The following is a 46399-nucleotide window of genomic DNA, read 5'->3' on the forward strand; positions in this document are numbered from 1 at the left end:
ACTCAGCCGGCGGCCGGCGCGTCAGCCCCGGTCCGCCGGCCCGGCCACCCGGCCACGCCCGGGCGGCCGTTCAGCCCGTGGAGAGGATCTCCGCCAGCAGCTCGTCCACCTGGACCTCCTCCTGCCCGGGCGGGACCACTTCGCGGGTCTCGTGCAGGAAGGCGGCGATCGCGGGGGCCCAGGCGTACACCACGGCGTGGTGGCGGCCGCCGTCGGCCCGGTAGTCGCCGAGGAATTCCATGCGCAGCTCCCGCCACCGCCCGGCGGACACCGGACGCAGCCGGACGTCGCCGACACCGACCGGACCGGTCAGCCCGTCGGAGAGCATCTCCCGGTCCAGCCGCCACCGGGCCAGCACCCGGCCGTCGTGGCCGAACGCGGCGGTGACGGCGAACGGGTCCTCGGCGTCGTAGCTGAGGTGGGCGAGCACCGGACACCGGGCGGTGCCCTCCGCCTGGAGCTGCACCACCAGGGTCTTGTGCACGAAGCGGTTCACCAAGGTCCTCCGGAAGCAATCGGCGTAGGGCCCTCTAGTACCCCGTACAGGCTCGAAATGCTCATCCTTACGGCTCAATCCGAACCGTGACCGCCGTGCCTTCCCTCCGGGTCAGCCGAACTCCTCGCGCAGGGCGGGCAGCAGGGTCTTCGCCGACCAGTCCAGGAACTCCGGCTGCGTGTCACCGCCGATCTGCACCAGGGCGACCTCCCCGAACCCGGCCTCGGCGTAGGGCCGGACCGCCTCGACGAAGGCCTCCGGGTCGGGGCCGCAGGGGATGGCGGAGGCGACGTCGTCGGTGGTCACGAACTGGGTCGCGGACTCGAAGGAGTCCGGGTGCGGCAGTTCGGCGTTCACCTTCCAGCCCAGGCCGAACCAGCGGAACTGGTCGTGCGCGCGCTGGATCGCGGTGTCGCGGTCGGCGTCGTAGCACACCGGCAGCTGGCCCACCCGGGGCTTGCCGCTGCCGCCGTGCCGGTCGAAGGCCTCCAGCAGCCCCTTCTTCGGCTCGGTGGCGATGACCAGGTCGGCGAGGCGGCCGGCGAGTTCGCAGGACTGCTCGCCGGAGACGGCGAGGCCGATCGGCGGCGCCTGGTCCGGCAGGTCCCACAGCCGGGCCGACTCCACGTCGTAGTGCGTGCCGTGACGGGTGACGTGGCCGCCGTCCAGCAGCGCGCGGATGATCTCCATCGCCTCTTCCAGCATCTCGTGGCGCACGTCCACCGGGGGCCAGCCGCCGCCCACCACGTGCTCGTTGAGGTTCTCGCCCGCGCCCAGCCCGAGCCGGAACCTGCCCTCGGACAGCAACTGCATCGTCGCCGCCTTCTGCGCCACCACGGCGGGGTGATAGCGGATCAGCGGGCAGGTCACGTACGTCATCAGCGGGATCCGCGACGTGGCCTGCGCCGCGGCGCCGAGCACACTCCACGCGTACGGGGCATGGCCCTGGGAACGCAGCCACGGGAAGTAGTGGTCCGAGGTCACCGAGAAGTCGAAGCCGGCGTCCTCGGCCCGCACCAGGTGGTCCACCAGGTCCCGGGGGCCGGCCTGCTCGGTCATCATCGTGTATCCGATTTGCACCATACCTGAGCGAGTCCCCGGGCTGCCGGAGCGAAAACGGCCGGGTCCGCCGGTCAGCCCGCCGGCTCGCGGAAGGTCCGCAGGAAGGTCTCCAGGGCGACGGCGCCTTCGGAGTCGCCCCAGTCCGCGGCCGGTGTGGTGTACCGCAGGGAGAAACCGCGCCCACCGCCCAGGAGGAAGCCCCGCCCGAGGGTGTGCGTCCGGGCCGCGCCGGAGCCCGCCACCCATTCGAGATCGGCGGCCCGGTGCCCCCGGTAGGTGAGGGCCCGCACGGCGCCGATCCGGTGGTAGCCGGGCAGCCGCGCCAGCGCCGGTTCCACCTCCTCGCGCCAGACGGCGACCGGGTCCGGGCCGACGCGCTCGCTGTAGGTGACGGCGAGGGTGGGGGAGTCGTCGCCGGCGCCGAAGGTGACGCGGTAGGCGCGGTCGGCCGCGCGTGCGGTGGCCAGGCGCTTCCAGCCCGCCGGCAGGGCCACCGAGAAGCCCTCCGGAGCGGCGTAGCGCCGGTAGCCGGCCGGCAGCGCGGGGGTGGCGGTCGGGCCCGGGCTGACGCCGGGGCCGGGGCCGCCGTCGCGGGTGCCGCCGGGCGTCGGGGCGGCGGTGGCGGTGGTACGGGGCGGGGCGGCCGCGGTGGAGGTGCCGGGCAGCCGGTGGGTCACGGCGAGCACGGCGGCCGCGACGGTGACGAGGGCCAGGGCGGTCCCGGCCACCATCAGCCGCCTGCCCGGAGCGGGGGCGGCGTGCCGCACGGCCGCGTACGCTTCGCGCAGCCGGGGCGCGGGGCTCAGGTCCGCGTCGGAGTCCTCGTCGAGGGCCCGCACCAGGGCGTCCCGCACGACGCCCCGGTTCAGCCGTTCGTGGGAGTTCTTGCGCAGCATGCCCTGGACGGCCTGGGTGAGCGGGCCGGTGCGCAGCGGGGTGCGCAGCGGCAGCCGGTCCACGGCACGCAGCGTCGCGTCGGGCCGGCCGCGGTCGCGGAAGGGCGGCCGCCCCTCGACCATCGTGTAGAGGATCGCGCCGAGCGCCCACAGGTCGGCGGCCGGTCCCACGCGTTCGTCGCGGGCCTGTTCCGGCGAGGCGTACGACGGCGCGGTCAGCCGCGGGGCGAGCGTCGTGCCCGCCAGCCCGAACCCCGCCACCAGGACCGGTCCGCTGTCCCGGACGAAGACCTGGCCCGGGCTGAGCTCGCCGTGGGTGATGCCCTCGTCGTGCGCCGCCTGGAGCACGTCGAGGACCTCCAGGCCCAGTCGGGCCGCCCGGACCGGGTGGAACGGCCCCTCCCGGTCCAGCAGTTCACCGAGCGGCGTGCCCTCGATCCGGTCCATGACCGTCCACAGGACGCCCTCCTCGACGACGGCGTCGACGACCGTCGCGACCCGCCCGGGACACAGCAGCCGCATGATCTCGCCGGTCCGCACCACCCGCGCCGTGGCGCGCCGCACGGTGTCCGCGTCGGCGGTCTCCGGCAGCTCGGTCCGCGCCATCAGCCGGCTCTGGCCGGACGCCACGTCCTCGGCGTGCCACCACAGCCGGTTCGTCTCGCGGGCGAGGACCTCTAGCGGCCGGTAGCGGCCGCCGACCAGCCCGTGTGCGGAGACGTGCTCCTTGACCATGGTCATCCCTCGCTGAGACCCCTGACTCGACTTGCCCAGAGGTACGCGGGGTGCGCGGGGGTGCGTTCAACGGATTCGCGACCGGAGCCCCGATTCTGCCTTTTATTCAACGCGCCGACCGGCCGCCGGGTTACGAAGACGGCGCGCGGCCGGGCATCGACCTGCGGGTTACCGACGGTAGACGCCCGGCTGTGCGGCGCGTTTCCCTGGCAGGGGCGCGGTGTCGTCCCCGGCCGCTGCGGTCGTGTCAGAGCAGCCCGAAGCGGTCCGCCCAGCCGAAGAGCTCCCCGGGCGCCGCGTTGCCGCCGCACACCACCAGCCCGATCCGGGCCTCGGCGCCGACCCGGGCCAGCACTCGCCGCGCCGCCGGAAGCAGGCATCCGGCGGCCGGCTCGGTCCACAGCTTGGCCCGCTCGGCGAGGTCCAGGCAGCCCCGCACCGCCTCCCGGTCCGGGACCACCAGCACCTCCTCGACCAGCGCCGACACATGGTCGTACGTCAGCCGGGACACGGACGGCGCGCTCAGCGTGGTGACGAGCGAGGACACCGGCATCTGCCGGGGACCGCCCGCCGCGAGCGCGCCGGACATGGCCTCGGCGCCCTCCGTCTCCACGCCCCACACCCGCACCCCCGGGCAGCGGGCGCGCAGTGCGGCGGCCACTCCGGCGATCAGGCCGCCGCCGCCCACGCTGACCAGGACGTCCGTCGGCCCGTCGGAGCCGGCGGTGTCCTCGGCCAGCTCCAGTCCCACCGTGCCCTGCCCGGCGATGACGACCGGATCGTCGAACGGGTGGACCAGGGTCAGCCCCTCGTCCCGCAGGACCATCACCAGTGCGAAGGCGCTGTCCATGCCGTCGGTCAGGCGCACCGACGCCCCGGCCGCCTCGGCCAGCGCGATGGACCGCGCGGGCGCGGTGCGCGGCATCACCACGGTCGCCTTCACGTCGAGGGCCGCCGCCATCTCCGCGACCGCGATCCCGTGGTTGCCGCCGCTCACCGCCACCACGCCGGCCGCGCGCTCGGCCTCGCCCAGCGACAGCAGCTTGGCCGTGGCGCCGCGCGCCTTGAACGATCCGGTGCGCTGCAGCAGTTCGAGCTTGGCGGTGACGGGGACGCCGAGCAGGTCCGTGAGTCCGGGGCTCGGCACGGTCGGCGTCCGCACGACGTGGCCGGCGATCCGCCGTGCGGCGGCCTCGATCTCCGGGAGGCCGATCAGGCTGGTCAAGGTCGTCCACCTTCCCGGCGCGGGACGGGGAACCCGCGCCGTCGGCACCCTGACCCGCCGGCACGGGCGAGGTCAACTCTCAGAGGTCGCGGTCCACCAGGTGGTCCAGCAGGCCGAGCAGTTCCCCGGTGGCGCCCGCGGCCGGCGGCAGACCGCGCAGCAGCTCCCGGGCGACGGCCGTGTGCGCGCGGGCCTCCGTCAGCGCCGCCGCCCGGCCGCCCGCCGCCTCGATCAGCGCCGCCGCCTCCTCGGGGCGCCCCGCCGGGCCCAGCAGCGCGGGCAGGTGCCGGGCGGCGGGGGAGCCGAGGGCGAACAGCACCGGGAAGGTCTTCTTGCCCTCCCGCAGGTCGCCGCCCACCGGCTTGCCGGTGACCGCGGGATCGCCCCAGACGCCCAGCACGTCGTCCACGAGCTGGAAGGCGACGCCCAGATGGCGTCCGGCCCGGTCAAGCGCGGCGACGGCCGGCTCCCCGGCCCCGCCGAGCGCGGCGCCGAGCGCGGCGGCGCAGCCGAGCAGCGCGCCCGTCTTGCGCTCCGCCATCACCCGGTACTCCCCGGGCGTCACCCGCTCCGGCCCGGCGCAGGGCCGGGTGGCGAACAGCAGGTCGTCGGCCTGCCCGCGCACCAGGTCGGCCAGGGCGGCGGAGAGCAGCCGCACGCCGCCGGGTCCGCCGGGCGCGGCGGCCAGCGTCTCCACGGCGAGCGCGAACAGGGCGTCCCCGGCGAGCACCGCGGGGCCCGTGCCGTACGCCTTCCACACCGCCGGGCGGCGTCGCCGGGTCGCGTCGCCGTCCATGATGTCGTCGTGCAGCAGCGAGAAGGCGTGCACCAGCTCCACCGCGACCGCAGCCGGGATCCCGGCCCGCGCGTCGGCGCCCGCCGCCTCGGCGCCAAGCACCGCGAGCGCCTGGCGCACCCCCTTGCCGCCCGGCGCGGCGGCGGGCGCGCCGCCCACCTCGCACCAGCCGAAGGAATACGCGGCCATCTCGGCCACCCAGGGGTGCAGCCGCCCCACCGCCTCCGCCAGGGCCGGACGCACCAGCTCACGGCAGCGGTCGAGGGTGCTCACGGCCGGAGGCGGCGCCTGCACCGCCGGAGGGACCGCGCTCACCGTACGGCCTCCGCGTCCAGGCCGAACTCCCGCTGCGCCCGGGCCACCATCTCCCGCGCGTGCCGCAGCCCGGCGCGCTCCAGCACCCGGTCCAGCTCGGCGAGTTCGGCGGCCGTCTCGGAGCGGTCGCGGCCCAGGCGGGCCAGCGACTTGGCGAGGCCGAGCCGGGACAGCGCCTCGCCGCGCGGCTCACTCATCGCCCGGAACTCCTCCAAAGCCAGCTCGTACAGCTCCCGGGCCTCCGAGTAACGGCCGGCCCGGTAGAGGACGTTGCCGCGCATCTTGTGGTTGTAGGCGAGCGCGCTGGAGAGGTTCATCGCCCGGCAGGCGGCCTCCGCCCGCGACAGCAGCTCCAGCGCCCGCCCGGTGTCGCCGTCGCGGACCGAGACGATGTCGGCCAGACCGCGCAGCGCCCAGGCGTGGCCGCGCCGGTCCTCGGCCCGCTCGGCTATCTCCGCCGCCTCCTCGAACAGCGCGTACGCCCGGTCGTGGTCGCCGGTGTTGCGGTGCATCTGCGCGATGCCCTCCAGCGCCCACACGGTGTGCCGGGCCTCCCCGCGCCTGCGCGCCTCGGCGAGCAGCTGCTCGTGCAGCCGGCCGACCGCCTCGTAGTCGCCCTGGATGCGCCCGGTCTCCGCGAGACCCGCCAGGGAGTAGCCGCGGACCACGACGTCGCCGCCCCGCTCGCCGAGTTCGGCGGCGAGCCCCAGCAGTCGCCACGCCAGCGGGAACGCCCCCCGCTGCCGGGCCAGGGTGCCGCCGCTCCACAGCGCCCACGCCATCGCGGCCGTGTCGCCGGCCTCCCGGGCGGCGCGGTAGCTCGCCTTCCAGGCCAGGTCGGCGTCCCGCACCCGGCCGAGCCGCCGCTGGGCCTCGGCGACCGCGAGCCCGCAGCGGGCCACCTCGCCCGCCAGGCCGGACCGTTCGGCCTCGCGCAGCCGCTCGGTGCCCTCGGCCAGTACGTCGACCAGCGAGGAGTTCACGGACAGGGTGGTCAGGGCGCCCTGGTACTCCGGGGCGAAAGCCTTGCCGTACATGCGTGCCCTTCTATGCGCAACATGTATACACAGTGTGTATAGCACGTCGGAAAGGTGCCCCGGCCCGCAGGCCGGGGCACGGTCTGTCGTGGGTCAAGACGCCGGTGGGCGGAACGGGGTTGCCCGTGCGGCGCAGATCACTTCACGGGGCGTCAGTGCTGCTGCGCCTTCTGCGGCGTCGCCTCGCTGGGCCGCACCACGACGAACCCCTCGCCCTGGAGCATCAGCTGCACCGCCTCGCCCGAACCGCCGCGCAGCATCGAGCCGAGGGACTGCGAGCGGTGCAGCGAGGTCTGCAGGTGTGCGGTCCAGCCGACCACCGCGTCGGTGTCGACGTATACCGGGTGCTGCGCCGAGACGGGTATCACCAGCGGATTGCCCTCGCAGACCAGGCCCAGCCGGCCGTGTCCGCTGAAGACGCTGTTGAACAGGCCGCCGCCGGCGATGCCCGAGCCCTTCACGGTCTTGATCTCGTACGACAGCGAGGCGTCGAAGCACAGCACGTTGCGGCCGTTGACGGTGAACAGGTCGCCCGGCTCGACCTCGACGATGAAGCAGTTCTGCGCCTCGTGCGCGAACCAGACCTCGCCCTGGCCGCGCACCGCCATCAGGGGCAGCCCCTCGCCGGTGACCGCGCGCTTGAGCATCCCGCCGACGCCCTGGCCCTTGCGCTCGAACTGGAGGCTGCCGCGGTGGGCGATCATCGCGCCCTGGCGCGCGTGCATCTCGCCGTTCACCGCGTACTTGATGCACTTGGCGTTCTCGACGGTCATGCCGGCCTCGACGGCCGGCCGTACCACGTGCTCACTGGAAAAGAGGGAACCCTTCATGCGGGGCATGGTGTCCCGGACGCACTCGTTCCGCCAAGATCACGGCACGTGCCCGTCCGGTCACCGGATTCCCCTGCCCCGCGAGGGTGCTGTCACTGCCTCAGGTCCCGCTCCCCGGCGGCCGGGACGCGCAGCGCCTTGCCGGTGCCCTTGTCGGTGCCCTTGCCCGTGCTCCTGCCGCAGAACGCCGACTCCAGCGTGCCCGCCAGCGTGCCGAGCACCTTGGCGTTGTTGGAGGTGTTGGCCGCGGCCGTGAGCGCCCGCTTGCCGTCCTTCGAGGCGAACGCGTACGTGTAGAAGCCCTGGACGGCGCCGGTGTGCCCGTACACCGAGACGCCGCAGGACAGGTCGCGCCGGCGCAGCCCGAGCCCGTACGAGGTGGTGGCGTCGACCCGGGTGAAGCGCTCCATCTCGGCGAGCCGGGCGGCGGAGAGCAGCTTGCCGCGCAGCAGTGCGGAGTAGAAGGTGTTCAGGTCCCTGGCGCTGGAGATGAGCGCGCCCGCGCTCTGCGCCCAGGACGCCGTCTGGTCGGTCGCGTCGACCAGTTTCGCGCCGGCGGCGTCCGGGGTGAGGTAGCCGTGGGCGTGCCGGCCCGGGATCTTCGTGTCCGGGTGAACGTAGAACGTGTCGCGCAGCCCGAGCGGGGTGATCAGCCGCTTCTCGTAGGCGCTGCGCACGGACGCGCCGGTGAGCTTCTCGATGAGCAGGCCGGCGACCACGTAGTTGGTGTTCGAGTACGCGTAGGCGGCGCCCGGCGCGTTGGTGCGGGGCTTCTTCAGTGACAGGGCGACCAGGTCGCGGTAGCCGAAGACCTTGTTGCGGACCGCCTCGAAGCCGGACACGCTCTGCGCGAACATGTCGTTGCTGTAGTCGTACAGGCCGCTGCGGTGGCTCAGCACGTGCCGGACCGTGATGCGGTCGTCCGGCAGCAGCTTCGGCAGGTACCGGTTGACCGGGGCGTCCAGGTCCAGCTTGTGCTCGTCGGCCAGTTGCAGCAGGACCACGGCCGAGAAGGACTTGGTGACGCTGCCGATGCGGAACCGGTCCGCGGCGCTGATTCCCTGACGGGTGCTCCGGTCGGCGAAGCCCCGGGTCACCAGGTACGAGTCGTCGCCGTCGTCGACGCGGGCCAGCGCGCCCGGCGCGCCCTGGTCCACCGCCGAGTGCAGCACCGCGTCCAGGCCCCCGAGGTCGGGGGCGGGCAGCGCCGCCGCCCGGGCGTCCCCCTGCGGGGCCGCGGCCCACGCCGGGACGGTGACCAGCGACAGGACGGCCGCTCCGAGTACCGCGCCCCTGCCCGCCATTCCTGAGACCATCCGGCTCCACTCCCGTCCTCGCGGTTCGCCATGCGACATCGGTCACATTCCGGCCTGGAACCTAGGGGATTGCGGCAACGTCTCCACAGTCGACACACAGTTGGTCATCTCGTGATCACCCTGTGGCAGGCATTTGCAAAGGATTGCCATAGAAGAGCGCGAAATGGATCATTCCGCCTTTACGTGTGCATGACTGATCCATAAGGGTTACCTCCGGGGCCCGACCAGCCCCCGTGGCGCTCAACTCCGCCACGTATCAGGGCGGTTGGGAACAGCTGCCCCCTTCGATCGAAGGAACCCTGATCAGATTGCGTAGACCGCACATACGCACCGCGGCGATCGCCGTCGCGGTGGCGACCGCTGCCACGGGTCTGGCCGGTACGGCCTTCGCGGGTCCCTCCGCCAACGGGGAGCGCTCCGCCGCGGCCACCGCCTCGACCGCCACGGCGGTGGTGAAGGCGGCGCAGGCCGCCGCCTTCGCCCACACCGCGGCGACCGGCATCGCCCAGGGCGACGAACTCCACGCCCAGGACGTGCTCGTCGACCCCGAGGGCGCGCGCCACGTCCGTTTCGTCCGCACCCACAACGGGATGCCGGTGCTCGGCGGCGACCTCGTCGTCCACCTGAACCGGCGGCTGGCCTACACGGGGGCGACCAGCGCGGCCACGCACGCCGTCAAGCCCGCGGCCGCCCGGCCCGCGCTGACGGCCGCACAGGCCGCGGCCGAGGCCGCCCGCGCCGCCAAGGGCGAGGCCGGCGACGCCGAACTGGTGGTGGACGCCCGCGGCGGCTCCGCCGCCCTCGCCTACCAGGTCACGGTGACCGACAACGGCACCTCCAGCACCGTCGTCGTCGACGCCGTCACCGGCAAGGTGCGCAGCAACACGCCCGACGTCGACGAGTTCCTGTCGCCGAAGCTGCTCGGCGCGCTGCGCAAGAGCGGCGAGAGCGCCGACCCGGCCACCGGCACAGGTTCGGCCACCGGGTCCGGCCTGGCCGGCCCGGGTCTCTCCGGCGTCACCCGCTACCCGGCGACCGCCAAGGGCACCGGCAAGACCCTCTTCGTGGGCAACGTCGGCCTCACCACCACCGCCACCTCGCGCGGCCACTACCAGCTCAAGGACCCGAACCGGTACGGCACCGAGACCCGGGACGCCAAGGGCAGGAAGCTGCAGTCCTTCGGCTCGGGCACGAAGTTCACCAACACCACCAACGTGTGGGGCAACGGCAAGACCTCCAGCCGGGTCAGCGCCGCCGCCGACGCGCAGTACGGCATCACCAAGACGCTGGACTTCTACAAGAAGACCTTCAACCGCAAGGGCATAGCCAACAACTCCAAGGCCGCACGCGGCATGGTCCACTGGGGCAGCAAGGTCGCCAACGCCTTCTGGGACCCCACGTGCGGCTGCATGCTCTACGGCGACGGTGACGGCGATGTCTTCAAGAAGCCGCTCGTCGTCCTCGACGTCACCGGCCACGAGCTGACCCACGGCGTGGTGGAGGCGACCGCCGACCTCCAGCCGACCTTCGTCGACCGCCGCGGCAACCAGTACGGCGAGCCCGGCTCGCTCAACGAGTCGCTCGCCGACATCTTCGCCTCCAGCGTCGAGTTCTACGCCAACAACGCGAAGGACACGCCGGACTACCTGATCGGCGAGAAGATGGGCCTGGAGCAGAAGTTCCTGCGCCGCCTCGACCACCCCTCGCTCGACAAGCTCGAGGGCACGATCGACTACTGGACGCCGGACACGTACTTCACCGAGGTGCACGCCGGCTCCGGCGTCTCCTCGCACGCCTACTACCTCCTCGCGGAGGGCAGCGGCACGAAGACGATCGGCGGCGTCAAGTACGACTCGCCGACCTACCAGAACGCCTCGACGGTGAAGGGCATCGGCCGCACCAAGGCCACCGCGATCTTCTACCGGGCGCTGACCCGCTACATGGTCTCCACCACCGACTTCCACGGCGCGCGCGTCGCGACGCTGAAGGCGGCCAAGGACCTGTACGGCTCGACCAGCACCGAGTACAAGACGGTGGACAAGGCGTGGGCCGCGGTCAACGTGACCGCCGCCAACACCCCGGCCGCCCGCCACTGACGGACGACCACACCCCGCGCCACCGGATGCCCCGCCCAGCGCGGGGCATCCGCACGTCCGGGCGCCTCCGCCCGCCGGGGTGGCGCTCCGGCGGGCGCGGCGGGACCATGACGTCCGTGGCACACGCAGACGCGCCCCGGACGCTCCGTCCGGATCCCGGCGGGTCCGCCGGGGCCGGGGAGCCCGTCCGGTGACCGGCCGGTCCGGCCGCGTCCGCCGCCTGGCCGCCGCGGTGCTGGTCACCCTCGCCTGCCAGTGGGCGCCCGTGCGCGCCGTCACCGGGCCGCCCGCACCGGCCGGCCGGCCCCCCGGCCAGGTGGTCACCTGGGCGGCGAGCGCCGACCGCCTCGGCGAGGGCGCCGCCGGCCGGAGCTACCGGCTGATCGTGCACACCAGCGTGGCCGGCAGCGACCTGCGCGTGCGCCTCTCCAACGCCTTCGGCGACCGCCCCCTGACCCTGGACGGCGTCCGCGCCGGACTGCGGCGCACGGGCGCGGCGCTCGTCCCCGGCAGCGACCGGCCGCTCACCTTCCGCGGTTCCCGGGCGGTCACCGTGCCCACCGGGGCGGCCGTGTGGAGCGACCCGCTGCCCGGGCACGTCCCGGCCGGCGCCGATCTCGCCGTCAGCCTGCACACCCCCGACGCGGCCGGCCCGGCCACCGGGCACGCGCTGGCGATGCAGACGTCGTACGTCGGCCAGGGCGACCACACCGCCGAGACGAGCGGGGCCGGCTGGACGCGGCCCACGGGCTCCTGGTGGTACCTGGACGCCGTCTCCGTACGCCCCGCCGACCCCGCCACCCGAGCCGTGGTGGTGCTCGGCGACTCCCTCACCGACGGCTGGCAGTCCACCCCGGGGCGCGACCGGCGCTGGCCCGACTACCTCGCCCGGCGCCTGCACGCGGCCCCCACGGCCGTGCGCGGCGTGGCCAACGAGGGGATGAGCGGCGACAAGGTGCTCGGCGACGACGCCGGGACCGGCGCCGTGCACCGGCTGCAGCGGGACGTCCTGAGCCAGCCCGGGGCCCGCACCCTCCTGCTGTTCGAGGGCGTGAACGACCTCAAGGCCCACACCGGGGTCACCGCCGCCGACCTGATCGCCGGCTACCGGGCGATCGTCCGGCGGGCCCACGCGGCCGGGCTGTGCGTGGTCGGCGCGACCATCGGCCCGTTCGAGGGCTGGTCCGAGTGGGACCCGGCCGCCGAGGCCGTGCGCCAGGAGGTCAACCGGTTCATCCGCACGGGCGGCGCGTTCGACGCCGTCGTCGACTTCGACCGCGTCCTGCGCGGCCCCCACGAGCCCACGCGGCTGCGGTCCGCCTTCGACAACGGCGACCACCTGCACCTCGACGACGCCGGAATGCGGGCCCTGGCCGGCGCCGTCGACCCGCGCGCCCTCGACTGCGCGCGCTGACCCGGACCCGGCCGTCCGGCGCGCCGCACCGGCCTCAGCGCAGCGTGTCGGCCCAGTCGGCCGGTACCCGCCCCGCCGGACCCGGCACCGGCTGGTCCGCGGGGTGCCCGGCAGGCGGCGCGAGTTCGGGACCCTCGGTGTACAGCTCGCCCGTCTCGAAGTTCCAGAACCAGCCCTCGCCCGGCTCGAAGCTGCGGATCACCGGATGCCGGGTCGCCTTCCAGTGGGCGGTGGCGTGCTTGGCGGGGGAGTCGTCGCAGCAGCCGATGTGACCGCAGGCCGCGCACCGGCGCAGATGGAACCACCACCCGCCGGCCGCGTCGCACTCCACACAGCCCGCGCCGCTCGGCGGGACGCTCGGGTCGATGGCGGACTCGCCGCTCATGCTGCCTCCTCGGGGTTGGTCAGGGCGGACCGCTCCTCCGGTGTCCCGGCGGTCAGCGGCAGCAGCACCTGGAAACGGGTGTCGCCGGGCTCCGACTCGACACGCAGGGTGCCGTGGTGCTTGTTCACCACGATCCGCCAGGAGATGTCCAGGCCCAGCCCGGTGCCCTGGCCGACCGGCTTGGTCGTGAAGAACGGGTCGAAGATCCGGCTCTTGATCTCCGGCGGCACCCCGGGCCCGGTGTCCCGGAACTCCACCAGCACCTGCTCGCCCTCCAGCGCGGTCCGCACGGTCAGCGTGCCCTCCCCGCCGGCGTCGTTCATGGCGGACACCGCGTTGTCGATGAGGTTGGTCCACACCTGGTTCAGCTCCGCGGGATAGCCGGGGATCTCCGGCAGCGCGGGTTCGTACTCCTTGACGACCTCGATGCGCGGACCGATCTTGCCGGACAGCATCAGCAGGGTGCTGTCGAGGAGTTCGTGCACGCCGACGACCCGGTAGGGCGCCCGGTCGAGCTGCGAGTACTGCTTGGCGGCGTCCACGAGGTGCGAGATCCGGGTGGTGGAGTCCTCGATCTCGTCCATCAGCAGCTCTGTCTCGACGGTGTAGTTGAGCCAGCCCACCGCCCCGGGCAGGATGTCCGCGTCCACGGCCGCCGCGACCTGCTCCAGCCAGTCCACGTCGAGTCCGGCCTGGACGAAGGTGGGCGCGAGCTGCCAGCCGTGCTCGAGGCCGTGGTCCTCCAGCCACTCGGTGAGCGCGTCCTCGCGGTCCGAGGCCTCCAGCGGGCTGAGCGCCGGCGCCTTGGCGACACGCTCGGCGGTGCGCTCCTGGATCTCGATCAGGCTCGCCAGCGCGTCCCGCGAGAACGGGCCCTCGGCGATCACCGCGAGCTTGCGCCGCATCTTCGCGACCCGCTCGCGCAGCGTCGAGGTGGCCCGCACGGCGGCCGCGGCGGGGTTGTTCAGCTCGTGCGTGAGCCCGGCCGACAACGAGCCGAGCGCCAACAGCCGCTCCCGCTGCCCGATCGCCGCCTGGGTGCTCTTCGAACCGAAGAACAGCCCCTCCAGCAGATGCGTGGCCATCGGGAACCACTCGCTCATCACGTCGGCGAAGGTGTCCGCCGGCAGGACGAAGAACCGCGTCGGCTCCGTCACCCGCATCGAGTTGTTGTACACCTGCCGCACCCGGTCGCCCAGGTACGCCTGCATGGCGCCCGCGTACACCCCGCGCTGCGAGGTGCGGGACACCTCCACGTCGTCGCCGCCCACCCGCCGGGAGAGCACGACCGTGCCCTCGATCATCACGTAGAAGCAGGTGGCGGGGTCGCCCTCGGTGTACACCGGGCCGGGTTCGAACAGCTCCATCCGGCCCTCGCAGCACAGCCGGCCGAGCTGCTCGGGCGACAGCTTCTCGAACAGGAACAGGGAGCCGATCTCCTGCGGGCTGCACGGCACCGGCCGCCCGCTCACGACTGCTCCAGGTACCGGTGGACGAGCATGACGGCCATGGCTCCCTCTCCGACGGCGGACGCGACCCGCTTGGCGGACTCGGCGCGGGCGTCGCCCGCCACGAACACGCCGGGGACGCTGGTCTCCAGGTGGTACGGCGGCCGGTCCAGCTCCCAGCCGGCCGGCGGCCGCCCGTCGGCGGTCAGGTCCGGCCCGGCCAGGATGAACCCGCGCTCGTCGCGCAGCACCGTTTCGTCCAGCCAGTCGGTCAGCGGGGCGGCTCCGATGAACACGAACATCCACTGCGCGTCGACGCGTTCGGTCTCCCCGCCGGTCGTATGACGCAGCGTCAGCTGCTCCAGCCGGCCCGAGCCGTGCGCGGCGTCCACGACCGTGTGGCCGCGCACCGAGATGTTCGGCGCCTCGCCGATCTGCTGGATCAGGTAGTGGGACATCGACGCCGACAGGTCGGGTCCGCGCACCAGCAGCGTCACCGACTTGGCGAACCTGGACAGGTACATCGCGGCCTGGCCCGCCGAGTTGGCGCCGCCGACGATGTACACGTCGTGGCCCTGGCAGGAGGACGCCTCGGTCAGCGCGGAGCCGTAGAACACCCCGCAGCCGGTCAGGTCGGTACAGCCCTCGGCCTGGAGCTGCCGGTACTGCACGCCCGTCGCCAGGATCACGCTGTGCGCCGCGATCGCCGAGCCGTCCGCGAAGCGCACCACCCGGGCCGCCCCGTTGACCTCCAGTCCCGTCACCTCGCGCGTGGTCAGGATCTCGGCGCCGAACTTGGCCGCCTGCCGCCGCGCCCGGTCGGTGAGCTGCGCGCCGGAGACCCCGTCGGGGAAGCCCAGGTAGTTCTCGATCCGGGAACTCTGCCCGGCCTGCCCGCCGGTCGCGGACCGCTCCACGAGTACGGTCCGCAGGCCCTCGGAGGCCCCGTACACGGCGGCGCCCAGGCCGGCCGGGCCGCCGCCGATCACCACCAGGTCGTAGAAGTCGGCCGTCGGCGTCGTCGCCAGGCCCACCCGCGCGGCCAGCTCGGGCGCCTCCGGCTCGACCAGGGCCGTCCCGTCCGGGGTGATCACCAGCGGCAGCCGCCGCCCGTCCTGCCCGGCCGCCGTCAGCAGCCGCCGCCCCTCCGGCTCCTCCACCGAGTACCAGCGGTACGGCACCTGGTTGCGGGCCAGGAACTCCCGCACGTCCGAGGACCGGGCCGACCAGCGGTGCCCCACGACCTTGGTGCTGGGCACCGGCTTGTACGCGCTGCTCCGCCAGGCCTGGAGCAGGTCGTCCAGCACCGGGTAGAGCTTCTCCTCCGGCGGGTCCCACGGCTTGAGCAGGTAGTGGTCCAGGTCGACGACGTTGATCGCGTCGATCGCCGCGTTGGTGTCCGCGTAGGCGGTCAGCAGCACCCGCCGCGCCCCCGGGTACACGTCCAGGGCCTGCTCCAGGAAGTCGATCCCGTTCATCTGCGGCATCCGGTAGTCGGCCAGGATCACCGCCACCAGGTCCCCGCGCAGCTTCAGCTCGCGCAGCGCCTCCAGCGCCGACTCGCCGGACTCCGCGCGCACGATCCGGTACGACTCGCCGTAGCGCCGTCTGAGGTCACGGGCGACGGCGCGGGAGACCCCCGGGTCGTCGTCCACGGTCAGGATGACGGTCCGCGCTGCCTCGGCGGCCTGTGCCATGCCTCTCCCACCCCGAGCGGTCGGATTCACGGGGCGGCGCCACCAGGGCCGCCGCAACCGATTCCCGCCCATCGTATGTTCGATCGCCCGGGTTCGCCCCGCTGTACGGCAAGGACGGCCGGCGCCCCGCGGGCCGCTTCGTGATCCGCTCCCGCGCGGGCGGGGCAAGAGCATGATCGGCGCGTGCGGGAGACTGGCCCCCGCGAACGCGGACGACGAGGAGGCCACGAGGCATGGAACGCCCGATCACGGCAGGGGTGGACGGTACGGAGGAGAGCCTGGCCGCGCTGGACTGGGCGGCCAGGGAGGCCGTGCGCCGCGGGCTGCCGCTGCGCGTGGTGCACGCCTGGCAGTACGCCGAGGAGCTCGCCACGGCCGACCGGGACACCCAGCACGGCTGGGTGTCCGAAGGGGTGCGGGAGGCCGTGCGCACCGTCTCCGGCAGGCACCCGGGGCTCGAGGTGGACGTGGAGGTGCTCGAGGGTGGCGTCGCGGAGGCGCTGACCGGCGCGGCCGACCGGTCCGGGCTGCTGGTGCTGGGCTCCCGCGGTCACGGGAGGGTGATGGGCTTCCTGCTGGGCTCGGTGGGCCGGCAGGTGATCGCCGAGGCGGCCCGGCCCGTGGTCCTGGTCCGGGCCGGCGACCGGGCGGCGGCGGAGGCCGCCGGGCGGGACGTCGTGGTCGGCCAGCACGGCGGCCCCGAGGACAGCGCGGAAGCGCTGCGGTTCGCGTTCGAGACGGCGGCCGTGCGCGGGGCCGCCGTCCGGGCGGTGCGGGCCTGGACGCTGCCGCCGGTCTTCGCCTACAGCCCGGGCTCGCTCAAGCTCCTGGACGAGGCGGGCGGCCTTGAGCCGTACGAGAAGCAGGCCCTGGCCGACGCGCTGCGCCCGTGGCGGGAGCGGTTCCCGCAGGTGCCCGTCGCCGAGCACGTCGAGATGGGCAGCGCGGGGCAGGTGCTGCTGTCGGTGGCCGGGCGGGCCCAGCTCATGGTCGTCGGGCGGCGGGCCCACCGCACCGCGGTGGGCGCCCGGATCGGCTCGGTCGCGCAGGGCGTGCTGCACCACGCCGAGTGCCCGGTGGCCGTGGTCCCGCACGAGTGACCTACCCGGGGGTCGTCGGCTCCAGGGTGCTGCGGGCCTTCGGCAGGACGTTGTCGATGTAGTCGGTGACGGCGGTGTCGAGGCCGATGTCGTGCTGGGCCCGTTCCGAGAGGTACCAGCGGTGCTCCAGCAGTTCGTGGTAGATCTCGGCCGGGTCCATGGAGCCGCGCAGCCCGACGGGCACGGCGCGCACGGTGGGCCGGAACACGTCCCGCACCCAGCGGTGGGCGAGCACTTCGGGGCGGGCGGCGAGGGGGTCGCCCGGGGCGTGGTCGTCCTGGGTGGCCATCCAGCTCTCCAGGTCGCTCAGCAGCCGCCGCGCCTGGTTCTCCTCGGCGTCGAGGCCGGTCAGCCGCAGCAGTTGCCGCTGGTGGTGGCCGGCGTCGACGACCTTGGGCACGAAGGTGACCGTGTCGCCGGCCGCCGAGTGCTCGATCTGCATCTCGGCCACGTCGAAGCCGAGCTCGTTGAGGCGGCGTATCCGGCGTTCTATGTAGTGGTACTTGCCCGCCGGGTACACCGAGGTGCGGGTCAGCTCCCGCCACAGGCCGCCGTAGCGGGTGCAGATCTCGTGCCCGAACTCGACGGGGTCGACGGACGGGTGCAGCGCCCCGGACGCCTCCAGGTCCAGCAGCTCGCCGCTGATGTTCACCCGGGCCAGGTCGAGGTCGTAGTCCCGCTGCCCGGGGCTGAGCCGGGGGTGCAGGTCGCCGGTCTCGGCGTCCACGAGGTACGCGGCGTAGGCGCCCGCGTCCCGCCGGAACAGGGTGTTGGACAGCGAGCAGTCGCCCCAGGCGAACCCGCTCAGGTGCAGCCGGACCAGCAGCACCGCGAGGGCGTCCATCAGCCGGTGCATGGTCGCCGGGCGCATGGTGGTCTCGAACATCGAGCGGTACGGCATCGAGCCGCGCAGGTGCCGGGTGATCAGCACCGGTTCCAGCGGGGCGCCGGCGCCGTCGGTGCGGCCGGTGACCACGGCGAGCGGGTCCACGGCCGGGATGCCCAGCCGGTCGAGGTCGCGCAGCAGCTCGTACTCCCGCAGCGCCGGCCGCTCGGCCAGCTCCTTGACGGCGATCACCTCGTCGCCGGCGCGGGCGTAGCGCACGACGTGCCGGGAGATGCCCCGGGGGAGCGGCACGAGGTACTCCTCGGGCCACTTCTCCAGAGGCACGTCCCAGGGCAGTTCGAGCAGGACCGCGGGGTGCTCCGGGTTCGTGGCGCTGATCTGCAATGCCATGGGACGAACCCTAAGGCCCGCCGGCGGCTAGCGGGACGCCCGCTCCCGGGCCTGTTCGGCGGCGGCGCGCAGCGGGCCCCGATGCACCGCGCCGTGGCCGGGCAGCAGGGTGTCGCCGTCGAGTGCCCCGATCAGCTCCAGCGAGGCGAGCGTCCGGGCGCGCTCGTGGTCGAAGAAGCGGTGCAGGAGCTGGGGGCCGGTGATCCGGGAGGTGGCGTGGCCGACGACCAGGGCGTCGCCCGAGATCACGATCCCGGCGTCCGGCAGGTGGTAGACGCAGTGCCCGTCGGTGTGGCCCGGGGTGTGCACGGGGACGGGCCGGCCGGGCAGGTCGAGCGCGCCCTCGGCCGGGAACGGCTCGGGGGCCGTGACGGGGTTGTGGTCGGTGCCGCCCACCCGGACCACGTGCACCGCCCAGGCCACCACGCCCGGCCGCCAGGCGTTGCGCACCACGTCCCCGATGGTGGCCTGGTGCAGGAACTCGCGGCGCGCGTGCGGGACTTCCGCCGGGTGGAGATAGACGGGGGTGCCGTGGGCGGCGCGCAGGTACTCGGCCGAGCCCAGGTGGTCGTTGTGCGCGTGCGTGATCAGCACGGCGGCGACCGCCTCGGGTGAACTGCCCACCGCGGCGAGCGAGTCGAGGACGCCCTGGCGGTCCCCGGGATAGCCGGTGTCCACCAGGGTGACGTCGTCGCCGTCCTTCAGGATGACCCAGTTGGTGTTGTGGCCGTGCACCAGGTAGGCGGCGTCGGCGACTTGGCGTACTTCTGCCCGCATGGTTCCTCCGAGGTCCCGGCGGCCGGTCGTCGGGGACAGCCAACCAGACCGTGTTCCGCCTGCGTCGGCGAGGGGCCGCCGGACGTGTCACCGCACCCCGTGGGGGCGGAACTGGACGCTGATCCGCGGACCGGCCGCGTGGGCCGTCTTGGGCACGCAGTGCTCCCAGGTCCGCTGGCAGGAGCCGCCCATCACGATGAGGTCGCCGTGCCCGAGCGGCCGCCGGACGACCGGGCCGCCGCCTCCCGCGGGGCGCAGCAGCAGGTCCCGGGGCACGCCGACGGACAGGATCGCGACCATCGTGTCCCGGCGGGCGCCGCGCCCGATCCGGTCGCCGTGCCAGGCGACGCTGTCCCTGCCGTCGCGGTAGTAGCACAGCCCGGCGGTGGTGAACGGTTCGCCCAGCTCCTCGGCGTAGCGGGCGGACAGGGCGTCCCGCGCCTCGGTGAGGACGGGGTGGGGCAGTGGGTCCTGGGCCGCGTAGAAGGCGAGCAGTCGCGGTACGGCCACCACGTTGTCGTACATCTTGCGGCGCTCCGCCCGCCAGGGGACCTCGGCCGCCAGCTCCTCGAACAGGGCGTCGGCGCCGCTCAGCCAGCCCGGCAGCACGTCGATCCAGGCGCCGGAGCCCAGCTCGGTGCGGCGCAGCCCGTCCAGCGGGCCGAGCCGCAGCTCGTCGGTCTGGTCGAACAGGGAGCCCTGGAGGTGCGTGGCCATGGGGCCAGCCTACTCCTTAATCGAAAATATGTTCCCAGCGAGGGCGTGCGTGCCGGCGCCCGGCCGCGAATCCCTCGCCGGACACCGTTTCGATACATCGGTGTATCGGATACATTCCCGTATCCGAAGGGAGGTCCCGCCATGACGGCCGAGGACGGCACGGCCCCGCGCGTCACCCGGCGGCGGGCCCGGACCCGGGCGAACCTGCTGGACGCCGCCTTCGCGGTGTTCGCCGCCAAGGGGTTCGGACGGGTCTCCATCGAGGAGGTATGCGAGGCCGCCGGCTACAGCCGGGGCGCCTTCTACTCCAACTTCGCCACCCTGGACGAGCTGTTCTTCGCCCTCTACCGGGAGCGGGCCGACCTCATCGCCGGCCAGGTCGCCGACGCGCTCGCGCAGGACGGGCCCGGCCTGGACGTCCCGGCCTCGGTGGACCGGGTCGCCGAGGTCCTGCTGCTCGACGTGGACTGGCTGCTGGTCAAGACCGACTTCCTGGTGCACGCGGCCCGCGACCCGGCCGTCGCCCAGGCGCTCCTGGACCACCGCGCCCGGCTGCGCGAGGCCGTCGCCGACCGCCTCGGCCGGGCCCGGGGCCACACCGAACTGCCCGCCGTGCTCGGCGACGCCGACGGCGCCGCCCGCGCGGTGGTCGCGGCCTACGACGGCGTCACCACCCAGCTCCTGCTGGACAAGGACGTCGACGCCGCCCGCGGCTGGCTGAAGCAACTGCTCACCGCCCTGCTGACCGACGGCAGCGGCGCCCCCGGATGAAGCGCGGACGGAAGGACACGGACGCCATGGCCGCCAAGGACGCGGACGTCATCGTCGTCGGAGCGGGCCTCGCCGGCCTGGTCGCGGCGCACGAACTCAACCGCCAGGGCCGCAGGGTCGCCCTGGTCGACCAGGAGAACGCCGCCAACCTCGGCGGCCAGGCGTACTGGTCCTTCGGCGGGCTCTTCCTCGTCGACTCGCCCGAGCAGCGCCGGCTCGGCATCAAGGACTCCCTCGACCTCGCCTGGAACGACTGGCAGGGCAGCGCGCGGTTCGACCGGGTCGCCGACGAGGACTCCTGGGCGGTCCGCTGGGCCCGCGCCTACGTCGAGTGGGCGGCCGGCGAGAAGCGCTCCTGGCTGCGCGGCCACGGCATCGAACTGCTGCCCACCGTCGGCTGGGCCGAGCGCGGCGACCTCAGGGCCGCCGGCCACGGCAACTCCGTGCCCCGCTTCCACATCGCCTGGGGCACCGGCACCGGCGTGGTCGGGCCCTTCGTCGAGTACGCCCGGCAGGCGGCCCGGGACGGACTGCTCACGTTCCACCACCGCCACCGGGTCGACGAACTGGTCATCGAGGACGGCACGGCCCGCGGCGTGCGGGGCACCGTCCTCGCCGCCGACGACTCACCGCGCGGCGCCGCCTCCAGCCGCGAGCGCGCCGGCGACTTCGAACTGACCGCCGGGGCCGTGATCGTCACCAGCGGCGGCATCGGCGCCGACCACGACATCGTCCGCCGCTACTGGCCCGAACGGCTCGGCACACCCCCCGCCGAGATGGTCACCGGCGTCCCCGCCTACGTCGACGGCCGGATGCTCGACATCAGCGCCGAGGCCGGTGTGCGCCTGGTCAACCGGGACCGCATGTGGCACTACACCGAGGGCCTGCAGAACTGGGACCCCGTCTGGCCCGGCCACGGCATCCGCATCCTGCCGGGGCCCTCCTCCGTCTGGCTCGACGCGCTGGGCCGCCGGCTGCCCGAACCGTGCCTGCCCGGCTACGACACCCTCGGCACGCTGGAGTACCTGCGCACCACCGAGGACATCGCCGGGTACGACCACTCCTGGTTCATCCTCACCCGGAAGATCATCGAGAAGGAGTTCGCGCTCTCCGGCTCAGAGCAGAACCCGGACATCACCGCCAAGGACCGCAAGGCCGTGCTGCGCGACCGGCTGCTGGGCAAGGGCGCCCCGGCGCCGGTGCGGGCCTTCCTCGACAACGGCGCGGACTTCGTCACCGCGGGCACCCTGGAGCGGCTGGTCGAGAAGATGAACGCCCTCACCGCCGAGCCGCTGCTGGACGCGGCCGAGGTGCGCCGGCAGATCGAGGCCCGCGACCTGCAGATGGCCAACCCGTACAGCAAGGACGCCCAGGTCCAGGGCATCCGCAACGCCCGCCGCTACATAGGCGACCGGCTCGGCCGGGTCGCCTCCCCGCACCGCATCCTGGACCCGGAGGCGGGCCCGCTGATCGGCGTCCGGCTGCACGTGCTGACCCGCAAGACGCTCGGCGGCATCCAGACCGACCTCGACTCCCGGGCGCTCGGCGCCGATGGCGCCCCGATCGAAGGGCTGTACGCGGCGGGCGAGGTGGCGGGCTTCGGCGGCGGCGGAGTCCACGGCTACAACGCCCTGGAGGGCACCTTCCTCGGCGGCTGCCTCTTCTCCGGCCGCGCGGCGGGACGGGCGGCGGCGAAGCAGACGGGCTGACGACGGGCCGGACCCCCACCGCGCGGCCGTCGCTCAGCCCCGCACCAGTTCCGCCAGCACGGAGGCGTGGCTCTGCTCCGGCGTCTTCGACGCCGTGAGCAGCGTCACCCGCCCCTCGCGCACCGACGTGCGCAGCCCGTCCAGGAGTTCGGCGGCCTCGGGAGCGGCGAGTTCGGCCTCGTAGCGGCCGCGGAACTCCTCGAAGGAGCCCTCGGAGCCGTGGAACCACTTGCGCAGCTCGTTGGACGGCGTGAGCCCTTTCGGCCACTCGTCCACCTGGGCCTCGTCCTTGGACACCCCGCGCGGCCACAGCCGGTCCACCAGGACCCGCAGTCCGTCGTCCGCCTCCGGCGGTTCGTAGATCCGGCGCACGCGCACGCTCACGGTCGGGGCCCCTCTCGGGTCGCGGACGGTGCCGCGAGCCTACTGCCGTGAACGGGGGCCACCGGGCGGCGACGCGGCGTGACTTGACCGGAATGAGGGCGAAACCGGATCGGCTCCGCGCCTACCCTTCTGGCGAAACGATCTTTCACCACCCCCCAGGAGGAGCGCCCGTGACGCCACAGCGCAGACAGGCCCCCGGCCGACGCACCGCAGTTCTCCGCCGCGAGGCCGTCCTCGCCACCGTCCCCGTCGCCGTGGCGGCGCTGCTCGGGGCCGCCGGCCCGGCGGCGGCCGGCACGACCGGCGCGGCCGGCGCGGGCGACCCCTACTTCCCGCTCAGCGGCAACGGCGGCTACCACGTCGGCCACTACGACCTGACGCTCCGTTACGACACCGCCTCCCGGCGCCTGGACGGCGAGGCCGTCCTCACCGCGCGCGCCACCCAGCGGCTGAAGCGCTTCGACCTGGACCTCTCGGGCCTCAAGGTCACGGCCGTCACGGTCGGCGGCCGCCCCGCGGCCTTCCGCCGCGACGGCCAGGAACTGGTCGTCACGCCGGCGCACACCCTGAGCGCGGGCCAACGGTTCCGGGTCACCGTCGCCTACCACGGCACCCCCCGTCCGGTCACCGACCCGGACGGCTCGGCGGACGGCTGGATCCCCACGGACGACGGGGCGTTCGTCGCCGGCGAGCCGCAGGGCGCGATGACCTGGTTCCCGGCGAACAACCACCCCAAGGACAAGTCGTCGTACGACTTCACCATCACCGTGCCCAAGGGGCGCACCGCCGTCGCCAACGGCGTCCTGCGCGGCACGCGCACCGCGCACGGCCGCACCACCTTCCGCTGGCACCAGGCCGAGCCCATGGCCGCCTACCTGGCCACCGCCACCGTCGGCAAGTTCCAGGTCGAGCGGTACACGACCCGCGACGGCGTCCAGGTGTACAACGCCGTCGACCCGCGCGAGGCGCGCGCTGCGGCGCCCGTGCTGAAGAAACTGCCCTCCGTGCTGAAATGGGAGAGCAAGCTGTTCGGGCCGTACCCGTTCCGGGCCGCCGGGTCCATCGTCGACCACGCGTCCGACGTCGGTTACGCGCTGGAGACCCAGAGCCGGCCCCTCTACGACTCGGCGCCCGACGTGGCCACCCTGGTCCACGAGAACGCCCACCAATGGTTCGGCGACTCCGTCTCGCTGACGGCCTGGAAGGACATCTGGCTCAACGAGGGCTTCGCGACCTACGCCGAGTGGCTGTACGCGGAACAGCACGGCGGCGCCGGCGCGCAGAAGGCGTTCGACGCCCTGTACGCCCGCCCCGCGAGCGACCGTCTGTGGTCCTTCCCGCCCGGTGACCCCGGCAGCGGGGAGAACATCTTCGACACGCCCGTCTACGCCCGGGGCGCGATGACCCTGCACGAACTGCGCCGGGCCGTCGGGGACCGGGACTTCTTCCGCATCCTGCGCGCCTGGGCGGACGCGCATCGGACCGGGCACGGCACGACCGCCCAGTTCACCTCACTGGCCGAGCGGCTCTCCGGCAAGAAGCTGGACGGCCTGTTCCACACCTGGCTGTACGGGCGGGGCAAGCCCGGCCGGTCCTAGAAGCGGAAAGCGCCGCCGGGGCATGACTGCCCCGGCGGCGCTTTCGGTGGACGGCGTCCGCGACCCCGTTCAGCCGGAGCGTTGCCGGGAGCGGACGCGGCGCCTGAGCGCGCGCCGCTCCATCTCGGTCGTGCCGCCCCAGACGCCGATGCTCTGGCCCGTGTCCAGGGCCCAGTCCAGGCACTGTTCCCGCACCGGGCAGCCCGCGCACACCGCCTTCGCCTGCTGCGCCTGCACCTGCGCAGGACCCGTGGTGCCGATGGGGAAGAAGAGGTCGGGGTCCTCATGACGGCACGCGGCATGTTCGCGCCAGTTGTCCATCGAAGTCTCCTCCGGTCCGAGTCGTCCGTGCCAGTCGAATGGTTGCTTCCATTTCGGGTGACCGGTCGGGGCGGCATGAAACAGGAAGCCGGAGTTTTCGCCGCGGCGCGGGCCGCGCCCCGGTCACTGCTCGCGCATTCCCCAGGGGGAGCCGTACGCGGTCAGCAGGTCGAGGAACGGGCCGGCGGGGAAGGCCTCCGGGCCGAGGACGCCGGTGCCCGACCAGGCGCCGGTGGCGAGGAGTTCGAGGGCGACGACCGGATTGACCGCCGTCTGCCACACCACCGCCTGGCACCCGTACTCCGCCATGGACCACTGGTTGTCGACCACGTGGTACAGGTACACCTCGCGCGGCGCGCCGTCCTTCGTGCCGCGCACCCAGGTGCCCGCGCAGGTCTTGCCGCGCATCCGCTCGCCCAGCGTCGCCGGGTCCGGCAGGCACGCGGCGACCACGTCCCGCGGCGAGACCGCCACCGGCCCGCCGGGGCCCGGCACGGTCACCGGTTCGGTGCGGTCAAGTCCCAGGCGATGCAGGGTCTTCAGGGTCTCGACGAACTCCCGGCCCAGCCCGTACTTGAAGGTGACCCGGTCCGCGCCGACCCAGCGCGGCATCAGCAGCACCTCCTCGTGCTCCACGTTCACGCACTCCACCGGTCCGATCCCCTCGGGGAAGTCGAACACCTCGGGCTCGCTGAACGGGGCGGTGGTGAACCAGCCCCGCCCGGACTCGTACACGACCGGCGGGTTCAGGCACTCCTCGATGGTGGTCCAGATGCTGAAGGACGGCGCGAAGTCATAGCCGTCCACGGTGAGATCGGCGCCGTCGCGGACGCCGATCTCCTCGACGGCGTCGAAGAGCTCGTCGGCCGCGTAGCGGGCGAACACGTCCGACAGGCCGGGCTCCACCCCCATGCCGACCAGCGCGAGCGCGCCCGCCTTCTCCCACTCCGCGGCCAGCGCGAACTGCTCGTCGCCCAGCTTGACCCCGCACTCCTCGTACGGCCGCTCGGGGTGCGGCCGGGACAGCGACATCGCCATGTCGAGGTAGGTCGCGCCGGCCGCGCGCGCCGCCCGGAACAGGGGCATCACGAACCGCGGGTCGGTGGCGTTGAGCAGCACGTCGCAGCCGTGCCGGGCGAGCAGCGCGGCGACCTGGGCCTCGTCGCCCGCGTCGACCTGTTCGGCCCGGAACCGGGCGCCGGACCCGCCGAGGGCCGCGACCGCGGCCTCGGCCCGCGCGGGGTCGTAGTCGGCGACCACCATCAGGTCGAGGAACGGACGCCGGGCCGCGATCCGGGTGATGGCGGTGCCGACCCCGCCGGCTCCCACGAGCAGTACACGCATGACGAAAACTCCCTGCCTGACACGAACGACAACGGTCATGGACGACAACGGTCACGAACGGAACATCGGGGCAGGCGCGCCTTGCCCGGAATCCAACGCCGGACGGTGGCGTAAGGTCAATGGCGTTGGCATAAGCCGCGCGCAGGCAGGAGGGAGCCGCTGTGCCCAAGCCCGTGGTGCCCGAGGAGAGACGCCGCCGGCGCCGTCCGACCCGCGCCGGCACCGTGCTGTCCGAGAAACTGATCGTCGCGACCGCGCTGAGACTGCTGCGCGAGCACGGCAGCACCGGGCTCACCGCCCGCCGCCTCGGTCTCGCCCTGGACTGCGATCCCAGCACGCTGTACCGGTACTTCCGGGGCATGGACGAGCTGACCCTGGCCATCGGCGACGCGCTCATCGGCGAGGCGCTGGCCGGCTGGGAGCCGACCGGGCAGTGGCGGGCGGACCTGCGGACGATCGGGCTGCGCCTGTACGGCGTGTACGTCGCGCACCCGCAGGCGGCGCTGCTCACCGCCAACCGGGTCACCGGCCGCGCCCACGAGCTGGCCGCCGACGAGGCGGTGCTGGACGTCCTGCGCTCGGCCGGGTTCCCGCTGCCGGAGACGGTCCGCGTCTACCACGCCTTCATCGACCAGACGCTGGCCTTCGCCGCCCTGGACTCGGCGTCACTGGCGCTGCCCAGCGCCTCCCAGCGCGCCGACGAGGACAAATGGCACTCCACCTACGCTCGCCTGCCCCACGACACCCACCCGCGTATCGCCGAGGCGGCCCCGATGCTGGCCCGGCGCATGGTCACCAGCGCCTACCCGACGGCCCTGGAGATGCTGCTGGACAGCGCGGCCGGACGGCTCGGCGCCCGGAATCCCTGAGGGCGCGGCCGACGCCCGCCGCGGGCCCGGATCACCGGCGCAGCGCCCGGGACGCCGCCCGGGTCACCGCCTCGGCCAGCGCCGCCAGGGCGGGGGAGTCGAGCTTCCACTGCTGCCAGTACAGCGTGACGTCCACGCTCCGGTCCGGCGCCAGCAGCACGAGGCGGCCCGCGGCCAGCAGCGGGCCGGCCTGCGCCTCCGGGAGCATGCCCCAGCCGAGCCCCGCGGCGACCGCGTCGGCGAAGCCCTCGGAGGTCGGCACATGGTGCCGCAGCGGGCTCGCGGCCCCGCGGCCCAGCCGTCTGACGAAGCCGTCCTGGAAGTCGTCCTTGCGGTCGAAGACCACGACGGGCGCGTCGGGCAGCAGATCCGGCAGGGGGCCGTCCAGATACCGCGCGGCGAACTCCGGCGCGGCGGCCGGCAGATAGCGCATCCGGCCGAGCGCACGCACCGAGCAGCCCGGGACCGGGTCGGGCGAGGAGGTCACCGCCGCCATCACCAGCCCCTCGCGCAGCAGCGCCGCCGTATGGGCCTCGTCCTCCCGGTGCAGCTCGAAGCAGAGCCCGGGCGCCTGGGCGAGCGCCCCGAGGAACCACGTCGCGAGCGAGTCCGCGTTCACCGCGACCGACACCCGCGTCGGCTCCCCGGCACCGCTCAGCCCCAGCTCACCGCGGGCGTCCCGCTCCAGCCTGGCGAGCTGCCGGGCGAACCGCACCAGCACCGCCCCGGACTCCGTCGGCCGCACCGGCTTGGTGCGCTGGAGCAGCACCCGGCCGGTGCGCTGCTCCAGCGCCTTGACCCGCTGGCTCACCGCCGACGGCGTCAGCCGCAGGGCCGCGGCCGCGGCGTCGAACGTGCCCTCGTCCACCACGGCGAGCAGGGTCCGCACCTGTTCGAGGGGAAGCTCCGACATCACGAGTGCTAATGCTACGTAAAAATGTTTAGCTGTACGTCCGGTGATCGCCTGTCTAGCGTCGAGGGCATGAACCACGCCCTGACCGCCGCGGCCGCCGGATTCGGCACCGGGCTCTCCCTGATCGTCGCCATCGGCGCCCAGAACGCCTTCGTCCTGCGGCAGGGGGTGCGCCGGGACGCCGTGCTCGCGGTGGTCGGGATCTGCGCCCTGTCCGACGCGCTGCTCATCGCGCTGGGCGTCGGCGGCGTCGGCGCGGTCGTGGTGGCCTGGCCCGGCGCGGTGCGCGCCGTCGGGATCGTGGGCGGCGCGTTCCTGTTGTGCTACGGCGCCCTCGCCGCCCGCCGCGTCCTGCGGCCCGGCGACGGACTGCGCACGGAGGGCGAGGCGGCGGGCTCCCGGCGGCGGGCGGTGCTCACCTGCCTGGCGATGACGTGGCTCAACCCGCACGTCTACCTGGACACCGTGTTCCTGCTGGGCTCCCTCGCCGCCGACCGCGGCCCGCTGCGCTGGACCTTCGGCCTCGGCGCGGCCCTGGCCAGCCTCTGCTGGTTCGCCGCCCTCGGTTTCGGCGCCCGGCTGCTCGGCCGGGTCCTCACCCGCCCCGCCGCGTGGCGGGTTCTGGACGGCCTGGTCGCGCTCACCATGCTGGCGCTCGGCGCCGCCCTGGTCCTCGACGCCTGACCGCCCGCGCCGGCGCAGGGGCAAGAGGTGGTCGGGCTGCCGCAGGAGTTCCTGCGATAGTGGGGCCTCGAATCGAAAGATGTATCGAGCAACCTCTGACGAGCGACCAGGAACCCCGTGGACACCAGCGAGAGCAGCGACACCGAACCGCAGACCGCCGGCACCGGACCCGGCGCCACCGACGCCGGCGCCCCGCCCGCCCCGCCCGCCCCGCCCGGACGCGGCTGGCGCCGCTGGGCGATGGACACCCGGCCGCTGCGCATCCCGGCCTTCCGGCGCCTGTGGTCGTCGACCATCGTCACCGCGGTCGGCAGCCAGCTGACCGCCGTCGCCGTGCCCAAGCAGATCTACGACATCACCCACTCCTCGGCCTGGGTCGGCTACGCGAGCCTCGCCGGGCTGGTGCCCATGGTGGTGTTCGCGCTGTGGGGCGGGGCGGTCGCCGACACGGTGGACCGGCGCAAGCTGCTGCTGGTCACCAACACCGGGATCGCCGTGACCTCGGTGCTGTTCTGGGCGCAGGCCGTCACGGGCCTGGACTCCGTCGTCGTGCTCATGCTGCTGCTCGCGCTGCAGCAGGCGTTCTTCGGCCTGAACTCGCCGGCCCGCAACGCCTCCATCGCCCGCCTGGTGCCGGCCGGCGAACTGCCCGCGGCGAACGCGCTCGGGTCCACCGTGATGCAGACCGGCCTGGTCGCGGGGCCGCTGCTGGCCGGTGTGCTGATCCCGGTGATCGGGCTGCCCGAGCTGTACCTGATCGACGCGCTGGCCCTGTGCGTCACCGTGTGGGCGGTGTTCCGGCTGCCCGCCCTGCCGCCGCTCGGGGAAGGGCCCGCCCGGCGGGCCGGACTGCGCGAGATCGTGGCGGGCTTCCGGTACATCTCCGGCCACAAGGTGCTGCTGCTGTCCTTCCTCGCCGACATCGTGGCCATGGTTCTCGGCATGCCCCGCGCCCTGTTCCCGCAGCTCGCCGCGGAGACCTACGACTCCTGGGGCGCGGGCCTGGCGCTCGGCGTGCTGTTCGCCGGCATCCCGGTCGGCGCGGTGCTCGGCGGACTGTTCTCCGGCGTCTTCTCACGGGCCCGGAGGCACGGCTGGATGGTCGTCGGGGCGGTGGTCGGCTGGGGCGTGGCCATCGCCGGCTTCGGGCTGAGCGGCAACCTCTGGGTGGCCTTCGCCTTCCTCGCCGCGGCCGGCCTCGCCGACATGATCTCCATGGTGTTCCGCGGGGCCATCCTGCTGTCCGCCGCCACCGACGACATGCGCGGCCGGATGCAGGGCGTGTTCACCGTGGTGGTGGCGGGCGGCCCGCGCCTGGCCGACGTCCTGCACGGCACCGCCGGCTCGGCGTTCGGCCCGAGGGCGGCCGTGGCGGGCGGCGGCGCGCTGGTGGTCGTGGTGATGCTGGCGCTGGCCGCCGCCGTGCCGGCCCTGCGCCGCTACCGGATCTGACGCGGCCGCCCACGGGACGGCGCGCGGCGGCCGTCCCGGCGGGCTCAGAGCGGTCCGCGCCGGCGGACCGCGTACTGGTCCATCAGCTTGCCCCGGGTGGTCTCCAGCCGGTGGGCCAGGATCTCGGCGACCGTCCGCACCAGCGACAGCCCGAGCAGCGGGTCCTCCACGCTCAGCGCGAGCACCGACGGCCCGTCGAACTCGTAGGCCCGTACGTTGCTGAAGGCCACCGCGCCGAAGTCCCACTGGTACGGCGGGAACAGCCAGGACCAGCCGAGCATGTCGCCCGCGCCCAGCGTGGCCACCGTGACCCGCTGCCGGGACGTGACCTGCTGGTCCAGATGGACCGCGCCGGAGCGGATCACCCAGAAGCGGTCGGCGGTGCCGCCCGGCTCGAAGATCCGGGAGTCCTCCGGGAAGGAGACCTCCTTGGCCAGTTCCATCAGCCGCTCACGTTGCGCCTGCGGCAGGGCGGTCAGCAGTTTTATCGCTTTGGTCATGGCGCGGGACTCCTCGCCGGCAGCGGTCGGGGTGTGTTCCCCAAGCCCATTTCAGCCGCTGCCGCCGTCCCGGGCACCTCGAAGGAGCGGCGCCTGCCCCGCTGACCTGTCCCCGGGCATGAAAAAGCCCTGGCTGGACGGGGGAGGCCAGCCAGGGCCGTATGCGGTGGTGAAGGAGGACGGTTCCGGTCGACCCCGTCACCACGTATGTATGAACGATAAACCATCTTGCGGTCATTCACCCAATCGGGAGCGGGTCAGGTGACCTGTTTCACCCCGGTCCGTTCCGCCGGGGCCGAGCCCGGATCGACGATCTCCTCCAGCACGCGCAGCACCGCCTCGTACGCCCCGGCCCGGACGGACGCCTCGCGCGCCCCTTCCGGGTCGGTCGCCGTCAGGCCCTGTGCCCGCTCCTGCCAGACCCTTTCCTGATCGGCCGCCCAGTCCTTGCCCCGCCTGATCCGCCGCAGCAGTTCGTCCGCGTCCACGACATCCGTCATACGGTCCGCCTACCCGCCCCGCGCCGAGTGATGACAGCGGCACCGAACGTGTTTGAGTGCGCGGGGAGGGGTCAGCCGGAATGAGAGACCCGGCGAACCGGGCGGCGGCAAGGGAGGGAAGGCATGCGTGAGACGCGAAGGACCCACTCCCCGGCGGGAATGAGAGAACCGTGCCGGACACTGCCGTGCCGGCCGGCGGACGCCCGCAGAACCGTCGAGCGGGTGGTGGCCGAGCGCTGCCGCACCCGCGCCATCCCCTGCGACGACGACGCGCTGGACGACGTCCTGCTGGTCACCTCCGAACTCGCCACCAACGCCATCCTGCACGGCGGGGGCATCACCGGCTTCGACGTCGACGTCGACAGCCGCGGGGTGCGCGTGTCGGTCAGCGACGGCAGCGACGACGTCCCGGTGGCCGAGGCGCCGGTGGACGAGCGCGGCCGCAACCGGCTCGGGGGCCGTGGCTGGCCCATCGTGTGCCTGCTGGCCCGCGACGTCAGCGTCGCCGGGCTGCCCCGCGGGGGCAAGCGGATAACCGCCGTCGTACCGCTGGGGTGAGAGCGGTAGGAGAAGTTCCGTTAGCGGCGTTTGCCGCGCATGTGCAGGGGCAGACGGAACCTCGTGCTTCGGACCGGAGGCGCGTGCCCGGCGTGGAAACGCCGCAGGCCCCCTCCGGAGGCCTGCGTACCCGTACCCCACCCCGCGGCGAACCCTGACAGCACCGTTCGGGCCAGGACCGCGGACCACGGTTCGCTCCCGGGCCCGGAAACCACGTTCAGGAGCGATTCCGCATGCTGACCGATGAGTCGACTAGCCCTTCCGGCACGCCCGGCACCACCACCGCCGCCAACGCGACCTCTCCGTCCGGGCGGCGGACGCATGACGACGCCCCCGTCACCGCGGACCTCTTCGCCCGGCTGGCAGAGCTGGAGGACGGTCCCGAGCGGGAGGCCGTGCGCGACGAACTGGTGACCGCCTGGCTGCCCATGGCCCACCGCATAGCGGGCCGCTTCCGCGACCGGGGGGAGTCGGTGGAGGACCTGAGGCAGGTGGCCGCCCTCGGGCTGGTGAAGGCCATCGACCGCTTCGACCCGTCCCGGGGGGCCTTCGAGAGCTACGCGGTGCCCACCATCACCGGCGAGGTGAAGCGGCACTTCCGGGACCGGATGTGGGCCCTGCGGGTGCCCCGCCGCGTCCAGGAACTGCGCAACCGGGTCCGGGTGGCCCGGCGCGAACTCACCCAGATGCCCGGCAGCCCCGAGCCCACCGCCGCCGACATCGCGGCCCACACCGGCCTCACCGAGGAGGAGGTCGCCGCCGGCATGGAGGCGCTGGAGAGCTTCAGCACCCTCTCGCTTGACGCCGAACTGTCCAGCGGCGACGACGGCTACAGCCTCGCCGACACCCTCGGCGCGTCGGACGGCGCGTACGACGTGGTCGTGGACCGCGAGGCAGCCAAGGAGGGCCTGCGCCGGCTGCCCGAGCGGGAGCGGGCCATCCTCTACATGCGCTTCTTCGAGGACATGACGCAGAGCCGGATCGCCGACCGGCTCGGCATCTCCCAGATGCACGTCTCCCGGCTCATCAGCCGAAGCTGCGCCCGGGTGCGCGACGAGGTGCTGGGTCAGCGCCAGGGCGGCCGGAAGTCCCGGTGACCACCCGTTCCGGGCCGGGTCCGCGCCAACGGGCCCGGCCCGGGCGTACGGTCACCTCACGCGTGGCTCGGGCGTGACGCCGAGCGGACGCCCGAGGCCCGACACCGCCTCGTCCAGCCGCTGCAGATGGCGCAGCACCCGGTCGGTCACCCTGCCGTAGCGCGGGCTGCTCAGCGTCCCCGGTTCCAGCAGGGACGCGATGCTGGGGCCGGTCTCGATCGTCGCCGCCGACCGCGGATCCGCCACGTGCGCGGCGATCGCCTCGATGTTCCGCACGATCCGCCGGCCCACCGTCCGCAACCGCGGATCCGCCGCTATCGACGCGTGCGTGGGCAGCAGCTCGGCCGTGGCCGCCAGCGAACGGGCGTGATACGCACAGGTCTCCAGCAGCGCCATGACGTACCGGGCGGTGTCCCGCCGCGAGCGCAGCGGCGTGACCGGATGGGTCAGCGGCTGGGTGGCGGCCCGCAGATCGGCCAGCGCCTGGTCCAGCTCGCGGGCCTTGTCGACCAGGTCGACCGGCAGTCCGCCGCTGAGCTGGTCGGCGGCGGCGCGGGTGACGTCCGCCAGCTTCTCCAGCACGTCGACGAGCAGGTCGTTGGTCCGCCGGTCGGTGTGGATCGGCAGCACCAGCGCCGCCGCGATCACCCCGCAGGCCGCGCCCAGCGCCGTCTCCTCCACCCGCAGCACCAGCACGGACAGGCTGTAGGTGTTCAGCAGCGTGTACAGCAGCCCCAGCATCGCCGTGACGAAGAACGACATCAGCGTGTACGACAGGGGCGCGGTGTAGAACATCGTGAAGACGAACAGCAGCACCAGCGCGAACGCCGTCCACGTGTGGTTCCCGACCAGTCCGGCGAGCCCGATGCCGGCCACCACGCCCAGCACCGTGCCGAGCAGGCGCCGGTAGCCCTTCACCAGGATCTCGCCGGTGGAGGAGGTGTTGATGAACACGATCCAGCAGGTCAGCACGGCCCAGTACCAGCGCTGGCTGGACAGCAGCTCACCACCCGCGATGGCCAGCGCGGAGCCGACCGCGACCTGCACGGCGGCCCGGGTGGTCGGCCGCCCCAGCCCGGCCGCCTCCGCCTTGTCCGCCTCGTCCTCCTCGCTGCCCTCGATGGCCGCGTCCTCGGCGTCCAGCTCCTCGCGGGAGCGGGCCGTCGCCGGGGTGTCGTCAGACTCGTCCTGTGGCCCGTCCAGGGCGATCCGCAGACCGAGCACGGCCCGCCCGGCCTCGCCGATGCCCCGGAAGACGTCCTGCACGGCCGGTGAGGCCTTCGGCAGGTTCTCCTCCTCGCGGTAGCCGAGCAGCCGGTTGCGCAGGTGCGCCAGCGCCGTCCCCGAGGCCTCGCCGGCCGGCCGCATGACGAGCAGCCGCAGGGCGGCCAGATCCCGCCGCAGCTGCGCCGTGGCCCCGTCGCGCACCGGCAGTTCGCCGCCCGACGGCAGGGGAGCGCCGGGCAGGTGCAGGGTCAGGGTGTCGGTCCGCTCGGCGCTGCGCGCGGTGAGCAGCAGCAGCCCGAGCCGCTCCGCGGCGATCTCGGCGTCCGCGATCCGGCGCTGCAGCAGCCGTGCCGTCGCCTCGTCGGCGGTGCCGTCCGCCAGCCTGCCCTGGATCATCAGCGCCGTCTCGTGCAGCCGCGCGGTGCGGGTGCGCAGTTCCTCGAGCACCTTGTCCACGTCGTCGGGACCGGCGTCCAGCAGTTCGAGCTGGGTGCCGAAGAGCTGGCCGAGTCGGGCGCGGAACGCGCGCCGCAGCCGGTCCAGCGTGCCCGCCGGGGTCTGCGGCAGCAGGACGAAGCGGGCCAGGGCGGCGCAGCCGAACGCCAGGGTGATCACGACGTACAGGGCGGGCAGCGTGGCCGGCGTCGCGTGCACGAACAGCGAGAGGAAGTAGATCTGGAAGCCGACCAGGCCCAGCGCCGTGCCGCGGTCGCCGAACCTGCGTCCGTAGACCGCGCAGAAGATGAGCACCACGAAGAACAGGTCGCCCACGACGACCCGCTGGTTGAGCAGCGCTCCCAGCGAGACCGAGGCGAGGGCCACCGGCAGTCCCAGTGCCAGGGTGACGGCCTGCTGGGGGCGCTGCTTCTCCCGGATGGCGAAGGTCGCGACCATGGCCGAGATGGCGCCCGCCACGAGCTGCGGCACCGGGACCCCCAGCACGCCCAGCACCGCCAGGGTCAGGGCGATGGCGGCCACCGTGCGCAGACCCGCGGTGAGCCGGAGCAGTCCGGGATCGGACGCGGCCAGCCGGTCCCATATCCGTGCCCACCCAGACCGAACCGCTTGCCTCACGCCGCCGCGCTCTCTCTTCCGTGCCGTACTTGATCTACGAACCAGCATGGCACGAGGAGCCGGACTACTCGCCCTCGGCCAGCGTGTGCGCCACCAGGGCGTTCGCGTGGCCGTGGCCGAGACCGTGCTCGTCCTTCAGCCAGGCGACCAGTTCCATGTGCCGGGTCAGCGGCGAGGAGCGGATCAGCTCCTGCCACTCGCCCACCGGGCGGCCGTACTTCTTCTCGATCGCGGGGAAGTAGCTAGCCGGGCCCTTGACGGTCTTCTCGGTCATGCGGTGTCCCTCCGGGTGATGTGTCCTGATCACAGGGAAGGACCGCCGACCGGCTGGAGAGTGATCGGCGGTCCCCGGTGATCCCGGTCACATCAGGGGCTGCCCGCGGTCTGCCCCTCCACCCGGGCGCGCACCTGCTCCGGGGTCAGATAGGAATCCGTGTACTCGAAGTCCTTCAGCCGGGCCGGCCTGCGCGCCTGGAAGCCGGTGCGCACGAAGTCGTCCCCGGCCACCGCGTTCAGCAGCCAGTTGGTCACCACCCGCGTCTTGGCGACGTTGGTGCGCAGCGCTCCGAGGTGGTAGCCGCGGGCCACCGCCTGGGCCGGGAGACCGCGCAGCTCGACGCCCAGCGGCTTGGACACGGCGTCCTTGCCGCCGAGGTCGACGACGAGGCCCAGGTCGCGGTGCACGTACGGTTCGAGCGGCTGGCTGCGCAGGGCCGCGATGACGTTGTCGGCGACCTTCCTGCCCTGGCGCAGCGCGTGCTGGGCGGTGGGCGGGCAGATCGAGCCGTCGCCCTTGGCCACGTCCGGCACGGCCGCCGAGTCGCCGAGCGCGAACACCCCGTCGTGGCCGGGCAGGTTCATCTCGGCGTTCACCGCCAGCCTGCCCCGGACCGTCTCCGCGCCCAGGGTGGCGATGAGCGGACTGGCGACCACACCGGCCGTCCAGATCAGGGTGTGGGTCGGCACCACCCGGCCGTCGGTGAAGGTGACCTCCTCCGCGCCGGCCTTGTCGATCGACACGCCCAGCGAGACCTCGATGCCGCGCCGCTTCAGGATCTCCTGCGCGCTGCGGCCGAGCTTGTCGCCCAGCTCCGGCATGAGCTTCGGCGCGATGTCGATCAGATGCCACTTGATGAGGCCCGGGTCCAGCCGCGGATAGCGCCGCACGGCCGCGTGCGTGAGCCGCTGCAGGCACGCCGCGGTCTCCGTGCCCGCGTAGCCGCCGCCCACCACCACGAACTGCAGCCGCGCGGCCCGCTCGGCCGGGTCGTCGCTCGCGTCCGCAAGGTCGAGCTGCGAGATGACGTGGTCCCGGATGTACGCGGCCTCGGCGAGGGTCTTCATGCCGAAGGCGTGCTCGGTGAGCCCCGGGATGTCGAAGGTGCGGGTGACGCTGCCCGGCGCCAGCACGATGTAGTCGTAGCGTTCGTTGACGATCTTGTCGGTGATCGTGCGCACCACGCAGACCTTCGACTTCAGGTCCACGCCGATCGCGCCGCCCGGGATGATCCGGGTGCGGTACTTGCTGCTGCGGCGCAGCGACAGGGCGATCGACTGCGGCGTGAGCACACCGGAGGCGACCTGGGGCAGCAGTGGGAGGTAGAGCTGGTAGGCGAACGGCGTCACCAGGGTGACGTCGGCCTCCTCGGGCGTGAGTTTCCGCTCCAGGCGGCGGACGCACTCGACTCCGGCGAAGCCTGCGCCAACCACCAGGATCCTGGGTCGTGTCACGGTGTCCATCCCTCTCTGCGGCTCCAGGCGGTCCGACTTGACGTCGTTCGCCTGCCCCGGATCGCTGCGACCAAGTCGATCCCATCGCGACTCGGGCCGTTCCGCCAGCCGGGTGCGGCAGGCAGACGAACGCTTCAGGGGCACCGGCGTGCCCCCGCGCAGCCGGAGTATCCGGATACCGCACGACTACACGTGGCCACCGGGAACGGGCCCGCGTGGCCCGTCACCAGGGCAGGAACACATGGATGTCCTTGCCCTCGTCCTGGACCACGACGCTCACCTGGTCGCACAGCGTGTGCACCAGGTGCCAGCCGATGCCGCCGCCGCCCGCGTCCGGATGGAAGGGCCGCGGCTCGGGCCGGGTGGTGCTGCTGTCGTGCATCGTCACGTGCACCCCGTCGAAGGTGCGGCGCATGTGCAGGCCGAACGGCCCGGGGGCGTACTGGATGACATTGGCGGCCAGCTCCGTGACCACCAGGAGGATGTCGTCCCAGTACTCCGGCGCCGCCGGCGGGGTGCTCCGCGCCAGGTCGCACAGGAACTCCTCGGCGGCGAGCCGGGCGCCCGTGACATTGCGCAGCTCGCCCGGGAAGGAGTACGTGCGCTCGTACCTCTCCTCCGAGGGCGGTGTCTCATCCCAACGCGGCTCCGTCGACATCTCGCATTCCCCGGCCCCGGCGTCGGGGGCCGGGCGGCCCCTTCCGACCAGGGCGGTCGTCGTTGCTGATCACTTCATTGCTGCGGGTTCCCACAGCCGGGCCGGATATCCGTCCCGCTCGCCACCCCGCGTCCGCCGGGGCCGGCCCCTCCCCGGCGGACCGCGCACCCTCTAGCGGAAGACGCTGTCCGGCTCGTCCCAGTCGGCCGGCTCCGGGACGGACGGCCGCCGCGCGGCCCGCGACCGAGCCGCGTACATCGCGTCGATCTCGGCGGCGTAGTGCCGCGCGATGGCGTCGCGACGCAGCTTCAGCGACGGCGTCAGCAGACCGTTGTCCGGGGCGAACGGCTCCGGGAGGACACGGTAGACCCTGATGGACTCGGCGCGGGACACCGCACTGTTGGCCGAGGCGACGGCCCGTGCGATCTCCTCCATGAGCGCGTTCTCCTCGCGGGCCTCCCGGCCCGGCGACTCGCCCTGCAGCGCGAGCGCCGCCCGCCAGTGCGCGAGGAACTCCGGGTCCAGGGTGATCAGGGCCCCCACACAGGGCCGGTCCTCGCCCACCACCACCGCCTGGTGCACCAGCGGGTGCAGCCGCAGCCGCTCCTCCAGCGGCGCCGGCGCCACGCTCTTGCCGCTGCTGGTGACCAGGACGTCCTTCTTGCGGCCGGTGATCGTCAGGTAGCCCTCGGAGTCGAGCCGGCCGATGTCCCCGGTGGCCAGCCAGCCGCGGTGCAGCGCGTTCCGGCTGCGCCCCTCCTCGCCGACGTAGCCCTGGAACACCGACGGGCCGCGCACCAGGATCTCCCCGTCGTCCGCGATCCGGATCTCGGTCCCCGGCAGCGGCAGGCCCACGGTCCCGGACTTCTCCCGGCCGAGCGGCTGCATGGTGATCCCGCCGGAACTCTCGGTCAGACCGTAGCCGTCGTGGATGCGCAGGCCGATGCCCTCGTAGAACAGGGACAGTTCGCGGCCGAGCGACGAGCCGCCCGAGCTGCCGTGCGTGGCCCGGCCGCCGAGCGCCTCGCGCAGCCTGCGGTACACCGTCCGCTCGTACAGGGCGTGCTGCAGCCGCAGGTCCAGGCCCGGACCCGCGCCGCGGCCGAGCCGCCTGCGCTCCTGGGCCTCCGCGAAGTCCCGCGCCGTCTGCGCGGCCCGCTCGAACAGGGCGCCGCGGCCCGCCTCGTGAGCCGTCCGCAGAAAGGTCTTGTACAGCTTCTCGTACACCGACGGCACGCCGTACAGGTACGTCGGCCGGAAGGTGCGCAGCGCCGAGGCGAGTGCGGCGCCGGTCATCTCGGGCTCGTGCGCCATCAGCACCCCGCCGCGCAAGCACACCTGCTGGATCATGATCCCGTAGACATGGGAGAAGGGCAGGAAGGCGAGCACGGACGGCTGTTCGCCCGGCGGGGCCGCGGTGTGCCCCCAGCCGGCCAGCAGGGTGTCGCACGGGTACGCCAGGCCGCGGTGGCTCAGCGCGCAGCCCAGCGGCCGGCCCGAGGTGCCCGAGGTGTAGGCGATGGCCGCCGTCGCGTCCGGCAGCACGATCCGGCGCAGCGAGTCCACCGTGGTCAGCGGGACCAGTGCGCCCCGCTCGGCCAGCAGGGGCAGGGCGCCCGCGTCGAGCTGCCAGACGTGCCGCAGGTGCGGCAGGCCCGCGCACACGGTGCCCACGGTCATCGCGCCCTGTTCGTCCTCCACCACGATCGCCACGCAGCCGGCGTCCCGCAGGATCCACTCCACCTGGTCCCGCGAGGAGGTCGGGTGCACCGGGACGACCTCGGCGCCGACGCTCCACAGCGCGTGGGCGAACACCGTCCACTCGTACCGGGTCCTGGCCATCAGGGCCACCCGGTGCCCGGGCGAGATCCCGGCGGCCACCAGACCCTTGGCCAGGCCGGTCACCTCGTCGCGCAGCTCGACCGCCGTCACCTCCTCCCAGCCGCCGGGCGCCGTGTCCGCACGGCGGGCCAGGACCGGCAGGGCAGGGGTCCGCTCCGCGGTCTCGAAGACGTTGTCGGCGAGCCCGCCGGTCAGCGGGCGCGGGGCGGATGGAGCGAGGGCGTCGACGCGCATGCGCTGCTCCCGGGGTGTACAGAGGGTGACTCCGCCGGTCGGCTCTGTGCCGGCGGTGCTCGAATCTAGCCCAGGGAAACGGTTTCGGGACCCGGAACAGGCAAGTCGTGATCGGGTGATGATCTGGGCGTGTCCGGGGGACTCGGGAGGCATGACTCATGTGAATCCCGATCCGGAGCCCGAGCGGACCACCGGGCTGGAACCCGGCGGCGGCGTCCCGCCCGGCGAGACCCCGCCCGCCGAGAGCAGCATGCCCGAGGCCGGGCCCCGGGAGACGCACAATCCGACCAAGGGCTGGGCCAAGGCGCCGCTGACGCTGATCCTCGTCCTCGTCGCCCTGATCGCGGCCTTCTTCCTGGTCTACGCCCTCATCCTGATCCTCTGAGGCGCCGCCGGCCGGGCGCGTACGGGCCGAGCGGGCGCCGTCAGTCCTGTGTGCGGCGCACGCACTCGGTGACGACGTCCCGCAGGCTGCCGCCGTCCTCCATCAGCAGCCGCTGCTCGCGGGCGCCGTTGCCCCGGCGCAGGTGCTCCTCGACGGCCTCCTCCACGCGGGCCGCGTCGCCGCTCTCCCGGAGGGCGTCCGCGGTGTGCTCCAGCAGCGCGCGCAGCACCTCGGGCGCGGGGCGGGGCCGCAGGGTCCGGGGGTCGAGCAGGTTCTCGTCCAGGCCGGACCGGGAGGCCTGCCAGGCGGCCAGCCGCAGCAGGCTCACGCTGTGGTCCGCCGGCGGACGGCCGTCCCGCCACTCCCGCGCCGCCGTCTCCACCAGCGCGCGGGCCAGGGTGGCGACGAGCACGGCGGTGTCCGCGCGCAGGCACACGTCCGCCACCCGCACCTCCACGGTCGGGTAGTTCGCGGACAGCCGGGCGTCGAAGTAGACCATCCCCTCGTCGAGGATGACCCCGGTCGCCACCATGTCCTTCACCCGCCGGTGATACTCCTCGGCCGAGCCGAACAGCTCCGTGGGGCCCGCCGACGGCCAGCGGCCCCACACCCGGCTGCGGTAGCCGGCGTAACCGGTGTCCCGTCCCTGCCAGTACGGCGAGTTGGCGCTCAGCGCGGTGAGCGCCGGCAGCCACGGCCGGATCCGGTCGAGGACCGCGACGCCCTCCTCGTCGGACTCCACCGACACGTGCACATGGCAGCCGCAGACCAGCTGCTCCCGGGTGGCGATGCCGTACTGCCCCGCCATCCACTGGTAGCGGTCGTTCATGCTGATCGAGGGGCTGACCGGGAGCGGGGAGCTCGCGAGCGCGGCGACCGCGCAGCCCAGCTCCCCGGCGTGCCGCGCCGCCTCCTTGCGGCAGCGCACGATCTCCGCGCCGAGAGCCGCCATGTCCGACTGCGGATGCGTGGCGAACTCGAGCATCTGCCCGAACAGCTCCTTCTCGAAGACGTCCTGTCCGGGATCGTCCTGAGCGGCGCGGGCGAGGACGGCGGCCGAGAGCGCCTTGGGCTCGCCGCTGTCCGGGTCGACCAGAAGAAGTTCCTCCTCCACTCCCACCGTGCGCAAGGCCGTGCCGTCCTTCCGTCCGTGCCCCGGAGGGCAGCCGTGAGTCTGTACGACCCCGACTGCCCCTGGGGCGGCGGTCGACACCTGCGGGTCAGCGCTCCGGGGTCAGCCAGACCGTGGCGAGCGGCGGCAGGGTGAGGCGGAGGAACCCGTCCTCGGGCTTGAGCGCCCCGGGGGCGCCGACGCCGACACCGCCGCCGCCGTAGCGGACGTCGTCGGTGTTCAGCGCCTCCGTCCAGGCGGCGGCCTCCTCGGGCACCCACAGGCGGTAGTCGTGCCGGACGACGGGGGAGAGGTTCGACACCGCCAGCAGCGGGGACCCGCCGGCGTCGAACCGCAGGAACGCGAAGACGTTGTCGTCCGCGGCGTCGCACAGCACCCAGCGGAAGCCGCCCGGGTCGGTGTCCCGCTGCCACAGCGCGGGGGTGTCCCGGTAGAGCGTGTTCAGGTCCCGCACCAGGTCCTGGACCCCGCGGTGGTCCCCGGCCGAGCAGTGGTCCGCGTCCAGCAGCCACCACTCGGGCCCGTGCTCCTCGGAGAACTCCCCGCCCTGCGCGAACTCCTGCCCCATGAAGAGCAGTTGCTTACCGGGGTGGGCCCACATGAAGCCGAGGTAGGCACGGTGGTTGGCCCGCCGCTGCCACCAGTCGCCCGGCATCTTGGACACCAGCGCCTGCTTGCCGTGCACGACCTCGTCGTGCGAGATGGGCAGGACGTAGTTCTCGGTGTAGGCGTACACCATCGAGAAGGTCATCTCGTTGTGGTGGTACTTGCGGTGCACCGGCTCCTTCTGGATGTACTCCAGCGAGTCGTGCATCCAGCCCATGTTCCACTTCAGCCCGAAGCCGAGCCCGCCGCCGTCCGTCGGCCGGGTCACCCCGTCCCAGGCGGTGGACTCCTCGGCGATGGTCACCACGCCGGGGCAGCGCCGGTAGACGGTCGCGTTCATCTCCTGCAGGAAGGCGACCGCGTCCAGGTCCTCCCGGCCGCCGAAGACGTTCGGCGTCCACTGCCCGGAGTCGCGCGAGTAGTCCCGGTAGAGCATCGAGGCGACGGCGTCCACGCGCAGTCCGTCGATGTGGAACTCCTCGCACCAGTACACCGCGTTGGCGACCAGGAAGTTGCGCACCTCGGTCCGCCCGTAGTCGAAGACGAACGTGCCCCAGTCCGGATGCGTGGCGCGCTGGGTGTCCCCGGGCTCGTACAGCGGGTCCCCGTCGAAGCCGGCCAGCGCCCAGTCGTCCTTCGGGAAGTGCGCCGGCACCCAGTCCATGATCACGCCGATCCCGGCCCGGTGGCAGGCGTCCACGAAGTACCGGAAGTCGTCCGGGGTGCCGAGCCGGGCGGTCGGGGCGTAGTAGGAGGTGACCTGGTAGCCCCAGGAGGGGCCGTAGGGGTGCTCCATGACCGGCATCAGCTCGACGTGGGTGAAACCCAGGTCCTTGACGTACGCGGGGAGCTGCTCGGCCAGTTCGCGGTAGGTCAGGCCCTTGCGCCAGGAGGGCAGGTGGACCTCGTACACCGAGAACGGCGCCTCGTGCACCGGGGTGTCGGCGCGGTGCGCCAGCCAGTCCCCGTCGCCCCACTCGTGGTGCGCGGCCGTCACGACGGAGGCCGTGTCGGGCGGCGCCTCGGTACGGCGCGCCATCGGGTCCGCCTTGAGGAACCGGTCGCCGTACCGTGAGGTGATCTCGAACTTGTACCGCGCCCCCTCGCCGATGCCGGGCAGGAACAGCTCCCACACGCCGGACGCGCCGAGCGAGCGCATCGGGTACTGCGTGCCGTCCCAGTACGTGAAGTCCCCGGCGACGCGCACGCCCCGGGCGTTCGGCGCCCAGACGGTGAAGCGGGTGCCCGGCACGCCGTCGTGGGTCATGGGCTCGGCGCCGAGCGCCTGCCACAGCCGTTCGTGCCGGCCCTCGCGGATCAGATGCAGGTCCAGCTCGCCGAGCGCGGGCAGGAAGCGGTACGGGTCGTGCGTCTCCTGCTCGCCGCCGTCGTAGACCACCCGCAGCGTGTAGGCCGGGATCCCGTCGTACGGCAGCACGGCGGCGAAGAGGCCGCCGCCCTCCGAGACGAGGTCCCGGTGCTCGCCGGCGACCACCACGCTCACGGCGCGGGCGTTCGGGCGCAGCGTCCGGAACAGGACGCCGCCCGGCACCGGGTGGGCGCCCAGCACGGCGTGCGGATCGTGGTGCGCGCCGCCCAGCAGCCGGTCGCGCTCCGCGGGATCGAGCGGCGGGGCCGTGACAGGCCCGGCGGACTCGGGGGGCACGGTGTCGCGCAGTGCCATGACGTCAGCCTCCCCACACGGCGAGCCGCTTGATCGCCGCCATCGGTACCGGCAGCCAGTCGGGCCGGTGTCTCGCCTCGTACAGCACCTCGTAGACCGCCCTGTCCGTCTCGTGCGCGCGCAGCAGCGCGTGCTTCTTGCGTGGGTCCCAGCCGGCGCGGGCCGCGTAGCCCGCGCAGAACGCCTCCCGGCAGCGGCGCGCCCACTCGGGACGCCAGGGGCGGCGCTGCCGGGCCGCGTAGTCGAAGGAGCGCAGCATCCCGGCCACGTCCCGCACCGGGGACTGCGCGGCCCGCCGCTCGGCGAGCGGCCGGGACGGCTCCCCCTCGAAGTCGATGACGAACCAGTCGCGCCCGGCGCGCAGCACCTGACCGAGGTGCAGGTCGCCGTGGATGCGCTGGGCGGGCGGCCCGGTGTCGCAGGTGGCCAGCGCGCCGAACGCGGCGCGCAGCCCGGGGACGTAGGGCCGCAGCCCCGGCACTGCGTGCGCGGCGGCGTCCAGCCGGGCGCACATCGCCTCCGCCGTGCGTCCGTTCTCGCCCGGTCCGGCGGGCGGGAAGGCCTCGGCCAGCGCCACGTGCACCTCGGCCATGGCCCGGCCCAGTTCGCGGGCCTCGGCGGTGAAGTCGTCGCCGGCGGCGAGCGCGCGCAGCGCCAGCGTCCAGCCGTCGGTCGCGGCGGGCAGGAACGGCTGGAGCACGCCCAGGGTGGCCGGCCGGGGAGCGGTCGTGCTGAACCAGGCGACCGGGGCCGGCACCCGGGCGCAGCCCTGCGCGGCCAGCGCGCCGGGCACCTCCAGGTCGGGGTTGACGCCCGGCTGGATGCGGCGGAACAGCTTCAGGATGTACGCGTCGCCGTAGACGATCGAGGAGTTGGACTGCTCGGCGTCCAGCAGCCGCGGCGGCAGCCCGCCGGGCAGTTCCACGGCCGGGGCGGTCTCGAAGCACAGCGGACCCGCCGTTCCGGGGCGGCGCAGCCGCTCCAGGAGCAGATGGGCCGAGCGCGGGTCCTGCAGGGCGTCGTAGACGGCGAGCCCGGCCAGGGGTCCCTCACCGGCCCGGCCGATGAACGCCCGCTCCAGCCTCGGGGCGACGTGCTCGCGCAGCCCGAGCAGGAGCTGGTAGCAGTCGCCGGGCGGGGGAGTGCCGCCCGGTGTGGGCACCGGCGCGTGCGAGGCGTGCACCAGCAGGTGCAGGCACCCGGGGAACAGCTCGGTCACGGACAGCACCGACAGGTCGGTGACGGGCCGGTCCTTGCCCGCGAACCAGCGTTGCTCGGGCAGCCATTCGTGCAGCAGCCCGCCCAGCGAGGCCAGCGGCCGGTCGGCTCCGGCCGTGGTTCTCGGCCGGAGGGTGATGGTCTTCGGCATGGTGACGCGTCCTTTCCTCGGCGCCGTGCGCTCAGCGGCGGCGGCCGATGCGGGATGCGACTCGGGTGAGCCGGAACCAGTAGAAGCCGTGGCCCGCGAGGGTCAGCAGGTAGGGCAGTTCACCGATGGCCGGGAACCGCACCCCGCCGATCAGCTCCACGGGGTGGCGGCCGTCGTAGGCACGCAGGTCGAGTTCGGTGGGCTGCGCGAACCGGGAGAAGTTGTTGACGCACAGCACCAGGTCGTCGCCGTACTCGCGCAGGAACGCCAGCACCGCCGGGTTCGACGACTGCAGCTCGGTGTAGGAACCGAGTCCGAAGGCGGGGTTCTGCTTGCGGATCTCGATCATCCGGCGAGTCCAGTGGAGGAGGCTGGACGGGGACGACATGGACGCCTCGACGTTGGTGACCTGGTAGCCGTAGACCGGGTCCATGATCGTGGGCAGGAACAGCCGTCCCGGGTCGCACAGGGAGAAGCCGGCGTTGCGGTCGGGCGTCCACTGCATGGGGGTGCGCACGGCGTCGCGGTCGCCGAGCCAGATGTTGTCGCCCATGCCGATCTCGTCGCCGTAGTAGAGGATCGGCGAGCCGGGCAGCGACAGCAGCAGGGCGGTGAACAGCTCGATCTGGTTGCGGTCGTTGTCGAGCAGGGGCGCGAGCCGGCGCCGGATGCCGATGTTGGCGCGCATGCGGGGGTCCTTGGCGTACTCGGCCCACATGTAGTCGCGTTCCTCGTCGGTGACCATCTCCAGGGTCAGCTCGTCGTGGTTGCGCAGGAAGATGCCCCACTGGCAGTTCGACGGGATCGAGGGCGTCTTGGCGAGGATCTCGGAGACCGGGTAGCGGGACTCGCGGCGCACGGCCATGAAGATGCGCGGCATGACCGGGAAGTGGAACGCCATGTGGCACTCGTCGCCGCCGGAGGCGTAGTCGCCGAAGTAGTCGACCACGTCCTCGGGCCACTGGTTGGCCTCCGCCAGCAGCACCGTGTCCGGGTACTGCGCGTCGATCTCCTTGCGGACCCGCTTGAGGAACTGGTGCGTCGCCGGCAGGTTCTCGCAGTTGGTGCCCTCCTCCGCGTAGAGATAGGGGACCGCGTCGAGCCGGAAGCCGTCGATGCCGAGGTCCAGCCAGAACTTCAGCGCGGCCAGGATCTCCTCCTGCACGCCCGGGTTCTCGTAGTTGAGGTCCGGCTGGTGGGAGAAGAAGCGGTGGAAGTAGTACTGGCCGCGCACCGGGTCGAAGGTCCAGTTGGAGACCTCGGTGTCGACGAAGATGATCCGCGCGTCCTCGTAGCCCTTGTCGTCGTCGGCCCACACGTAGTAGTCGCCGTAGGGGCCTGCGGGGTCCTTGCGGGACTCCTGGAACCACGGGTGCTGGTCGCTGGTGTGGTTCATGACGAAGTCGATGATGACGCGCATGCCGCGCTGGTGGGCCGCGTCCACGAACTCGACGAAGTCCGCGAGGTCGCCGAACTCCGGGAGGACCGCCGTGTAGTCGGCGACGTCGTAACCGCCGTCACGCAGCGGGGACTTGAAGAAGGGCGGCAGCCAGAGGCAGTCGACGCCGAGCCACTGGAGGTAGTCGAGCTTGGCGGTCAGACCCTTGAGGTCGCCGATGCCGTCCCCGTCACTGTCGTGGAACGAGCGAACGAGGACCTCGTAGAAGACGGCGCGCTTGAACCACTCCGGATCCCGGTCCTTGGCGGGAGTGTCCTCGAAAGTGTCCGGCACGGGGTCATTGACAGTCATGACGCTGAGGGCCCTCCGATCTGGGGCGTCGATCGCCCGACGTGGAGCACGTGCGCCGGCGTCCGGCCGGGCGTGAGACGCACGTAGTTGGTCCTGCCCCAGTGATAGCTCTCACCTGTCAGTTCGTCGTGCACGGACAGGTCGGCGTTCCAGTCCAGGCCGAGTTGCGGCATGTCCAACGAGACCGTGGCCTCCTGGGTGTGGTGCGGGTCGAGGTTGACGACCACGATGACCGTGTCCGGGCCCGTGCTCTTGGTGTAGGCGAGCACGTTGTCGTTGTCGGTCCGATGGAAGCGGAGGTTCCGCAGACGCTGTAGCGCGGGGTGCTGCCGGCGGATGGTGTTCAGTCGGGTGATGAGGGGGGCGATGGTGCGGCCCTCGCGTGCGGCGGCTTCCCAGTCGCGGGGTTTGAGCTGGTACTTCTCGGA

Annotated in this window: 42 protein-coding genes; 12 read left to right on the forward strand and 30 right to left on the reverse strand. The window is 73.4% G+C overall.

What is annotated here, in order from left to right; all coding sequences use genetic code 11:
* Positions 1-70 precede the first annotated feature (70 nt).
* The 8 genes from ACZ7JA_RS20145 to ACZ7JA_RS20180 form a co-directional block, all read right to left on the reverse strand.
* Positions 71-496: an SsgA family sporulation/cell division regulator gene (locus ACZ7JA_RS20145; RefSeq protein ID WP_351661163.1), complete on the reverse strand. Its 426-nt coding sequence runs from the start codon at positions 494-496 to the stop codon at positions 71-73.
* Positions 497-607: 111 nt separating this feature from the next.
* Positions 608-1579, reverse strand: a complete 972-nt coding sequence (locus ACZ7JA_RS20150) for an LLM class F420-dependent oxidoreductase (protein ID WP_351661166.1) — start codon at positions 1577-1579, stop codon at positions 608-610.
* Positions 1580-1629: 50 nt separating this feature from the next.
* Positions 1630-3195, reverse strand: coding sequence for a serine/threonine-protein kinase (locus ACZ7JA_RS20155; protein WP_351661169.1), 1566 nt, complete (start codon positions 3193-3195; stop codon positions 1630-1632).
* Between the two features lie 241 nt (positions 3196-3436).
* The gene (locus tag ACZ7JA_RS20160; RefSeq protein WP_389452804.1) at positions 3437-4405 is read right to left on the reverse strand and encodes a threonine/serine dehydratase; all 969 of its coding nucleotides are present in this window, start codon (positions 4403-4405) and stop codon (positions 3437-3439) included.
* A gap of 88 nt (positions 4406-4493) precedes the next feature.
* Positions 4494-5525 carry a polyprenyl synthetase family protein gene (locus ACZ7JA_RS20165; RefSeq protein ID WP_389297394.1) on the reverse strand — a complete coding sequence of 344 codons (1032 nt, stop codon included), beginning with the start codon at positions 5523-5525 and terminating at the stop codon, positions 4494-4496.
* The gene (locus ACZ7JA_RS20170) at positions 5522-6562 is read right to left on the reverse strand and encodes a tetratricopeptide repeat protein (RefSeq protein WP_450751092.1); all 1041 of its coding nucleotides are present in this window, start codon (positions 6560-6562) and stop codon (positions 5522-5524) included. Before ACZ7JA_RS20170 ends, ACZ7JA_RS20165 begins: the two co-directional genes overlap by 4 nt.
* A gap of 152 nt (positions 6563-6714) precedes the next feature.
* On the reverse strand, positions 6715-7392 hold the full coding sequence (locus tag ACZ7JA_RS20175) for an AIM24 family protein (protein ID WP_351661178.1): 678 nt from the start codon (positions 7390-7392) through the stop codon (positions 6715-6717).
* A gap of 92 nt (positions 7393-7484) precedes the next feature.
* Positions 7485-8708: a serine hydrolase domain-containing protein gene (locus ACZ7JA_RS20180; protein ID WP_470809546.1), complete on the reverse strand. Its 1224-nt coding sequence runs from the start codon at positions 8706-8708 to the stop codon at positions 7485-7487.
* Between the two features lie 308 nt (positions 8709-9016).
* On the opposite strand from ACZ7JA_RS20180, the gene ACZ7JA_RS20185 reads away from it, so the two are divergent.
* Positions 9017-10804, forward strand: a complete 1788-nt coding sequence (locus ACZ7JA_RS20185; RefSeq protein ID WP_351661184.1) for a M4 family metallopeptidase — start codon at positions 9017-9019, stop codon at positions 10802-10804.
* A 190-nt stretch (positions 10805-10994) separates the two neighbouring features.
* A complete protein-coding gene (locus ACZ7JA_RS20190; protein WP_470809548.1) occupies positions 10995-12218 on the forward strand; it encodes an SGNH/GDSL hydrolase family protein in 1224 nt (407 codons plus the stop codon).
* 34 nt (positions 12219-12252) lie between these two features.
* On the opposite strand, the gene ACZ7JA_RS20195 is transcribed toward ACZ7JA_RS20190, so the two are convergent.
* From ACZ7JA_RS20195 to ACZ7JA_RS20205, 3 genes are read right to left on the reverse strand one after another with little or no spacing between them, the layout of a single operon-like run.
* Positions 12253-12603 carry a UBP-type zinc finger domain-containing protein gene (locus ACZ7JA_RS20195; RefSeq protein WP_470809550.1) on the reverse strand — a complete coding sequence of 117 codons (351 nt, stop codon included), beginning with the start codon at positions 12601-12603 and terminating at the stop codon, positions 12253-12255.
* Entirely contained in the window at positions 12600-14075 is a 1476-nt protein-coding gene (locus ACZ7JA_RS20200; RefSeq protein ID WP_351661193.1) for an ATP-binding protein, read from the reverse strand. Before ACZ7JA_RS20200 ends, ACZ7JA_RS20195 begins: the two co-directional genes overlap by 4 nt.
* The gene (locus ACZ7JA_RS20205; RefSeq protein WP_351661197.1) at positions 14072-15748 is read right to left on the reverse strand and encodes an NAD(P)/FAD-dependent oxidoreductase; all 1677 of its coding nucleotides are present in this window, start codon (positions 15746-15748) and stop codon (positions 14072-14074) included. The genes ACZ7JA_RS20200 and ACZ7JA_RS20205 overlap by 4 nt, the downstream gene beginning before the upstream one ends.
* A gap of 233 nt (positions 15749-15981) precedes the next feature.
* Here ACZ7JA_RS20205 and ACZ7JA_RS20210 point away from each other — a divergent pair, with 233 nt between their 5' ends.
* A complete protein-coding gene (locus ACZ7JA_RS20210; RefSeq protein ID WP_351661200.1) occupies positions 15982-16848 on the forward strand; it encodes a universal stress protein in 867 nt (288 codons plus the stop codon).
* 1 nt (position 16849) lies between these two features.
* On the opposite strand, the gene ACZ7JA_RS20215 is transcribed toward ACZ7JA_RS20210, so the two are convergent.
* From ACZ7JA_RS20215 to ACZ7JA_RS20225, 3 genes are all read right to left on the reverse strand, one after another.
* Positions 16850-18085, reverse strand: coding sequence for a DUF4032 domain-containing protein (locus tag ACZ7JA_RS20215; protein WP_351661203.1), 1236 nt, complete (start codon positions 18083-18085; stop codon positions 16850-16852).
* A gap of 27 nt (positions 18086-18112) precedes the next feature.
* A complete protein-coding gene (locus tag ACZ7JA_RS20220) occupies positions 18113-18862 on the reverse strand; it encodes an MBL fold metallo-hydrolase (RefSeq protein WP_389297405.1) in 750 nt (249 codons plus the stop codon).
* 87 nt (positions 18863-18949) lie between these two features.
* Positions 18950-19579 (reverse strand): alpha-ketoglutarate-dependent dioxygenase AlkB, encoded by a 630-nt coding sequence (locus tag ACZ7JA_RS20225; protein WP_389297407.1) that lies wholly within the window; start codon positions 19577-19579, stop codon positions 18950-18952.
* A 141-nt stretch (positions 19580-19720) separates the two neighbouring features.
* Between ACZ7JA_RS20225 and ACZ7JA_RS20230 the strand changes: the two genes are divergently transcribed.
* Positions 19721-20350: a TetR/AcrR family transcriptional regulator gene (locus ACZ7JA_RS20230; RefSeq protein WP_351661210.1), complete on the forward strand. Its 630-nt coding sequence runs from the start codon at positions 19721-19723 to the stop codon at positions 20348-20350.
* Between the two features lie 26 nt (positions 20351-20376).
* Positions 20377-22059: an FAD-binding dehydrogenase gene (locus ACZ7JA_RS20235; protein ID WP_389297410.1), complete on the forward strand. Its 1683-nt coding sequence runs from the start codon at positions 20377-20379 to the stop codon at positions 22057-22059.
* A gap of 33 nt (positions 22060-22092) precedes the next feature.
* Here ACZ7JA_RS20235 and ACZ7JA_RS20240 read toward each other — a convergent pair whose 3' ends face one another.
* On the reverse strand, positions 22093-22443 hold the full coding sequence (locus tag ACZ7JA_RS20240) for a DUF488 domain-containing protein (RefSeq protein ID WP_351661216.1): 351 nt from the start codon (positions 22441-22443) through the stop codon (positions 22093-22095).
* 170 nt (positions 22444-22613) lie between these two features.
* Here ACZ7JA_RS20240 and ACZ7JA_RS20245 point away from each other — a divergent pair, with 170 nt between their 5' ends.
* Positions 22614-24041, forward strand: a complete 1428-nt coding sequence (locus tag ACZ7JA_RS20245; RefSeq protein ID WP_389297411.1) for a M1 family metallopeptidase — start codon at positions 22614-22616, stop codon at positions 24039-24041.
* A 69-nt stretch (positions 24042-24110) separates the two neighbouring features.
* On the opposite strand, the gene ACZ7JA_RS20250 is transcribed toward ACZ7JA_RS20245, so the two are convergent.
* A complete protein-coding gene (locus tag ACZ7JA_RS20250) occupies positions 24111-24362 on the reverse strand; it encodes a WhiB family transcriptional regulator (RefSeq protein WP_351673402.1) in 252 nt (83 codons plus the stop codon).
* Between the two features lie 123 nt (positions 24363-24485).
* On the reverse strand, positions 24486-25706 hold the full coding sequence (locus tag ACZ7JA_RS20255; protein ID WP_351673400.1) for a saccharopine dehydrogenase family protein: 1221 nt from the start codon (positions 25704-25706) through the stop codon (positions 24486-24488).
* Between the two features lie 161 nt (positions 25707-25867).
* On the opposite strand from ACZ7JA_RS20255, the gene ACZ7JA_RS20260 reads away from it, so the two are divergent.
* Complete coding sequence (locus ACZ7JA_RS20260; protein WP_351673398.1) at positions 25868-26575, forward strand: TetR/AcrR family transcriptional regulator; 708 nt, start codon at positions 25868-25870, stop codon at positions 26573-26575.
* Positions 26576-26606: 31 nt separating this feature from the next.
* Here ACZ7JA_RS20260 and ACZ7JA_RS20265 read toward each other — a convergent pair whose 3' ends face one another.
* Complete coding sequence (locus ACZ7JA_RS20265; RefSeq protein WP_351673396.1) at positions 26607-27491, reverse strand: LysR family transcriptional regulator ArgP; 885 nt, start codon at positions 27489-27491, stop codon at positions 26607-26609.
* A gap of 66 nt (positions 27492-27557) precedes the next feature.
* Here ACZ7JA_RS20265 and ACZ7JA_RS20270 point away from each other — a divergent pair, with 66 nt between their 5' ends.
* On the forward strand, positions 27558-28172 hold the full coding sequence (locus tag ACZ7JA_RS20270) for a LysE/ArgO family amino acid transporter (protein ID WP_470809559.1): 615 nt from the start codon (positions 27558-27560) through the stop codon (positions 28170-28172).
* Between the two features lie 117 nt (positions 28173-28289).
* The gene (locus ACZ7JA_RS20275; RefSeq protein ID WP_470809561.1) at positions 28290-29624 is read left to right on the forward strand and encodes an MFS transporter; all 1335 of its coding nucleotides are present in this window, start codon (positions 28290-28292) and stop codon (positions 29622-29624) included.
* A gap of 44 nt (positions 29625-29668) precedes the next feature.
* Here ACZ7JA_RS20275 and ACZ7JA_RS20280 read toward each other — a convergent pair whose 3' ends face one another.
* Positions 29669-30124 carry a cyclic nucleotide-binding domain-containing protein gene (locus ACZ7JA_RS20280; RefSeq protein WP_351673390.1) on the reverse strand — a complete coding sequence of 152 codons (456 nt, stop codon included), beginning with the start codon at positions 30122-30124 and terminating at the stop codon, positions 29669-29671.
* Between the two features lie 257 nt (positions 30125-30381).
* Positions 30382-30624 carry a hypothetical protein gene (locus tag ACZ7JA_RS20285; RefSeq protein WP_351673388.1) on the reverse strand — a complete coding sequence of 81 codons (243 nt, stop codon included), beginning with the start codon at positions 30622-30624 and terminating at the stop codon, positions 30382-30384.
* Positions 30625-30747: 123 nt separating this feature from the next.
* Here ACZ7JA_RS20285 and ACZ7JA_RS20290 point away from each other — a divergent pair, with 123 nt between their 5' ends.
* On the forward strand, positions 30748-31182 hold the full coding sequence (locus ACZ7JA_RS20290) for an ATP-binding protein (RefSeq protein WP_389297415.1): 435 nt from the start codon (positions 30748-30750) through the stop codon (positions 31180-31182).
* A 233-nt stretch (positions 31183-31415) separates the two neighbouring features.
* Entirely contained in the window at positions 31416-32279 is an 864-nt protein-coding gene (locus ACZ7JA_RS20295; RefSeq protein ID WP_450745795.1) for an RNA polymerase sigma factor SigF, read from the forward strand.
* Positions 32280-32330: 51 nt separating this feature from the next.
* Here ACZ7JA_RS20295 and ACZ7JA_RS20300 read toward each other — a convergent pair whose 3' ends face one another.
* From ACZ7JA_RS20300 to ACZ7JA_RS20320, 5 genes are all read right to left on the reverse strand, one after another.
* Positions 32331-34547, reverse strand: a complete 2217-nt coding sequence (locus tag ACZ7JA_RS20300) for an FUSC family protein (RefSeq protein ID WP_351673404.1) — start codon at positions 34545-34547, stop codon at positions 32331-32333.
* Between the two features lie 97 nt (positions 34548-34644).
* Positions 34645-34854 carry a DUF4287 domain-containing protein gene (locus tag ACZ7JA_RS20305; protein ID WP_351673383.1) on the reverse strand — a complete coding sequence of 70 codons (210 nt, stop codon included), beginning with the start codon at positions 34852-34854 and terminating at the stop codon, positions 34645-34647.
* 92 nt (positions 34855-34946) lie between these two features.
* Complete coding sequence (locus ACZ7JA_RS20310) at positions 34947-36320, reverse strand: NAD(P)/FAD-dependent oxidoreductase (protein ID WP_351673381.1); 1374 nt, start codon at positions 36318-36320, stop codon at positions 34947-34949.
* A 214-nt stretch (positions 36321-36534) separates the two neighbouring features.
* Positions 36535-36969 carry an ATP-binding protein gene (locus tag ACZ7JA_RS20315; protein ID WP_351673379.1) on the reverse strand — a complete coding sequence of 145 codons (435 nt, stop codon included), beginning with the start codon at positions 36967-36969 and terminating at the stop codon, positions 36535-36537.
* A 171-nt stretch (positions 36970-37140) separates the two neighbouring features.
* A complete protein-coding gene (locus ACZ7JA_RS20320; protein WP_470809565.1) occupies positions 37141-39045 on the reverse strand; it encodes an AMP-dependent synthetase/ligase in 1905 nt (634 codons plus the stop codon).
* A 151-nt stretch (positions 39046-39196) separates the two neighbouring features.
* Here ACZ7JA_RS20320 and ACZ7JA_RS20325 point away from each other — a divergent pair, with 151 nt between their 5' ends.
* Positions 39197-39430 (forward strand): DUF6480 family protein, encoded by a 234-nt coding sequence (locus tag ACZ7JA_RS20325; RefSeq protein ID WP_351673375.1) that lies wholly within the window; start codon positions 39197-39199, stop codon positions 39428-39430.
* A gap of 40 nt (positions 39431-39470) precedes the next feature.
* On the opposite strand, the gene ACZ7JA_RS20330 is transcribed toward ACZ7JA_RS20325, so the two are convergent.
* From ACZ7JA_RS20330 to ACZ7JA_RS20350, 5 genes are all read right to left on the reverse strand, one after another.
* On the reverse strand, positions 39471-40559 hold the full coding sequence (locus ACZ7JA_RS20330) for a glutamate--cysteine ligase 2 (protein WP_351673373.1): 1089 nt from the start codon (positions 40557-40559) through the stop codon (positions 39471-39473).
* Between the two features lie 91 nt (positions 40560-40650).
* Positions 40651-42852: a 1,4-alpha-glucan branching enzyme gene (glgB, locus tag ACZ7JA_RS20335; protein WP_470809568.1), complete on the reverse strand. Its 2202-nt coding sequence runs from the start codon at positions 42850-42852 to the stop codon at positions 40651-40653.
* A 4-nt stretch (positions 42853-42856) separates the two neighbouring features.
* Positions 42857-44221, reverse strand: a complete 1365-nt coding sequence (locus ACZ7JA_RS20340) for a maltokinase N-terminal cap-like domain-containing protein (protein ID WP_351673369.1) — start codon at positions 44219-44221, stop codon at positions 42857-42859.
* Between the two features lie 31 nt (positions 44222-44252).
* Positions 44253-45971 (reverse strand): maltose alpha-D-glucosyltransferase, encoded by a 1719-nt coding sequence (treS, locus tag ACZ7JA_RS20345; RefSeq protein ID WP_470809570.1) that lies wholly within the window; start codon positions 45969-45971, stop codon positions 44253-44255.
* Positions 45968-46399, reverse strand: a 432-nt coding sequence (locus ACZ7JA_RS20350) for an alpha-glucosidase C-terminal domain-containing protein (RefSeq protein ID WP_389454697.1), incomplete at its 5' end; no start/stop codon positions are given. The genes ACZ7JA_RS20350 and treS, both read right to left, overlap by 4 nt.

It is taken from the genome of Streptomyces sp. NPDC038135 (assembly GCF_055601245.1).

What these genes read in the sequence shown, in the direction of transcription:
- ACZ7JA_RS20225 (WP_389297407.1), bottom strand. Translation starts at nt 19,579, where the DNA reads ATGGCCACGCACCTCCAGGGCTCCCTGTTCGACCAGACCGACGAGCTG.
- ACZ7JA_RS20210 (WP_351661200.1), top strand. Translation starts at nt 15,982, where the DNA reads ATGGAACGCCCGATCACGGCAGGGGTGGACGGTACGGAGGAGAGCCTG.
- ACZ7JA_RS20270 (WP_470809559.1), top strand. Translation starts at nt 27,558, where the DNA reads ATGAACCACGCCCTGACCGCCGCGGCCGCCGGATTCGGCACCGGGCTC.
- ACZ7JA_RS20315 (WP_351673379.1), bottom strand. Translation starts at nt 36,969, where the DNA reads ATGTCGACGGAGCCGCGTTGGGATGAGACACCGCCCTCGGAGGAGAGG.
- ACZ7JA_RS20295 (WP_450745795.1), top strand. Translation starts at nt 31,416, where the DNA reads ATGCTGACCGATGAGTCGACTAGCCCTTCCGGCACGCCCGGCACCACC.
- ACZ7JA_RS20175 (WP_351661178.1), bottom strand. Translation starts at nt 7,392, where the DNA reads ATGAAGGGTTCCCTCTTTTCCAGTGAGCACGTGGTACGGCCGGCCGTC.
- ACZ7JA_RS20340 (WP_351673369.1), bottom strand. Translation starts at nt 44,221, where the DNA reads ATGCCGAAGACCATCACCCTCCGGCCGAGAACCACGGCCGGAGCCGAC.
- ACZ7JA_RS20285 (WP_351673388.1), bottom strand. Translation starts at nt 30,624, where the DNA reads ATGACGGATGTCGTGGACGCGGACGAACTGCTGCGGCGGATCAGGCGG.
- ACZ7JA_RS20180 (WP_470809546.1), bottom strand. Translation starts at nt 8,708, where the DNA reads ATGGTCTCAGGAATGGCGGGCAGGGGCGCGGTACTCGGAGCGGCCGTC.
- ACZ7JA_RS20325 (WP_351673375.1), top strand. Translation starts at nt 39,197, where the DNA reads ATGACTCATGTGAATCCCGATCCGGAGCCCGAGCGGACCACCGGGCTG.
- ACZ7JA_RS20250 (WP_351673402.1), bottom strand. Translation starts at nt 24,362, where the DNA reads ATGGACAACTGGCGCGAACATGCCGCGTGCCGTCATGAGGACCCCGAC.
- glgB (WP_470809568.1), bottom strand. Translation starts at nt 42,852, where the DNA reads ATGGCACTGCGCGACACCGTGCCCCCCGAGTCCGCCGGGCCTGTCACG.
- ACZ7JA_RS20290 (WP_389297415.1), top strand. Translation starts at nt 30,748, where the DNA reads ATGCGTGAGACGCGAAGGACCCACTCCCCGGCGGGAATGAGAGAACCG.
- treS (WP_470809570.1), bottom strand. Translation starts at nt 45,971, where the DNA reads ATGACTGTCAATGACCCCGTGCCGGACACTTTCGAGGACACTCCCGCC.
- ACZ7JA_RS20150 (WP_351661166.1), bottom strand. Translation starts at nt 1,579, where the DNA reads ATGGTGCAAATCGGATACACGATGATGACCGAGCAGGCCGGCCCCCGG.
- ACZ7JA_RS20255 (WP_351673400.1), bottom strand. Translation starts at nt 25,706, where the DNA reads ATGCGTGTACTGCTCGTGGGAGCCGGCGGGGTCGGCACCGCCATCACC.
- ACZ7JA_RS20195 (WP_470809550.1), bottom strand. Translation starts at nt 12,603, where the DNA reads ATGAGCGGCGAGTCCGCCATCGACCCGAGCGTCCCGCCGAGCGGCGCG.
- ACZ7JA_RS20280 (WP_351673390.1), bottom strand. Translation starts at nt 30,124, where the DNA reads ATGACCAAAGCGATAAAACTGCTGACCGCCCTGCCGCAGGCGCAACGT.
- ACZ7JA_RS20220 (WP_389297405.1), bottom strand. Translation starts at nt 18,862, where the DNA reads ATGCGGGCAGAAGTACGCCAAGTCGCCGACGCCGCCTACCTGGTGCAC.
- ACZ7JA_RS20310 (WP_351673381.1), bottom strand. Translation starts at nt 36,320, where the DNA reads ATGGACACCGTGACACGACCCAGGATCCTGGTGGTTGGCGCAGGCTTC.
- ACZ7JA_RS20230 (WP_351661210.1), top strand. Translation starts at nt 19,721, where the DNA reads ATGACGGCCGAGGACGGCACGGCCCCGCGCGTCACCCGGCGGCGGGCC.
- ACZ7JA_RS20170 (WP_450751092.1), bottom strand. Translation starts at nt 6,562, where the DNA reads ATGTACGGCAAGGCTTTCGCCCCGGAGTACCAGGGCGCCCTGACCACC.
- ACZ7JA_RS20305 (WP_351673383.1), bottom strand. Translation starts at nt 34,854, where the DNA reads ATGACCGAGAAGACCGTCAAGGGCCCGGCTAGCTACTTCCCCGCGATC.
- ACZ7JA_RS20215 (WP_351661203.1), bottom strand. Translation starts at nt 18,085, where the DNA reads ATGGCATTGCAGATCAGCGCCACGAACCCGGAGCACCCCGCGGTCCTG.
- ACZ7JA_RS20320 (WP_470809565.1), bottom strand. Translation starts at nt 39,045, where the DNA reads ATGCGCGTCGACGCCCTCGCTCCATCCGCCCCGCGCCCGCTGACCGGC.
- ACZ7JA_RS20235 (WP_389297410.1), top strand. Translation starts at nt 20,377, where the DNA reads ATGGCCGCCAAGGACGCGGACGTCATCGTCGTCGGAGCGGGCCTCGCC.
- ACZ7JA_RS20205 (WP_351661197.1), bottom strand. Translation starts at nt 15,748, where the DNA reads ATGGCACAGGCCGCCGAGGCAGCGCGGACCGTCATCCTGACCGTGGAC.
- ACZ7JA_RS20155 (WP_351661169.1), bottom strand. Translation starts at nt 3,195, where the DNA reads ATGACCATGGTCAAGGAGCACGTCTCCGCACACGGGCTGGTCGGCGGC.